The sequence below is a fragment of the Rahnella ecdela genome, from assembly GCF_019049625.1.
Lineage (GTDB): Bacteria > Pseudomonadota > Gammaproteobacteria > Enterobacterales > Enterobacteriaceae > Rahnella > Rahnella ecdela.
Genome location: NZ_JAFMOY010000103.1, coordinates 1 through 41,104, shown reverse-complemented (window position 1 = coordinate 41,104; position 41,104 = coordinate 1). Strand labels below are relative to the sequence as shown.

Annotated in this window: 38 protein-coding genes and 14 pseudogenes; 31 read left to right on the top strand and 21 right to left on the bottom strand. The window is 47.7% G+C overall.

The genetic code is table 11. From position 1 onward, the window contains the following. Nucleotides 1-808 precede the first annotated feature (808 nt). The 3 genes and pseudogenes from J1784_RS26840 to J1784_RS26830 form a co-directional block, all read left to right on the top strand. Nucleotides 809-929: pseudogene (locus tag J1784_RS26840) on the top strand (IS5/IS1182 family transposase); the annotation flags it as partial. A 219-nt stretch (nt 930-1,148) separates the two neighbouring features. Continuing rightward, nucleotides 1,149-1,397 (top strand): annotated as a pseudogene (locus J1784_RS26835) (transposase); the annotation flags it as partial. 53 nt (nt 1,398-1,450) lie between these two features. After that, nucleotides 1,451-1,681, top strand: coding sequence for a hypothetical protein (locus J1784_RS26830; protein ID WP_217147899.1), 231 nt, complete (start codon nt 1,451-1,453; stop codon nt 1,679-1,681). A gap of 251 nt (nt 1,682-1,932) precedes the next feature. Here the strand turns inward: J1784_RS26830 and J1784_RS02595 are convergent, their stop codons facing one another. Both J1784_RS02595 and J1784_RS02590 read right to left on the bottom strand, forming a co-directional pair. Beyond that, nucleotides 1,933-2,490: a carboxymuconolactone decarboxylase family protein gene (locus tag J1784_RS02595; protein ID WP_217147893.1), complete on the bottom strand. Its 558-nt coding sequence runs from the start codon at nt 2,488-2,490 to the stop codon at nt 1,933-1,935. A 37-nt stretch (nt 2,491-2,527) separates the two neighbouring features. Further along, entirely contained in the window at nt 2,528-3,952 is a 1,425-nt protein-coding gene (locus tag J1784_RS02590) for a gamma-aminobutyraldehyde dehydrogenase (protein ID WP_217147892.1), read from the bottom strand. A gap of 670 nt (nt 3,953-4,622) precedes the next feature. On the opposite strand from J1784_RS02590, the gene J1784_RS02585 reads away from it, so the two are divergent. Both J1784_RS02585 and J1784_RS02580 read left to right on the top strand, forming a co-directional pair. Beyond that, a complete protein-coding gene (locus tag J1784_RS02585; protein WP_217147891.1) occupies nt 4,623-5,498 on the top strand; it encodes a DUF417 family protein in 876 nt (291 codons plus the stop codon). Nucleotides 5,499-5,761: 263 nt separating this feature from the next. Then, nucleotides 5,762-6,025 (top strand): annotated as a pseudogene (locus tag J1784_RS02580) (integrase core domain-containing protein); the annotation flags it as partial. Between the two features lie 424 nt (nt 6,026-6,449). On the opposite strand, the gene J1784_RS02575 reads toward J1784_RS02580, so the two are convergent. Further along, nucleotides 6,450-6,716 (bottom strand): YdgH/BhsA/McbA family protein, encoded by a 267-nt coding sequence (locus J1784_RS02575; protein ID WP_217147890.1) that lies wholly within the window; start codon nt 6,714-6,716, stop codon nt 6,450-6,452. 427 nt (nt 6,717-7,143) lie between these two features. Further along, nucleotides 7,144-8,045: pseudogene (locus tag J1784_RS02570) on the bottom strand (IS5 family transposase). A gap of 555 nt (nt 8,046-8,600) precedes the next feature. On the opposite strand from J1784_RS02570, the gene J1784_RS02565 reads away from it, so the two are divergent. Both J1784_RS02565 and J1784_RS02560 read left to right on the top strand, forming a co-directional pair. Beyond that, entirely contained in the window at nt 8,601-9,542 is a 942-nt protein-coding gene (locus tag J1784_RS02565) for a LysR family transcriptional regulator (RefSeq protein ID WP_217147889.1), read from the top strand. Nucleotides 9,543-9,625: 83 nt separating this feature from the next. Beyond that, a complete protein-coding gene (locus J1784_RS02560) occupies nt 9,626-10,477 on the top strand; it encodes a LysR family transcriptional regulator (RefSeq protein WP_217147888.1) in 852 nt (283 codons plus the stop codon). Between the two features lie 280 nt (nt 10,478-10,757). Here J1784_RS02560 and J1784_RS02555 read toward each other — a convergent pair whose 3' ends face one another. Beyond that, complete coding sequence (locus J1784_RS02555) at nt 10,758-10,898, bottom strand: DUF2913 family protein (RefSeq protein ID WP_217147887.1); 141 nt, start codon at nt 10,896-10,898, stop codon at nt 10,758-10,760. A 20-nt stretch (nt 10,899-10,918) separates the two neighbouring features. On the opposite strand from J1784_RS02555, the gene J1784_RS26705 reads away from it, so the two are divergent. From J1784_RS26705 to J1784_RS02540, 3 genes are all read left to right on the top strand, one after another. Beyond that, nucleotides 10,919-11,050, top strand: a complete 132-nt coding sequence (locus J1784_RS26705; protein WP_420803950.1) for a hypothetical protein — start codon at nt 10,919-10,921, stop codon at nt 11,048-11,050. 215 nt (nt 11,051-11,265) lie between these two features. Then, on the top strand, nt 11,266-12,612 hold the full coding sequence (locus J1784_RS02545; RefSeq protein WP_217147897.1) for an ISNCY family transposase: 1,347 nt from the start codon (nt 11,266-11,268) through the stop codon (nt 12,610-12,612). A 49-nt stretch (nt 12,613-12,661) separates the two neighbouring features. Continuing rightward, nucleotides 12,662-13,054, top strand: coding sequence for a helix-turn-helix domain-containing protein (locus tag J1784_RS02540; protein ID WP_217147886.1), 393 nt, complete (start codon nt 12,662-12,664; stop codon nt 13,052-13,054). Nucleotides 13,055-13,190: 136 nt separating this feature from the next. On the opposite strand, the gene J1784_RS02535 is transcribed toward J1784_RS02540, so the two are convergent. After that, nucleotides 13,191-14,723, bottom strand: a complete 1,533-nt coding sequence (locus J1784_RS02535; RefSeq protein WP_217147885.1) for an IS3 family transposase — start codon at nt 14,721-14,723, stop codon at nt 13,191-13,193. A gap of 91 nt (nt 14,724-14,814) precedes the next feature. On the opposite strand from J1784_RS02535, the gene J1784_RS26825 reads away from it, so the two are divergent. The 7 genes and pseudogenes from J1784_RS26825 to J1784_RS02515 all read left to right on the top strand — a co-directional run bounded on the left by J1784_RS26825 (nt 14,815) and on the right by J1784_RS02515 (nt 18,202). After that, nucleotides 14,815-15,105, top strand: a complete 291-nt coding sequence (locus J1784_RS26825) for a site-specific integrase (protein ID WP_420803949.1) — start codon at nt 14,815-14,817, stop codon at nt 15,103-15,105. After that, entirely contained in the window at nt 15,093-15,509 is a 417-nt protein-coding gene (locus J1784_RS26820) for a tyrosine-type recombinase/integrase (protein ID WP_420803948.1), read from the top strand. Before J1784_RS26825 ends, J1784_RS26820 begins: the two co-directional genes overlap by 13 nt. Before the next feature lie 214 nt (nt 15,510-15,723). Then, nucleotides 15,724-15,834 (top strand): annotated as a pseudogene (locus J1784_RS26975) (DUF932 domain-containing protein); the annotation flags it as partial. Between the two features lie 322 nt (nt 15,835-16,156). Beyond that, nucleotides 16,157-16,462 (top strand): plasmid mobilization protein MobA, encoded by a 306-nt coding sequence (gene mobA / locus J1784_RS26385; protein ID WP_338019894.1) that lies wholly within the window; start codon nt 16,157-16,159, stop codon nt 16,460-16,462. Nucleotides 16,463-16,495: 33 nt separating this feature from the next. Then, entirely contained in the window at nt 16,496-17,107 is a 612-nt protein-coding gene (locus J1784_RS02525) for a relaxase/mobilization nuclease domain-containing protein (protein WP_217147883.1), read from the top strand. A 12-nt stretch (nt 17,108-17,119) separates the two neighbouring features. Next, nucleotides 17,120-17,374 (top strand): annotated as a pseudogene (locus J1784_RS02520) (TraI/MobA(P) family conjugative relaxase); the annotation flags it as partial. Between the two features lie 105 nt (nt 17,375-17,479). After that, a pseudogene (locus J1784_RS02515) lies at nt 17,480-18,202 on the top strand (IS5 family transposase). Here the strand turns inward: J1784_RS02515 and J1784_RS02510 are convergent. From J1784_RS02510 to J1784_RS02500, 3 genes are all read right to left on the bottom strand, one after another. Then, on the bottom strand, nt 18,148-18,297 hold the full coding sequence (locus J1784_RS02510) for a hypothetical protein (protein WP_217147898.1): 150 nt from the start codon (nt 18,295-18,297) through the stop codon (nt 18,148-18,150). The pseudogene J1784_RS02515 and the gene J1784_RS02510 sit on opposite strands and share 55 nt — an antisense overlap. A 256-nt stretch (nt 18,298-18,553) precedes the next feature. Further along, a complete protein-coding gene (locus J1784_RS02505; RefSeq protein ID WP_217147881.1) occupies nt 18,554-19,246 on the bottom strand; it encodes an RraA family protein in 693 nt (230 codons plus the stop codon). Further along, the gene (locus J1784_RS02500; RefSeq protein ID WP_217147880.1) at nt 19,243-20,226 is read right to left on the bottom strand and encodes a hydroxyacid dehydrogenase; all 984 of its coding nucleotides are present in this window, start codon (nt 20,224-20,226) and stop codon (nt 19,243-19,245) included. Before J1784_RS02500 ends, J1784_RS02505 begins: the two co-directional genes overlap by 4 nt. A gap of 94 nt (nt 20,227-20,320) precedes the next feature. On the opposite strand from J1784_RS02500, the gene J1784_RS02495 reads away from it, so the two are divergent. Continuing rightward, nucleotides 20,321-21,214 (top strand): LysR family transcriptional regulator, encoded by an 894-nt coding sequence (locus J1784_RS02495; RefSeq protein WP_217147879.1) that lies wholly within the window; start codon nt 20,321-20,323, stop codon nt 21,212-21,214. 29 nt (nt 21,215-21,243) lie between these two features. Here J1784_RS02495 and J1784_RS02490 read toward each other — a convergent pair whose 3' ends face one another. The 3 genes and pseudogenes from J1784_RS02490 to J1784_RS02485 form a co-directional block, all read right to left on the bottom strand. Continuing rightward, entirely contained in the window at nt 21,244-22,341 is a 1,098-nt protein-coding gene (locus J1784_RS02490) for a citrate:proton symporter (RefSeq protein ID WP_338019892.1), read from the bottom strand. 26 nt (nt 22,342-22,367) lie between these two features. Continuing rightward, nucleotides 22,368-22,550, bottom strand: a complete 183-nt coding sequence (locus J1784_RS26380) for a hypothetical protein (protein ID WP_238485355.1) — start codon at nt 22,548-22,550, stop codon at nt 22,368-22,370. 496 nt (nt 22,551-23,046) lie between these two features. After that, nucleotides 23,047-24,156 (bottom strand): annotated as a pseudogene (locus J1784_RS02485) (IS3 family transposase). A gap of 81 nt (nt 24,157-24,237) precedes the next feature. On the opposite strand from J1784_RS02485, the gene J1784_RS02480 reads away from it, so the two are divergent. Continuing rightward, a complete protein-coding gene (locus J1784_RS02480; RefSeq protein WP_238485354.1) occupies nt 24,238-24,738 on the top strand; it encodes a GNAT family N-acetyltransferase in 501 nt (166 codons plus the stop codon). Between the two features lie 262 nt (nt 24,739-25,000). Next, nucleotides 25,001-25,393: pseudogene (locus tag J1784_RS02475) on the top strand (IS110 family transposase); the annotation flags it as partial. A 145-nt stretch (nt 25,394-25,538) separates the two neighbouring features. Here the strand turns inward: J1784_RS02475 and J1784_RS02470 are convergent. Continuing rightward, nucleotides 25,539-25,961 carry a YdgH/BhsA/McbA-like domain containing protein gene (locus tag J1784_RS02470; RefSeq protein ID WP_217147878.1) on the bottom strand — a complete coding sequence of 141 codons (423 nt, stop codon included), beginning with the start codon at nt 25,959-25,961 and terminating at the stop codon, nt 25,539-25,541. Between the two features lie 872 nt (nt 25,962-26,833). Between J1784_RS02470 and J1784_RS02465 the strand changes: the two genes are divergently transcribed. The 4 genes from J1784_RS02465 to J1784_RS02450 all read left to right on the top strand — a co-directional run bounded on the left by J1784_RS02465 (nt 26,834) and on the right by J1784_RS02450 (nt 28,862). Beyond that, a complete protein-coding gene (locus tag J1784_RS02465; protein WP_217147877.1) occupies nt 26,834-27,100 on the top strand; it encodes a YdgH/BhsA/McbA-like domain containing protein in 267 nt (88 codons plus the stop codon). Between the two features lie 133 nt (nt 27,101-27,233). Then, a complete protein-coding gene (locus J1784_RS02460) occupies nt 27,234-27,791 on the top strand; it encodes a TetR/AcrR family transcriptional regulator (protein WP_217147876.1) in 558 nt (185 codons plus the stop codon). Nucleotides 27,792-28,047: 256 nt separating this feature from the next. Then, on the top strand, nt 28,048-28,308 hold the full coding sequence (locus tag J1784_RS02455) for a DUF1471 domain-containing protein (protein ID WP_217147875.1): 261 nt from the start codon (nt 28,048-28,050) through the stop codon (nt 28,306-28,308). 38 nt (nt 28,309-28,346) lie between these two features. Beyond that, on the top strand, nt 28,347-28,862 hold the full coding sequence (locus tag J1784_RS02450; protein WP_217147874.1) for a DUF417 family protein: 516 nt from the start codon (nt 28,347-28,349) through the stop codon (nt 28,860-28,862). Between the two features lie 49 nt (nt 28,863-28,911). Here the strand turns inward: J1784_RS02450 and J1784_RS26815 are convergent, their stop codons facing one another. Next, nucleotides 28,912-29,283 carry a hypothetical protein gene (locus tag J1784_RS26815; protein ID WP_217147873.1) on the bottom strand — a complete coding sequence of 124 codons (372 nt, stop codon included), beginning with the start codon at nt 29,281-29,283 and terminating at the stop codon, nt 28,912-28,914. Between the two features lie 508 nt (nt 29,284-29,791). Between J1784_RS26815 and J1784_RS02440 the strand changes: the two genes are divergently transcribed. Next, nucleotides 29,792-30,796, top strand: a complete 1,005-nt coding sequence (locus J1784_RS02440) for a LacI family DNA-binding transcriptional regulator (RefSeq protein ID WP_217147872.1) — start codon at nt 29,792-29,794, stop codon at nt 30,794-30,796. Here J1784_RS02440 and J1784_RS02435 read toward each other — a convergent pair. The 4 genes and pseudogenes from J1784_RS02435 to J1784_RS02420 form a co-directional block, all read right to left on the bottom strand. Further along, on the bottom strand, nt 30,789-31,673 hold the full coding sequence (locus J1784_RS02435; RefSeq protein ID WP_217147871.1) for an NAD(P)-dependent oxidoreductase: 885 nt from the start codon (nt 31,671-31,673) through the stop codon (nt 30,789-30,791). The genes J1784_RS02440 and J1784_RS02435 overlap by 8 nt on opposite strands. A 54-nt stretch (nt 31,674-31,727) precedes the next feature. Next, complete coding sequence (locus J1784_RS02430; RefSeq protein WP_217147870.1) at nt 31,728-33,083, bottom strand: NAD(P)H-dependent oxidoreductase; 1,356 nt, start codon at nt 33,081-33,083, stop codon at nt 31,728-31,730. Nucleotides 33,084-33,118: 35 nt separating this feature from the next. Further along, nucleotides 33,119-33,565, bottom strand: coding sequence for an MFS transporter (locus tag J1784_RS02425; RefSeq protein WP_338019893.1), 447 nt, complete (start codon nt 33,563-33,565; stop codon nt 33,119-33,121). A 20-nt stretch (nt 33,566-33,585) separates the two neighbouring features. After that, a pseudogene (locus J1784_RS02420) lies at nt 33,586-34,037 on the bottom strand (transposase); the annotation flags it as partial. A 513-nt stretch (nt 34,038-34,550) separates the two neighbouring features. Here J1784_RS02420 and J1784_RS02415 point away from each other — a divergent pair. After that, nucleotides 34,551-35,384, top strand: a pseudogene (locus J1784_RS02415) (IS110 family RNA-guided transposase); the annotation flags it as partial. Between the two features lie 126 nt (nt 35,385-35,510). Here the strand turns inward: J1784_RS02415 and J1784_RS02410 are convergent. Beyond that, on the bottom strand, nt 35,511-36,170 hold the full coding sequence (locus tag J1784_RS02410; RefSeq protein ID WP_217147868.1) for a MarC family NAAT transporter: 660 nt from the start codon (nt 36,168-36,170) through the stop codon (nt 35,511-35,513). A gap of 497 nt (nt 36,171-36,667) precedes the next feature. On the opposite strand from J1784_RS02410, the gene J1784_RS02405 reads away from it, so the two are divergent. Both J1784_RS02405 and J1784_RS02400 read left to right on the top strand, forming a co-directional pair. Continuing rightward, a complete protein-coding gene (locus tag J1784_RS02405) occupies nt 36,668-37,018 on the top strand; it encodes a RidA family protein (protein WP_217147867.1) in 351 nt (116 codons plus the stop codon). Nucleotides 37,019-37,055: 37 nt separating this feature from the next. Further along, complete coding sequence (locus tag J1784_RS02400) at nt 37,056-37,463, top strand: cupin domain-containing protein (RefSeq protein ID WP_217147866.1); 408 nt, start codon at nt 37,056-37,058, stop codon at nt 37,461-37,463. A gap of 288 nt (nt 37,464-37,751) precedes the next feature. Here J1784_RS02400 and J1784_RS02395 read toward each other — a convergent pair. Continuing rightward, nucleotides 37,752-38,324: pseudogene (locus J1784_RS02395) on the bottom strand (IS110 family RNA-guided transposase); the annotation flags it as partial. Here J1784_RS02395 and J1784_RS02390 point away from each other — a divergent pair. The 3 genes and pseudogenes from J1784_RS02390 to J1784_RS02380 all read left to right on the top strand — a co-directional run. Beyond that, a pseudogene (locus J1784_RS02390) lies at nt 38,312-38,611 on the top strand (IS5/IS1182 family transposase); the annotation flags it as partial. The pseudogenes J1784_RS02395 and J1784_RS02390 overlap by 13 nt on opposite strands. A gap of 308 nt (nt 38,612-38,919) precedes the next feature. After that, on the top strand, nt 38,920-40,107 hold the full coding sequence (locus tag J1784_RS02385) for an OmpP1/FadL family transporter (RefSeq protein WP_217147865.1): 1,188 nt from the start codon (nt 38,920-38,922) through the stop codon (nt 40,105-40,107). A 410-nt stretch (nt 40,108-40,517) separates the two neighbouring features. Beyond that, nucleotides 40,518-40,820, top strand: coding sequence for a hypothetical protein (locus J1784_RS02380; RefSeq protein WP_217147864.1), 303 nt, complete (start codon nt 40,518-40,520; stop codon nt 40,818-40,820). A gap of 175 nt (nt 40,821-40,995) precedes the next feature. Here the strand turns inward: J1784_RS02380 and J1784_RS26370 are convergent. Then, a pseudogene (locus tag J1784_RS26370) lies at nt 40,996-41,104 on the bottom strand (IS630 family transposase); the annotation flags it as partial.

Sequence of the window (41,104 nt, the reverse complement as noted above, 5' to 3'; positions counted from 1 at the left end):
GCTCAGTGATCTGTTTTACGGCTTCAATTTTGAATTCTTCAGTGAACGTTTTGACTGACATAAACACTCCTTCATTAGGCCTCCATTATGAGGCAAAAAAGTGTCTACGAAACCCGGGTCTATTCATAGATTATCCGTGGCGATTCATGTAAGTGTGACAAATAGCCCTCAATTCAGAAGGCAAAATATTCAAAACCAGAGTTGCACACATATCTTTATGATTATAAAGATAATTATATCTAAGTGTGACAACGCGCCCTCATACTCTTTGTGCATGAAACACAATACCTAAATGTGACAAAATGCCCTCAGTTCATAAAACTTTTATGAGTTAAAGTTCATTTAAAGTGCTGATTGTCGAAATAATAATTTTATTTATCAAAATTAACTTACTACCTCAGTGAAGAATCTTCGTGTTGGAAACTGTGACAATCAACCCTCATTTCTCGGGTTTTCCTGTCGCTGAAAAAGAGCCTAGTGTGACAAATAGCCCTCGGAAAATACGGCTAATTTCATCGTACTGAACCCCATCTGCTGCCACAGTACCGCACCGGTTTTTTTGGGGGGTAGTTTTTCTGACTTCATCAACCGGTTATTGTTGTACCAGTCCACCCATTAGTTCGGTGGTATGAATGGTATAGGTATTAAACAGCTACAGTTCAGTACCGGACGGATTTAAAAGGGGACCTGGAAGTTATAGGCTTTGCCGGCAAAAACGTTGTCGCCATCATTGAACACCGGGCTGACTTTGTTGAATAAATCGAACTTTTGGCAAAAATCAGGATCAGATCATCACATTCCTGACTCTCTGGCTGTATCCCGTAGCAAAAAAAAGTTCAAAATCACCAACCGGGCTACCTACAACTGGGCGCTCGTCAACCGGAGTTCACTGACATTCTGGCTTGGTGAGTCGGCTATTCCGGCCTGGTACGACGAACCAAAAACTTCGTCGTGGGTCCGCCCACAACGTTATTCTGAACTGGCCATTTTCACCCTGATGAAGCTCCCGTTACGTTGTCCGGATTACTCCTGCGTCAGCAGGGGGGTAATTCCGTCAACATCCTGTTTAAAACCCCCACGCGCGGCGAAATTGCCCATCTGGTTATCGATTCCACCGGATTAAAAGTTTTGGTGAAGGAGAGTGGAAGGTGAAAAAACATGGTCACGAAAAGCGCCGCGTCTGGCGGAAACTTCACCTGGAGGTGGACGCCGGTACGCATGAGGTTATCTGCGCTGACCTCTCCCTGAATAACGTGACGGATGCAGAGGCCTTCCCGGGGCATATCCGCCAGATTCATCGCAAAATTGAGGTGGCTTCGGCAGACGATGCTTACGACCCAAAACGGTGCCATGACGAGCTCAACGCAAGAAAATTAGTGCGTTTATCCCGCCGCAAACGCGTGCCGGTTACTGGCCGGCGGAATATGGGGACTGAAATCAGGCGGTGGCGATGCAGAGGCTTACCGGGAGCAATGCTTACTGGAAATGGAACACGGCTTACAACCGGCATTCAGTGGCCGAAACGGCGATGTACCGGGTTAAACAACAGTTCGGTGGGCACCTGACGCTGCGTGACTACGATGCGCAGGTTGGTGAAGCTATGACCATGATCCTTGCCTTAAACAAAATGACGTGTGCAGGGATGCCAGAAAGTTTGCGTATTGCCTGTGGAAGTCAGTGACGGGAGGCGCTTTTATCTAAATCCGATTTATTCAACAAAGCTTCTGGTGTCCTGAAAGAACGACGCAGCTAAAAATGGCCGGATACTGGCCGGCCATCAGAGCAGGCAGCGGCTAGATCCGGCAAAGAATGTTGAGGGCGGTAAAGCTTAAGAGCGAGAAAATGGAACGTTAGTCCTGAAGTGGATGATTATTATGTTTGATGGTGCGACGTGACACAAAATATTCACCTGCTAAACAATAATTGCCGAGATCACTCTGATGGACGTTCAGAAAATTTTCCCTGCACCATGAAAATTCGCGACCATATATTCATAAGTATCACGACGTTAGTAAGCTCTTCAATTTCAGGGTTGCTGAATTTAGCCTCAATAAGTTTTTCGTAAGCTGGCTGAAAATTCGCATGATTTACGCCAGACAGTGATTCAGCAAACGCCAGAGCAGCTTTTTCCTTATCAGTAAATAAATGACTTTGTTGCCAGGTTGAAAGGCTGGATACCTTCGCCGTCGGGATACCTAATTTCACCGTTTGTCTGGTATGTAAGATCACACAATAATTACAGTTATCGAGTTGCCCTACACGTAATCTAACCAGTTCAGCCAGATTAGCGTCCAAATGGGTAAGGGTCGTGGAGTCTGAGCCATAGGCATGTGCCCAGTCTTTAGGTATTTTCAGGTAATTAGTCTGATTCGTTGTCAGAAGATTGTTTTTAAACTGCACATCATCATAACTTCGTTGAGTAATATCATCTTTTGCTATCGCAGCATTAGAAATACAAAATATTAAAAATGAAGACAATAGTATTTTCATTATGATTCCCTGTTGTTTTTTAATCTGAATGTGGCATTTAATGTTTAATCATGACATGTCGGATCACGGTGTAATCTTCCAGCCCATAAACAGACATATCTTTACCGTATCCCGAAAGTTTCATGCCTCCATGAGGCATTTCGCTGACCAGCATAAAATGGGTATTAACCCAGGTGCATCCATACTGTAGCCGGGCACTAATTCTATGCGCTCTTCCCACATCCGTAGTCCAGACCGAGGAAGCCAGAGCATATTCAGATTCATTCGCCCATTCGAGCACCTGCTCCTCGCTATCGAAGACCGTAACACTGACAACGGGTCCAAAAACTTCATTTCGGACAATGTCATCATCCTGCATTGCTCCAGTAAGCAAAGTTGGCTGATAGAAATACCCCTCACCATCTATTTTAGAACCACCGGCAGCAACCTTGATATGCTTAACTAATTTTGCTTTTTCAACTGCCTCACTTACCCGATTAAGATGCGCCTTAGAGGTAAGTGGTCCCATCTCAGTGCTGCTGTCTTTTGGATCGCCAACCTTGATGTTGGCAACGGCAACGGCAAGTTTTTCCACCAGTTCGGCATAGACACCACGTTGCACATAAATACGGCTGGCGGCGGTGCAATCTTGGCCTGCATTATAAAAACCGAATGTGCAGATACCCTGAACCGTTTGGTCGATATCAGCGTCATCAAAAACCAGTACCGCCGATTTGCCCCCCAACTCCATATGATTACGCTTTACAGTCGCCGCAGTGTTATTGATGATATGGACACCTGTCGGAACCGAGCCGGTCAGCGATACCATTCTCACTTTTTTGTGCCCTGTCAGCTTATCCCCAAGTGTCTGGCCTCTGCCAAAGAGGACGTTCAGCACTCCGGCAGGCAAAATATCCTGAGACAACTCTGCCAGCTTAAGGGTAGTCAACGGGGTGATTTCGGAAGGTTTAAGAACAATGCAGTTCCCCGCGGCAATGGCCGGTGCAATTTTCCATGCAGCCATCATTAATGGGTAATTCCACGGGGAGATTGATGCCACAACGCCGAGCGGATCTCGACGAACCATCGAGGTATACCCTGCCAGATATTCGCCTGCCGGCACACCATCCATACAACGTGCAGCACCGGAAAAAAAACGGAAAATATCAGCAGAAGCGGGGATTTCATCATTGATAAGCTGCCGAAGAGGCTTGCCACAATTCTGTGACTCGATTTTTGCAAAATCACAGGCATGCATTTCAATGGCATCAGCCAGTTTCAAAAGATATTCTGAGCGAACTTTAGGTGTTGTTTTTCCCCACGTATAAAATGCATTTTCAGCAGCCATGATTGCAGTATCAACTTGTTCGGCTGTTGCCTCATTTAGCTCTGTAATTAATGTTCCGTCATAGGGATTATAGACGAGTTGTGTTTCCCCGTTGCCTGCGAGCATTTCACCATTAATAAATAAACTTTTTTGCACAGCTTGCTCCCTGATTTTAGCGACACAGTAGTGTAGATGCCTGTAAAATTAATTAACTCACATACTCATAACATGCAGTCTGATTAACAGTAGAGCTAAATATGCTAATGGGGTAATTGATTTTTTTAAAAACTAAACTCTGTTTTATGAAATTATATACGATTCAGTAGGCGTTCACAGAAGGATGAATAAGAAATTCAAATATATATCCTTTACTCACAAGTGAAAAAAACACCTTTCATATGCCAATAAAACCATTTAAAAAAGCAATGTAAAGCACTTGTCGGGTTTAGTGAAGGTCGATACCAATCCCTGACCATTCACTTGCTGCAAGAACCCATAGAATACATTTCGAAAAAACAAATTAGCGAAAAAAAACAGTACGATAATTCATATAAACACTCAAATAAGAGTCATGACTCCAGATTAGAGCAAGAAAATCCATCCAAAAAAATTATATGCTATGTAACTATTTTAATGGATATATAGAAATTTGAAGGCGTCTCATATTGATGCTTAACTCTCATAACTCCTTTTTTGGTGGGAATGCCGATGATTTTATTTTAAGGAGACTATCAAGGGTTAATCTCAGATGAGTTCAAGCCAGTCAGTTATTTATATGCTCCATTACAATACGACCCCCACGAAAAGGCAAAAATAAGGACATTCCATGAAAGAACGTGAAATCTACACTGTAGGAAAACCCCTCTTGCGATTCATCTCTGTTTTGCTGGGTTTAATAATGATTTGGTTTGGCTTAATGCGATTCTTACCATTTATGGAAGACTCCATGGCTGCTTTACTGGCTCAGTACGCCTGGTTGCCTGCGGCTTCCATGGCCAGTACTGTGAGTATCAGTGTCGGTATACTTGAGGTTTTGATTGGTTTGTTATTGATGTTCTCACACGAGATGATCCGGCGTTATGCCGGGCTGGCGGCCGCCGTATTCTGGTTCTCCGGGTTATTGTTGCTGATTGGGAAGCCGATGTACCAGCATACTGATGTGTATTCCGGCTTCCCGGTGATTGGGGGAGGGCAAACACTGCTAAAACATCTTGGTATCGCCGCGTTAGGGCTGGGGATTTTTGCCTTCCAGTGCCGTGAGCGTCTATATCGTGCTGCCGTGGTCAGTCAGTGGTTGGGACAATTACTGGTGCTGATCTGGATTGGCTGCATGAAATTTACTGCGGTGGAGGCGGTGGGTATCAGCCATCTGATGAAATCAAGCCCGCTCTTCTCCTGGCTATATAACTTCTGCACTGTCCAGCAGGCTTCCATTGTTATCGGGTTGACTGAACTCGGCACGGCGGCACTCATTCTTTTCTGGCCATGGCATCAGAATATTGCACGTCTGGGGTTTCTGGCTGCGATTTGCACATACCTGTTGACCAATACTTTCCTGTTCAGCTTGCCCGCCTGGCAGTCAGACTTCGGTTTTCCGTTTATTGGTCGTACCGGACAATTTCTTATCAAGGATGAATTGTTATTGTTGGGAGCACTCGTACTGTTACTCACACCTTATGCTAACCTCTGCCGCAAAAAGTGATTGTCCACAACTGGCGAGGCGGGCTGCTTTGGTCGAGTTTTAGGTGCCAATTTAACGATTAGGGTTCGCCGTTTGCTTCCCCCTAAGAAACTTGAAAGCACAGTTTCTTAGGGGGGCGGATGATTTCTTGGACTCTCGGGAGAGAGTTAATGCATTCATATGAGGACAGAGTTCGGGCTGTTGAACTCTATTATCGGTATGGCAAAAAAGCCTCTGTGGTCATCAGAGAGTTGGGTATCCATCCATAAAACAGCTCGGTCGCCCGTGGATATCCGCTGAAAATGCGGATGGATAACGAGCAGGAACGGGTATCGCTGGCTCTGGCGCAATGGGCTGAAGAGCATGGTGTGATGCTGGAATTTATCAAGCCGGGTAAGCCAACGCAGAACGCGTTTATCGAGCGTTTTAACCGAACGTACCGGACCGAAATACTCGATTTTTATCTGTTCAGAACGCTGAACGAAGCACGGGAAATAACGGAACGCTGGCTGAATGTATACAATAGTGAGCAGCCCCATAACCACCTCTATCATCAAAAATCAGTGAAAAGGTGTGGCCTTTTTTGAAATTGTTATCATTAGAAATATGGATGTTATATAGCACCGGATTTGAAAATTCCTCTAGCGGTAAATTTTGGCGAAGGATTTGCATCCATAGTAAAGGAGGTTTTATCCTGGTGAGTTGACTGGAATACATAGTTATCAAGTTGATTTATTTTTTCTGTATTACGGAATTTGACTCAAAGTGATGACTAGCAAATGAGTTTAAAGAGTAAGCTAGCAAAGTGGCTAAAGAATATTTTTGATCTTTGATTTTTTATCATAAACACTCACATATCAAAATTAATACGCAATCTTATATGTCATTGCCGTATTGACTGGAAATTTACATTCACACCCTCTGGCACTCAAGGGTGTGAACTTGAAAAGTGTGGATATTTAATAAAATGTATTACTTATAAGTTTCTGCAGTTGCACGAACGGTTCCCCCCATCCCTGGCTTACTAATGGAAATAATGTGAAAGTAAGAAGCACCTTTTTCATCAGCTTTTTTTGATAACAACGAAACTGCCTCATCCAATGTCCCATCCTTAATTTCAATGGTGATATCTCCTGTTTTTACTTTCATGCTTTCCATTTCAGAATTACGAATTTCTTTAGCGGCAAAGACACTAAAGCTCAATGATAAAAGAAGTGCTGTAGATATGATTTTGTTCATATTCATATGTCCTTTAGGATGTTGTGTATGGAAATTGGTTTTTGTTTTATCAGTTGAGCTGAGGTTAGTTTATGGCAATCTATTGTACAATAGAGAAATTAATTAGGTGCGATGCGCTAATAGAGGGGGGTGGTGTATTATTCTGGCGTTTTAAAGTTTTATGCCAAATTGCGTGCTAAGAGGTTTTTTTTGCGCTATAAACACCTGTAATTGTAAGGCATTCACTTTTTTTTAAAAGTATATATAAATTTTTAAATGTTGTAACTCAATTTTTTACCTTATGTTTTCTATAAGAGTTTTCATAAATAATTATATTGGTTTTAGTGTCGTTAATGGCTTTGCTGAATAAATCGAACTTTTGACCGCAATCAGGGGCTTTGTTGAATAAATCGGATTTAGATAAAAGCTCCCCTCGTCGCTGACTCCCTCAGGCAATCCGTACACTTTCTGGCATACCTGCACGCGTCATTTTGTTTAATGCGCGGATCATGGCCATAGCCTCCCCAACCTGCGCATCATAATCCCGCAACGTAAGATGCCCACCAAACAGCTGTTTGACACGCTACATTGCCGTTTCAGCCACCGAACGTCGGTTGTAAACCGTGTGCCATTTCCAGTACGCATTGCTTCCCGTCAGCCGTTGCCGGGCAACCGCCTGATTTCTGTCGGCATATTCAGCTGGCCAGTAACCTGCGCGGGTTCGCGGCGGGATAAGTGCTTTGATTTTCTTACGCCGCAGTTCGTCGTGGCACCGTCTGGTGTCATAAGCTCCGTCGGCGCAGGCGGTTCTGATTTTCCGGTGGGTCTGGCAAATAAGCCCCGGGAAGGCCTCTGCATCCGTCACATTGTTCAGGGAAAGGTCAGCGCAGATAACCTCATGCGTATCAGCGTCCACCGCCAGGTGCAGTTTACGCCAGACGCGGCGCTTTTCCTTGCCGTGTTTTTTCACCTTCCACTCTCCTTCCCCGAAGACTTTTAATCCGGTGGAGTCGATAACCAGATGGGCTATTTCGCCGCGCGCGGGGGTTTTAAAAGGAATGTTGACGGACTTAGCCCGCCTGCTGACGCAGGAGTAATCCGGGCACCTGAGCGGGAGCTTCATCAGGGTAAAAATGGAATCAATAAATCCCTGCGCGGCGCGCAGCGTGAGGCGAAAGATGCGTTTGAGCATCAGTACGGTGGTAATAGCGAGCTCAGAATAACGTTGCGGACGACCACGTGAAGACGTGTTGGCTCGTCATACCAGGCCTGGATGGCTGACTCATCAAGCCAGAATGTCAGTGAGCCCCGGATGACGAGCGCCTTGTTGTAGGTAGCCCAGTTGGTGATTTTGAACTTTTATTTTGCCACGTGATACCGCTACAGGATCGGGAATGTGGTGATCTGATCCTGATTACGGCCAAAAGTTCGATTTATTCAACAAAGCCCATTTGACAATTGAGGGAAGATTATCTCGCCAGATTCCTTCGCAAGGGATGTTAATATCAATGTAGATAAATCCAGTGCTCTCCGGCATTTAAAATCTTACCCCATTAATTATGGCAAGCACGCTATTCAAGAGGCAGGGAGTTATTCGGCGGCGGTAAAAATTCTTCTTTTCATATAAATATCTCTGAAAATATTAGACATTTCATTGAGCTATGTTAGCTTTTTAATGAATCTGAATTGGATTTAAAAGCCTTTTAATCCAGTGATTTAAGAGCTAGTCTGGGATTCAATAAGTTTTTATAAGAATAATTTTTCTTTTATCATTTGTATTAACTGATTGATGATATTATATTCACCACTTGGATGGGTAAAATAATGAATCTCTAATATCGCACTTTTTATAAAGGACGGCTAGCGTCTGGCTTTAAGTCTGCCGGACACTTCTAAGTTGATTATATGCAGAATAAAATAGAATTAAAACTACTGAAAGTCATTAACTTCCTTGTCATGACAGGCAGTGTCACAAAAACGGCTCAAATGCTAAATCTCACGCCTGGCGCAATAAGTTACTCTCTAAAAATTCTCAGGAAAATGACGGGAGAACATTTATTTATCAGAACACATAATGGCATGAAGCCTGATACCACTGCGCTAGAATTAAGTCAGCGTTATGAGAGATTTACCGCCTCTTCAGAAAGTATTGGCAATACCTTGAAGACCAAAACCCGCGATGAGCTTAAGTTCATGACGTTTTCGCTGATAGAGATGCTGCTGGCAGATTCCATCTTCTGTTTAAAAAATGTCGAGGCCGGTTATCGTTTTGTGTTTTTAACCTACACTCCAGGTATCAGGGATCGTATAAACAATCTCAAAAATGACAGGGTGGATATTGATGCAGGTGGCAGCTTACCGCCAGACAAGCAAATCAGTAGAGTCAAATTTTTGTCTTCAAAAGTGTCTCTGTTAGCAGGAATAAAAAATGATTCACTTCCCGACTCCCTCACCGTTGATGATTTGAGACATGTCCGGCATGCTGTTTGGTCTGAAATGATGGATTATTGCGCAGAAAGCATAAGCGGTTCAGGCGAAATCGCCACCTTTTTGCAGAATCAGGATGTCGCGATTATTTCCGGCAGTATTGTCAACATGGTGGCCTTTTGTTCTAACAGCCAGTGCGTAATGCTGATCCCGGACGTTTTCATTCCCATTATGACCAAGAGATTCCCGGTCAAAGTACTCCCACTTCCGGCTGAGTTGGATATGCAGTACGACTGCTATCTGCACTTCAAGTGTAAACTGATTGACGACGTGGGCGTGGCTAAGTTTCTTGAAGATTTGGTGAAAGGTATGGAAACATATAACAAACCGGCTTCATTTCCATTTCAGCATAAAACCTGATTGTTTTCCAGCTGAAAAACCGTGTCGCGGTTAACCCGCGTTACACAGTCATTAGGGATGCTTGCTTTTTCATAGGAATAAAAATGAATAATATAAATATTAAGAAACTTCAAATTGTTAATGCCTTGATTGAATGTGGCAATGCTTGTGGAGCTGCGAAAAAGTTGTTTATTTCACCTTCCACCATCAGCTATACATTAAATCAATTACATACCCAACTAGGTGAAAGTCTTTTCCGAAGAGAGAAAGGCGGTTTGAAGCCTAATAAAGAAGCTTTTGTGTTGCAGGAAAAATACCATGAAATCATGGGGCTGAGTATCCCCCGAAAAGCCTTCATTATTACCACATATTCCTTGATTGAACTTTTGTTGGCTGATTATATTCATGATCTTATCAGCGACAGATACCTGCACTTCACGCCGATGGATGTCTGTGAAGATGAACGATTGCGTAAGCTGAAACATCGCGAGGTGGATATTGATATTGGCGGTAAATTACCTGTAGACGCTTCAATAATATCAAAACGCTATTTATATTCGCGCATGTGTATTCTGGTCAATAAAGATCATACCTTGATTAAAAATAATTTCTGCCTGTCCGACTGGCGTGAAAATAAACATCTTCGCTGGCAGCGAGATATTGGCAGTATCACCAGCATGGTGGGCGGGATCAAGATAACTGATCCGCTATTCAGTGAAAGAGAGATCAGCTGGGAAAGTTCGAATTTATTGACGTTGGCCTATATATGTTCGTGCAGTGATAACATCATGATTGTACCGGAAGTGTTCACGAAACCACTGATGTCTATGCTACCGCTCAAAACCTTTATGTTACCCACTGAACTGGAGATGAAGTTTACCTGCTATTTGCATTATCACCGCTCTCTTCAACATAAAGTTAGCTCTCTTGGACTTTATAATATTTTTAATAACTGACTTAAAAGACGAGAACAGAGTTTTTCCAAGGATTAAATTAATTATGTCAAATATTTCCATATATAGCCAAAATAAATTCCTCACAAGTGCATTGGAGTTACTTTGCTATCGAGTTAATAGTTCAGGGAGTTTAGTAGTTAAGACTTGTAATGCTTGTAGGGATTTATTCACATACGTGAAAAGCGTTGATTACTTGATTTTTGATGATGCAGAGCCTTTATGGTCAACTATAAGAACATTTTTAATAATCATAAAAATAAACCCCAGTGTTCGCATCCTTTCAATGAAGAATGGTCTTGAATGTAATAACTTCAAATTTTTCTTTCAGGTTGGCGTTTGCGCCCTGAGTCCGGGCTTCATTAATTAGCCAGGCAATGTCATCGGCCAGTGATTTAGAGAAGCGTTTTTGCTTTTGAGCCACGGACAGCTTATCTTCTTACTATAGCGCGGGGGCATTGTTTCAATGATGCAAATAAGAGAACCGCATTTGCTTCATCTGCTTTATTTTTGCGCCGTAATGGCATCATTGTCCGGTTTTCTCCAAGTCATGAAGAGTTGACTGTGTCAGCCTAGATGTGTGGAATATCGCTGAAGCTCTTAAACAGTCAATCTAATATAAGCTAGGCATTTGTTTCAAAACGCTTAATTTAACATAATGAATATTATACGTACTAATAATGTTACTCCAAAACGCTAATGTCGTACGCAACAACTCACAGATGTCGTCTCTGAACTAGTCTTAGAATTCCTCAGGCTTAGCTCAGGATGCAGACTTTATGTTGGTGACTATGACAGATAAAGATATATACCGGCTCGGCATCATCCAGCGTGTTCACGACCACACTCTACTGCAGCGTGAAGCTGCTCGCCTTCTTGAACTTACCGTTCGTCAAGTGCAACGTGTTTTACGTCGTTACCGTGAATACGGAGCGGCGTCGGTTGTTTCTGCCCGCCGCGGTCGTCCCGGCAATAACCGCATTCCCGAAGATTTACGCTGCGCTGCTTTGCAACTGATCCGGCAACACTACGCGGATTTTGGACCGACGCTGGCCACTGAGAAGCTTCTTGAACGACATGGCATCCCGGTTTCTGTTGAGACAGTCCGTAACTGGATGATCTCTGACGGACTCTGGCGGCCACATTCAAGGCGTCAGGTTCACATCTATCAGCCCCGACACCGGCGCGACTGCCTCGGCGAACTTATTCAGCTGGACGGTTCACATCATGCCTGGTTTGAGGAGCGCGCGCCTAAGTGCTGCCTGCTCGTGTACATTGACGATGCCACTGGCCGCCTGATGCACCTTCGATTCTGCGACTCTGAGTCTGCGTTTGATTATATGACGGCTACGCGTGAATACATTGATTTACATGGAAAACCTGTCGCATTCTACAGCGATAAGCACGCCGTATTCCGGGTCAACGGCACGGACGCGCGCCGCAGCGGAACCACGCAGTTTGGACGTGCGCTGCGCGATCTGAGCATTGAACTTATCTGTGCCAATAGCAGCCAGGCCAAGGGACGCGTTGAGCGCGCCAATCAGACGTTACAGGATCGGCTGGTCAAGGAGATGCGACTGCATAACATCAGCTCCATTAGCGAGGCGAACCGCTGGGTTGCAGGTTTTATCGATGACTTTAACCGGCGTTTTTCGCGACCGCCAAAGTATCCGAAGGATTTGCACCGTCCAGCGAATTTAGCGCCGGAAGAGCTCGATGATATCTTTGCCTGGCAGGACCTGCGCAAGCTATCAAAAGCGTTGACATTTCAATATGATAAAATGATATATCTCATTGAACCGACAGATGAGAACACCCGCATCGCCGGTGAAAGAGTCACAGTTTACGAGTACCCGGATGGCAGGATCGCCTTCCGGTATGCGCACAGGCTGCTGCGCTATCAGGTCTTTGATCGTCTCGCCTGTGTGGATCAGGGGGCGATCGTAGATAACAAGCGGTTGGGTGCGGTGTTGCGACTGGCACTTGAAAAGCAGGATGAACAGGAAGCAGAGGGACAGCGGTCGAGAAGTAAAAAAATGCCTCGCAGGCGGGCTCAAGAACGCGCACTTGAGGAACTGAGGGCAATGAATCCAGTGTTGGTCAACCCTGAAGACTTTGTTCCCAGCCTGAAACGTTGACATCTTTCCCCTGCCCGTTTGCGGTTGGCAACGATAAAAAGGTGAATACATGAATGGTCAGAAACCGGTAATGCTGCTGCGCGACCAGTTGCGTGCGGAGCTCATCGAAGCCTACATGGCTCGTGACATCTCGCTCGCGGACGCTGCGGAGTCAATGGAAGTGAGCCGCCGTCAGTGCCGCCGTCTGGTTAAGCGCTATCTCGAAGATGGTCCTGAAGGACTGATTAACCGGCGCCGAGGCAGGCCCAGCAACTATCAACTGAATGACGACCTGAAGACCCAGGTTGTGAAGCTGATTCGCACCCGTTGCCGTGGCATGAGTCCAACCGGCGCATGGCGGTTACTGAGCGCAGGCTTTGGACTGAGCATTTCAAAAGAAACCGTCAGGAAACTGATGATTGCCGAGAGTACCTGGGTAGCCCGCCCGAAAGAAAAGCTCTGAACAGCCTGACTCTCTCATGTCACAGAAGACACTTTAACTTGGCTATAAAGACGACATCTTAATAATGGATAGACAAATAATGTAAGTCCCATTTGATAATGTCACTTTTGGAGATGCGGATGTTTTGTTGGACTGGTTATGTTGTGATCCCCAGATGCTGCCGGTACTTAACCGGACTCATTGCACCCAATGATAATTTAATTCGCTTCTCGTTATACCAGCGTATGTACCTGTCCAGGAAGCAGATAAATTCTTCCTGCGTCGTGCTCGCCCAATTTCTGCCATAGTACATTTCATTTTTGACCCGCCCGAAGAAGCCTTCACACGCCGCGTTATCCGACGAGCAACCTTTACGCGACATGGACCTTTTAAGACCTGATGCATTAATACGATCCAACCAACCCGGCCATCGATAATGGCCGCCTCTGTCGCTGTGTATCACCGGTTTTTCATTTTCTCTGAGCGTATCGAGCGCGTCGTCGAGCATGCAATTCACCAGTCTTGCATCCGGACGTGTTCCTATCGACCAGCTCACCACTTTGCCATCAAAACAGTCGATTACGGGCGACAGATAGACCTTGCCCGCCGGCAGGTGGAACTCAGTAATATCAGTCAGCCACTTCTCATTTGGGCTGCAGGATCGAAAATTTCTGGCAAGGAGATTTTCAGGGGCCGGCCCTATTTCTCCGCAGTAAGAGCTGTATCGTCGTTGCCTGGCTCGCTTAACGACGAGTTGCTCCTCAGTCATTAGCCTGCGGACAACCTTTTCAGAGATGCAGAGCTTGTTCTCTCGGAGCATCGCGTGCAGACGCCGGTATCCATAGCAGCGGTAATTTCCTTCAAAGATCTTTGCCATGGCTATGCGTATTTCCGCGTACTTATCATTCAGACGCCGGCTCGCTTTGTGATAAAAATAGCAACTCCGGGCAAGCTTCAGAACACAGAGCAGTTCAGCGACTGAATAGATTTCCTTATGGGCATCAACGACCTGGGTTTTCTCCCTGTTCTTCAAGGTCAGGACGCTGATGCCCATGTTTTTTTTTATCAGTTCATTCGCTTTTGTCAGGATATCGCGTTCAAGCTGCAACTGATGAACCTGCTGTTTAAGCCGCGTGATTTCATTAAGCAATGCATCCTGGTTTTTATTCTGAGGTGATGTTTTACGTCTTCGCATGGATCGATAAGCCTCATCGTCGAGCAGGTCTTTCTTCCATTTGTACAGGACCGGGACGCTCACGCCTATGTTTTGAGCAACGTTAAGGGCGGTTCCGCTTCGGTTGCAGAGCTCACGGACGGCTTGAGATTTTTCTTCCTGACTGAAGCATTTATTTGTATTTGAGCGGACAATCGGAGGGCGTCGGTTTGGATATATTTCTTCAATCCAGCGTTTAAGTAATACGTCGCTGGGATAGCCTATGGCTCGCCGAGTAAACGCCAGACAACCACCATGCGTCAGGTAATGTTCCACAGCAGCGATTTTTTGCGCCTGTGAGTATCGCTGTCTCGATTTTAATTCTCTCGGTAATTCGCCAGTTTCTTCATAAATTCTCACCCAGCGACCGAGCTGTTTTATGGATGGATATCCCAATTCTCTGATGACCACAGAGGCTTTTTTGCCATATCGATAATAGAGTTCAACAGCCCGAACCCTGTCCTCATATGAATGCATTAACTCTCTCCCGAGAGTCCAAGAAATCGTCCGCACCCCCGTTTCCGTGGCACTATCATTGCGAATTAGCGATGTAGATCTGCATCGGGGCATGTTGATAGTTCGGCGAACTAAGTTCGGGAAATCGCGTTCTATAGTGCTGCATCCAAATACGAGTCATGCATTACATCAATACCTGAACCAACGTCAATCAACGGGTGCAGAATCTGATAAAGATGCTTGTTTCTTCATCGTTTTGCGCGCAGATGTATTGGGTAAGCCATTAGGAGGGTACCAGGTTCGACAGGTATACTGGGCCATCCAGGTGATGAGTGGACCTCACATCGCGATCACTTGCTGTTCACGCTTATCTACAACACGGGGGCTCGTATGTCTGAGATAATCAACATCCGTGTCGTTGATGTCGTGCTTGATGGAAGTCCCTGCGTTCACCTGAATGGAAAAGGCCGACGAAAGCGAACGATACCATTATGGAAATCTACGGTTGGAACCATACGGGCATGGTTGCATACCAACCTAAATATGCACGGTGATACGGCATTGCTTGGTCCGGTCGGGCCAGCCTATGACGCGAGCGAATGTGGCGCAACGTTAACACTTGCGGTTAATCGTGCGGCAGTCATTCAACCCAGTCTGAAGGGTAAGCGAGTATCACCGCATATCCTCAGGCACACGACCGCTATGCATCTTTTGCAAAACGGCGTTCCCTTCAATCTCATCGCCCTATGGCATGGTCACGAGAGCGTGAATACGACACATCGCTATGTCGAAGCCAATCTACGATGAAGGAAGAAGTGCCTTCCCGGCTTGAAGCACCTGACGCCACATTCAAGCGATTCCAGGCATCGGATGATCTACTCAAATTTTGAAAACGCTGTAACTATGCAAATACGTTGTCAGCTCCAGGCCAATGAATGGCAGGAGCTGACAACAACCCTGCCAGATAACTACACATAGTTAAAACATCAACATAGGTGTGGCTATGAATAAGTGTTCATAGCCACACAAGGGCGACGTTGTCGGGCAGGTCATTGAAGGTGCATTTGAGGTGCTGGAGGTCTTTGACCGCGTAGCGGATTCCCGAGATGAAATGAAGTCGATCACATTATCCCATTTTTTAAGCAACTTAAAGGTTAACGCTGAATGCACCAGCTGCTGCGGCAGCTGGTGCTATTTCATTTGCAGATGAGCGCTTCAGGGGCAGGGGCAGGGGCAGGATATGTTTTGTAGCACCGCCTGCACGCAGTCGGTCCATCAAAACGCCCTGGTCAGGGCTTCGCCCCGACACCCCGCGAGACTATAACTGCCGAGACTGGAAGGAAAAGGCCACCGTGAGTAAGAGCGAAAAACGCAACAGAACGGCATTACTTTCGAGCATCCGTTGCCTGCCGGAAGAACAGCAACAGATACAGTAAAGCGACCAGGCCGCCGGTCTGAGCGTAGGAGAGTATCTGCGTCGCTGTGCGTTAGGTCGCCGTATTACTGCAAAGACTGACACCAAACTCATTATGGAACTGCAGCGCCTGGGCGGCTTACAAAAGCACCTCTTCAACCAAGGGCGTGGCAGCGTCAGTGACAAATTCAGTAAGGAATACTCAGGGGTGCTGGTGGCGATCAGGAGGGCGATTATCGGAATAGATATGGGACTCGACCCCTTTGCAGAAGAGCGGGGAAACGCGAGATTCCCGTCGTGCCGGAAAAGCGCCGAGACGGGCGTTCAAGCTTCGTTAAACTGGTGACGTATGTCAGCCAGCGGGAAGGGCAAAAGCCGGATGCGCCGATATCACCGGAAAATCCTTACATACGTCCCCCGCTCCTATGCAGAAATTTTTAACCGCCTGGTCAGCTATGTTGACCGCCATGCCACGCCGAAAAAACAACTGATGATGTCTTCCGTGGACGGCATTCTGCAGGTGAAAAGCGGCGACGTTATGTGCGAAACCAACTGCTTTGGCCTGGACACGGCAGCGGCAGAAATGAATGCGGTTGCACTGCAAAACACTCGGTGTATCGACCCGGTTTATCACTGCATCCTGTCATGGCGTGAGGAAGACGAACCCACCGAGACGCAGATTTTTGACAGCGCCCGCTACTGTTTGCAGCAGCGGGGAATGGGTGAAAATCAGTACGTATTTGCCATCCACCGTGACACTGATAATGTCCATTGCCATATTACGGCGAATCGCGTTCATCCGGTGTCTTACCGCGCCGCTAATCTTTATAAAGATGTCGATACCCTGCACAAAGCCTGTCGCCACCTTGAACTTAAGCACGGCTTTACGCCAGACAACGGGGCGTGGGTTATCAACGAAAACCGAGACGTTGTACGGGCGAAGAACGAGATTAAGACCATCCCGCGCAGGGCGAAACAGCTGGAGTATTAAGCCGACAGCCAAAGTCTTTACAGATATGCGGTGATGGAATGTCGGCAAAAAATTGATACAGCGATGGCCGATCCGGCAATAATCTGGCGGGACGTTCATAAAGTCCTGGCGCATTCCTGTCTGGAACTGAAACGCAAACGCGAGGGGCTGGCCATCTATTCTATCGACGTCCCGGCCTGCATGCCGGTGAAAGCCAGCTGCGTGCATCCTGACCTCATCCTGCGTTGTCTTGAGAAAGATTTGGGCGTATTTATTCCAATGCGGTAAGCCGGGCGACTGACGGTTGATGAAACGGACAAGCAACCGGATGCCATTGTGCATACGTACCGGTATGAGCCACGTTTGCACGCCAGAGACAGCAAAGCCCGACTTATGGGTACAAAAAAACCGCCGTCGTCAGGATCAGATCACCACTATCCTGATCCTGCAGCGATATCACATGGCAAAAAAAAGTTCAAAATCACCAACTGGGCCACCTACAACAAGGCGCTCGTCAACCGGGGTTCACTGACATTCTGGCTTGATGAGTCGGCCATTCAGGCCTGGTATGAAAAGCCCGGCACATCTTCACGTGGTCGTCCGCAACGTTATTCTGAGCTCTCTATTTCCACCGTGCTGATGCTCAAACGCGTCTTTCGCCTCACGCTGCGTGCCGCACAGGGGGTTCATTGACTTTGTTTTTACCTTAATGAAACTCCCGCTCCATTGCCGGATTACTCCTGCGTCAGCAGGCGGGCTAAGTCCGTCAGCATCCCATTTAAAAGCCCCACGAGAGGTGCAATTGGTCACCTGGTTATCGACTCCACCGGCTTAAAAGTCTTCGGTGAGAGGGAATGGAAGGTGAAAAAACACGGGCAGGAAAAGCATTGCGTCTGGCGGAAACTGCATCTGGCCGTGGAAGCCAGTACGCATGAGGTTATCTGCGCTGACCTCTCCCTGAACAACGTGACGGATGCAGAGGCCTTCCCGGGGCTTATCCGTCAGACGCACAATAAAATCAGGGCTGCCTGCGCCGACGGGGCTTATGATACCAGACGGTGTCACGACGAGCTAAGGCGAAGGAAAATTAAAGCATTTATCCCGCCGCGAACGTAGACGTAGGCATCCTCAGCATATTTATCAGAAATCTGCTGCGCAAATGCAACGTTGCTGGTCATAATCAATACCAGCGGGAGGAGAATTTTTTTCATCACTGTGTCCTTTTAACGCGGTCTTCTAAAGTATAGCGCTACTTTTAAATACTGAGTGGGAGCGGGATGTTTATTATCACCAAAATCAGTTCCTTGATATTAATGGTTTGTTTATTTTTAAATATGTCATACAAGGTGAGTTTAATTTAATTTTTAAAGATCACCTGCCCCGGCTTGCAATGCGTAGTTAATTTAGCCACCTGCACAGAGATGACACAACTACCACATAGCCAAAACAAGTGACCTTACTACCGGACTAAAGTGGACAACCTTTTGAACGCAGCAGGCTGTTAAAGCGCTCGGGAGCAGTGGTGCCAGCCACATTATTCGTCCGGATCCTGGCTTCACGCTCAACGTGTTGATGTACTCTCGGTAACAGGGAATCCAATTCCGCGTAAGGGATCGCGATAACGCCATCAGCGTCACCGACAATCAGGTCACCGGGCGCGACGACCATTCCACCACAGCTGATGGCAATATTGACCTCTCCCGGACCGTCTTTGGATGGGCCTCGAAGCGTATACCCCCTGGCATAAACAGCAATGCCACCTTCCGCCCATTCGTTCAGATCGCGAATAGCCCCATCAATGACAAAGCCCGCTATTTTCTTCGTCAACGCTGAGGTTCGCATCAGTCCGCCAATCAACGCCTGCGTCAGGTCGCCTCCCCCATCCACGACGATAACATCCCCCGGCTGCGCCATTTCTATCGCTTTATGGATCATCAGGTTGTCGCCCGGTCTGACTTTGACCGTTAGCGCCGGGCCACACAGCACCAGTTGCCGGTCGGCATGCCAGGGCTGAAGCCCTCTGGCCCCTGCACTGCGGCCCATGCAGTCACCGATATTCGGGACGGGTAATTGGCGAAAAGCCTCAATCGTTGCGCGGTCAGGAACCTGTTCGCGAAGACCGATATAATAGCCTGCTGGCCAGTCGGTTTTACTGCTCATAGCATCACTCCTTTTGAATGTGAGATGGCTTCAGAATTGACACACGCCCGCGGATCAAGAGTCTTTCTCTGCAAGAAATCCAGACACTGCCGGGCTGCGGAATGCGCAACCGTATCCAGTGCTTCCACCGTAGAGCCGCCGATATGGGGAGTCAGAACGACATTAGTGAGCTGGCGAAAGGGGTGATCGGCAGATAACGGCTCTTCGATAAAAGTGTCTAACCCGGCTGCGGTCAAAGCGCCCTCTTCCAGTGCTGTTGCGAGTGCATTTTCATCGATTAGCTCACCCCGTGAGGTATTCACCACAATCGCCCCCTGAGGTAATAAGGCCAGCGTCAGGCTGTTAAGCATCTGACGGGTGGCGGCATTAACAGGACAGTGGAGGCTCAGCACCTGGCTGTTATGCAGTAACTCAGACAGCCCGGCATAACGCTGATGCTCCGTTTCTCCCACAAATGCCGGATCGAAGAACGCCACCCGCATTCCGATCGTCTGGGCAATATGCGCGACACGGCGACCAATTGCGCCATAGCCGACCAGCCCGAGCGTCTTGCCTTGTAGCTCGATACCGTTGCCAGCCCGCGTCCAGCGCCGTTCAGCGATTTCATGCTGGAAAAAAGGCAGGCGGCGGGCGGCACTGAACATTAAGGCAATAGTCAGTTCCGCCACCGATTGTGCATTTGTGGCGGGGGTTGTCAGCACAGGGATACCGCGGGCACTGGCTGCTGCGACATCAATGTTCGTCACGCCAACGCCATGTTTGCAGATAATTTTCAGTGTCGGACAGGAATTGATCGCCTTCGCTGACAAAACAGCTGTGCGCGAAATAACGGCATCATAGACTCGGGTCGACATCAGGTGTTCAACTTCCTGCTCGTCATTGCTATGTTGCAAATAATCCACTTCGCACCCGGCGTTGGCCAGTACCTTGCGGCCACCTTCTCCCAGCTCAGGGGCGGTCATTAAGAACTTGTAGGTCATATCTGACTCCTGTGATGATTTCCTTAATGTTGGCATTAGTGAATGATAAATAATATTATCCGGATATTATTTATTGATTCCTGACAGGAATGATATGGAGCTTAAAGATCTGCGTTATCTGCTGGCGATTCGGGATACCGGCCATCTGGGGCGAGCGGCTATCAGCCTTGGCATCACCCAGCCCGCGTTGACAAAATGCATTCAGCGACTGGAGAAAATATATTCGGCAAAACTCCTGTTGAAGGCGGGGCGAGGCATCTATCTGACCGAAGCCGGGTTACTCCTTTGTGACCGAGCGCAAAAAATTGTCCACGCGCTGGAAGTGACACAACGAGATATGAGTTCCCTGGCCGATGGAAATGCTGGTTATATTCGCCTTGGCGCCGCGGCCAGCGCCGCCGAATTTATGTTGCCGAAACTGACGGGGCAATTGCTGCACGCCGCACCCAGCGTGCAGCTGGAAATTAAAGTCGGCCTGAACGACTTGTTACAAAGCGCACTGCGCGAAAAGCAGCTCGATATCATTCTCGGTTTTCTCCCCGAGAACGGAGAGGAGTTTATCGCGATCCCGCTCCTCGACGATCCCGTCGTGCTGGTTGCCAGCAAAGACCACCCGCTGGCAGGTATTCACCCGACGGCAGAACAACTCAATCAGTACAGCTGGCTGTTGCCTTCGAGGGGCGTGGCAACTCGGCAGTGGCTTGAACATCGTTTGCTGGGCGCTGGCTATCCTTTGCCTCGCGTCCAGATAGAAGCCAATACGCTGGCATCGCTGCGGATGGTCATCGCGGAAACCCACCTGCTGAGTTTCCTGTCACGCCGGGTGCTGAAAGAGCAGCAGAGCGCCGTTGCGCTGGTCGAAATTCCCCTTCCACTGTTGGTCATGCCCCGTACGTTCGGATTACAGTTCCATTCATGGAGTGAGCTGACCCCTGCAGCACGTAAGCTGGCTTCTATCGCGGGTAAAATCTGGGATTACCAACGTTAAAATTGAGCTCCCGTCCCGCCCTGCTCTGCTCAGCGCTGCCAGGCACCCGATAATGGAATAATCCCCAACACCAGTGATATCACCAACATGATCAGGTAGCTGAGCAGCGACCATTTGAAGGTAAAGCGCTGATTCTCTGAGTAATCCAGCTTTAACATACTGATGACCAGATAGGTGGAAGCCACCAGCGGGCTCAGGATATGTACTGGTTGTCCAATCAACGAAGCCCGGGCCATCTCCGCTGCGGTAATACCGTGGTGCTGAGCGGCATCGGCAAGAATGGGCAGAACGCCAAAGTAGAAGACGTCATTCGACACCAGCCACGTCATGGGGATACTCAGCAAAGCGGTAACAGGGGCAAGATAGGGGCCAACAGAATCCGGGATTATGCGGATTAACGCCTCTCCGACCGCATTAACCATTCCCGTTCCGTTAAATAATCCGGTGAACACACCGGCGGCAAAAATCAGACTGGCTACGGCAATAATCGGCGCTGCGTGCTTCTCGAGCTGTGCCTTCTGCATACCGAGGTCGGGAAAGTTCACAATCAGGGCAATACATGCAGCAATCATAAACAGGTAAGCCAACGGCAGGATCTCTGTACACAATCCTGCCAACAACAGCAAGGTCAGCAGCCAGTTAAAACAGAATGTTCGTGGGCCACGGCTGCGTTGTTCGCCATCATGCTTAATCTCGCTGATCATTTTGATATCGTGACCCGCTGCCGCCAGACGCGCACGCTCGCGGCGGCCAAAAATCCAGGCCAGAATAAAGGTCCAGATGACGCATCCCATAAGCGCAGGCAAAAGTGGTACAAACACTTCACTCATATCCACCTGCATTGAGGTAACCGCGCGCGCCGTTGGCCCTCCCCAGGGAACCATATTTCCCAGGCCCGAAACTTGCAGCAACAGACAGCACACCATCGGCAAAGAGAACCCAATACGTTTGTAGATGGGTAAAAAAGCCGAAAGGACAATAATGTAAATGGTTGCACCATCGCCATCCAGCGCCACAATAACTGCCAGCAGAACAGTACCGAGGTAGATTTTAACCGGATCGCCGTGTACGACTTTTATAATACGGTTGACCAACGGATCGAACATCCCCGCTTCTGTCATAACCATAAAATATAGCATTGCGAAGAGTATCATTATCCCGTTGGGGGCCACGCTCCGCAGCCCTTAATAACATAGTCCCCCATCTCAGAATAAAAGCCGCCCAGAAGAGCAAAAATGGTCGGGATAATAATCAGTGCTGTCAGAGCTGATAGCTTTTTGCTCATTAATAAATAAATGAAAAAAATCAGCATCAACACACTCAGGGCAATCAACATTGTCAAATCCTCATGATTATTTTTATATCAGCGTTTTTTTGCACTAGCACAGTAAATTCAGGTCTCGAATACACTGCGAACCACATCACGTGACGTCTGTTTTATAACCCTCGACATTCGGTATCTTTTGATGCGCAAATGTTTACGAAATGTGTCTAACGGGTTAATTTTTGGATTATGACAGTGGGGGTGATAAATTAAAGGCATTGAATTTTATTGATATATTCCTCAGAGGAATGAGATCAGTGTTGAAGTGGAGATTTTAAGCAACGTCTGAGCCACACCGAAGAATGGGGATGTCAGGAGTGTAAAAAAATGTCTTGCGAGTTTGTGAGCGGGAACAAATAAAATATGTTTTACAGATGTATCAGTACCTGGCGGAAAGTCATTGACTTGCTGCCTACGGGAAGGGTCATGGCGTTAAGCGGAACATAAATAGCAGCCACCTCATTGAAGATTCTGTGGCTCCTTAAAGGATATTGTAAGCACACCTGTTTTAGTTCCACACACTTTTTGAGATTTCCGTCTTCTCAGCCATTAGCCGGTATTCTTCCGGCGTCAGGTTATTCAGGGATTCATGGGGCCGCTCACTGTTGTATCCATTCAGCCAGCGCTCCGTTATTTCCCGTGCTTCGTTCAACGTCCTGAACAGATAAAAATCCAGTATTTCGGTCCGGTATGTTCGGTTAAAACGTTCGATAAACGCGTTCTGCGTCGGTTTACCCGGCTTGATAAATTCCAGCATCACGCCATGGTCTTCAGCCCATTGCGCCAGAGCCAGTGATATCAGTTCCGGCCCGTTATCCATCCGCATTTTCAGCGGATATCCACGGTTTGCCACTATTTTTTCCAGAACCCGCACAACGCGCTGTGCCGGGATATTCAAGTCGATTTCGATGGCCAGAGCCTCGCGGTTAAAATCATCCACGACGTTGAAAGTCCGAAAACGTCGGCCGCATGTCAGCGCGTCGTGCATAAAATCAATCGACCAACTTTGGTTCAGTGCTTCCGGCGTTGCCAGCGGAGCCGGATTGCGCACCGGCAGGCGTTGTTTACCCTTACGACGAAAATTGAGTTTTAGCAGACAGTAAATCCGGTGTACCCGCTTGTGGTTCCAGACGTAGCCCTGCCTGCGAAGCACCTGAAAAGCTTCTTAAATCCATAGCGGGGATAGCGTTCAGCTGCCTCAGTCAGCCCCTGGATCACCGGTTCATCACGCCGTGTATCCGGTTGATAACGAAATACCGTCCTGCTCAGCGATAACGTCCTGCATGCCTGGCGTATGCTCATCGTAAACTGCGTGGTCAGATAGCTGACGAGCTCACGCTTTATCGCTGGTTTCAAAGCTTTTTTCAATGACGTCTTTCAGCGCCCGGCATTCCAGACTCAGATCGGCAAACATCTGCTTCAGACGACGATTTTCGTCTTCGAGATCTTTGATTTTTTTGATATCAGCGGCTTCCATCCCGCCATATTTCGCCTTCCAGTTGTAGTAGCTGGCTTCGGAAATAGCGGCCTCGCGGCACACATCTTTGACGGTCCTGCCCGCTTCGACTGATTTCAGGACGGCGATGATCTGGTGCTCGGTGAATCGGATCTTACGCATAGCGATCTCCTCAGGGGACATAATCAGTATGTCGGAAGATCTCTAAAAGTGAATGGGCCGTTTTGATGGGATACTTACAATATGACTGCATTATTATTAGAATTTATCTTTGTCATACATGGTGTAAGTCTTATGAGTATAAATATAAGAGCAGCACAATTTTCTGATGTTGATGGAGTCTTCTTAGTCCGAACATCTGTGATCGAGAATCATCTGAGCCGCGAAGAAATGCGGAGAATGGGAATTACTGAAAGCGTCGTGGGTGATATGACCAAAAAGGGTCATTGCGCATGGGTTGCCTGTGATAACGGTGAAATTATAGGTTTTTCAATGATTTTAAGGGAGAAAGGCTGTCTTTATGGTCTTTATGGTCTTTTTGTTCTTCCTGAATACGAATGGAGAGGTATAGGTCGCAGACTCACTGTGCTTGCGGAACAGGAGTTATTCAGACATCACGAAATTGCCTGGCTGGAAATCGATGAAAACAGCCGTGCGGCAAAATTTTACATGCAACTCGGCAGGGGTAATAAAGCAAATTTGGATGGCACTTTCATCAGGTTAGAAAAGCAACGTGATAATTGACTTTCTACAGCTCTCATCGAGTCCCGCTTTTAGCGAAGTATAGTCATTCTTGCCCTGAGAATTACACTTTGAAGTAATTCAGGGTATGCGCTGACTGGTTACGAATATTGAGCGAGAATAACGTGATGATCGCCGTTTTTTTTTCGAGCCAGTAGGTGCTCCACGTTCGATAACGAATACTCTGGGCATGCAGATAAACCGCTGGCTATATTTCTTTCGAAGAGCGTGGAATGCAACCAATCCCCGATAAAAGGAGTTTGTGATGACTGTGACTAATCAATTTGCTGCACATGTTGGCCTGGATTGGGCAGATAAAAAGCACGATTTCTGTGTTCTGTTTAAAAACGATGAACGCGTATTCCATGTGATTGAACATCTAGCAGAAGCGCTTGATGTCTGGCTTACCGAGGTACACCAGAAGGTAAAAGGCAGAATCGCTATCGCCATTGAGCTGAAGAAAGGTTCCGTGGTGTATGCTCTTCAGCAATATCCATTTATCACCATTTTCCCTGTCCACGCTTTGTTCCTGGCTCGTTACCGGCAAGCCTTCTCGCCCAGCGGCGCTAAAGATGATCCGCAGGATGCCGAGCTGGCATTAGAGTTAATGCTGCGCCATACCCAACAGATAAAAGCTATTGAACCCGACAATGCGGATAGCCATTCTCCTGGATAAACGTATCCGCAAACTCAAGCAGGTTGTCATAAGTGGACACTGTTCTCTCCGCTCTCTGAAATAAAATAAACACACGCAGAAACGCCCGGAGCCATAAGGCTGCCGGGCGTCGCTGCAGGGTAACGCTTTAGCGGTAAAGTGTAGCGGTACCGGAATATGGAGACATGTTACTGACGCTGGTGACGCGGTAGCCGGAGGCGCCTTGTTTCTCCGCTTTCACCATCAGGGCATTATCCAGGTCATCCGGCGTTGCCGCGCCGTGCGCCGACACTTCCCCGACTTTAACGGAGTCATATGCCTGCTGACGGTTCAGTTCATTGGCTATGGACGGGATCATGACTTCGGAAATATCTTCCAGTCCGGTCAGGCTGGCCTGGTCGTTATAATTCAGATTTTCGGCGACTGAGCCAGAAACAAATTCAGTACCGGCTGCATCCTGGCTGACGTTCAGAACACCTGCCTGGGTTTCCCATACGGGTCCCTGCTCGGTCTGGGCGGCGAAAGTGATTACCGGGAAGGTCAGGAGTGCTGCAATCATTAATTTTTTCATGTTGTTACCCTCATTTATCTTTTTAATATTGTTTGCTGTGTATGTTGTGTCGTGCTGTTGAAACCAAGACTACCTACCAGTAGATAGGTTGGCAAGGGCAAAATATCTTTATATTTTTAATTGTGATTTGAATCACATTTTTACCGTGTCTGTTTTGATGAGTACCCGAGTTGAGGAGAGGGATCAGGCCGACCGAAAGCCATCTGATTCAGTCTGGCCCGGAGGCAGGCAGGGCTTGTTGTGATACCACCCTGCGGGCTGACAAATTTTCTGTCAGAGCCTGTCCGGCGCCTCACGCCCGCGCAATAAATTGCGCACCCGTTCACCGTTACTGTCACTCATCAGGCGGATCAGAACTTCATCCGGACGGTGATGGGGCACGGGATATTAAGTCCCCGCGCCGGCGGTTCCCTGAACCCTGTCGGGATTGTTTTAGCAGGAGGTGTTTGCCACGCCTGACCGGGTTAACCCCGGCAGAGAAGGGGTTTGAAGTTCAGTGATGTAAAAGCCGCGCTAAGCGTATCTGAAATCGATTTTGACACTACTCCGTCTCAAAATGACCAAAGGCGATATTTGGAATCGCTTTTGAGCCAGGCATGCAGCCTCATAAGACTCTATATTTCAGCCTGTTATTTCCTTGACGTGGTTTTTCGCACGGCTGGCCCCCGACCTCCTAACATCATCAGCATCATGGGGTTCTACGCCAGAACCCAAAACAGGAGAACAATACCAGGCGGGATTATGTGAGGGTTTTCACATTATATGGAGAGTGTCATATTTTTTTCTTGCAAGACTATCTACTGGTAGGTAGTCTTGCTTTCAACAGCGGAACATACAGACAAAAAATACAACAGAACATCAGGAGTCTTACAATGAAAAACACTATCAAAGTACTTATCGCTACCGTCGCCTTATCCACCACCGCACTGGCTTATGCCGCCGGCCCGCAAATGGTCTCCCGCGGTGAGGCGGTATCACTGCAAAAAATTGGGGTGGTATCGTCAGGCGGCTTCACCAGCCCCGATGACCTGGATGCCTCACTGGCCATGAAAAGCGCTGATGCCGGCGCCAGTCATTACCGGATTATTGGTGTTTCCGGAAACAATAAACTCGCGGGTACAGCCATTCTTTACCGCTGAACCCGGCACAAATAATGTGCCGCAGCGCCTCCCGGCCCGGGGAGGCCGGATATGAAAACGCCCGGAGTCTCCCTGACTGCCGGGTTTTCCGGTATCTGAACATAACAGGCATTCCACTGCCCGGAGAACACCGATGTCCACTTATGACAGCCTCCTTGACCTGGCTGATACCCTTATTCAGGAAAATGGCTTTCAGGGATTCAGCTATGCTGACCTGGCTGCCGGCCTGGGAATACGCAAGGCCAGTATTCATTACCATTTCCCGGGCAAAACCGACCTGGGTATCGCCTACTGTGAACGCAAGGAAACCCGGCTCCTGCAAATGGAAGAGAAACTGCTGGCAGTCCCTGCCGGGAAAGCCCGCCTGGAGGCGTATATGGACGCCTTTGCCTACTGTGCGCTGAAAGGGCAAATGTGTGGCGTCCATGCCATGCTGTCGGACAGTAATCAGTTCGAGCCGGCCCTGCAGGATGCGGTAAACCGGCTGGCACAGACGGACCTGAGGATAATCGCTGACGTTCTGCGTACCGGCCGTGAAAACGGTGAGCTGACATTCATGGGTGAGCCCGCTGACCTTGCGATTATTATTAATTGTGCGGTGAAGGGCGCGCTGATGCTGAACCGGGTTCCGCCGCATGATGCCTGCGAACGTATGAAACGGGCAGTGCAACAGATGTTCAACTGCCCGTAATCACTCACGCAGCTGATGGCCGGCCCTGCCAGTGCCATCAGCTGGCTTCACTTTTTACGCCTCTCTTGCTGCCCCCGCAGCCTCACCAGGCACGGTTGTCGCGGGCGGACAGCCGTTTCACCGCCATCCATTAATGTGACTGGCGTCGCATTTAAATCAACGGGGCTAATTTTGCCTTGCCAATCTACCTTCTGGTAGGTAGATTGGCTTTAACGACACAGCACACAACTAAAACAGAACTCCAGAGGTGACCATTATGAAAACACTCATTCGCGATGTTATTGCCATCTTTACCCGCAGACCTCATGGCCCGGTCATGGTGAAACAAGACCTGACTGAAGCAGAAAAGGCCGCGCTGATGCCGGTCCGCTCATTTTCACTCGGGTGGATTTCTACCGTTGAGGAGCTGGAAAGAGAGGTGGCCCGCGAGACTTGCGAATCAGGGGCAGCCGGTTACCTGATATCAGATTTTGAACAGGGCCGCTTTATCCACGCCCGCGCCACGCTTTACGCATAATCCGGCTCAGTCACAACGAACACAATAAGGACATCACTATGAACAGCCTCACTCACCGTTACCTGCACAGCTTCACAAAGAAACTGGCCCGCGTGGATTTAATCGCCCTGCGCCTGTCCGTAATTTTTATCTTCGGGCTGTTTGGCACGTACAAATGGTTTGCCTTTGAGGCGACAGGTCTGCATCACCTGCTGACAGGCACCTGGCTGGGTGCGCTCTATCCTTTTCTGGGAGTCCGTGGCGTCAGTTATGCTCTCGGGGTGGTGGAGAACATGACCCTGCTGGCACTGATTATTGGTTTCTTCCGTCCTGCAGCGGGTGCGGTGGGTGCCATCATGGTTATCGGCACCGGGATAGTGACCCTCAGCCTGCAGCCGCAGCTGGGCCGTATTGACAGCTTTATTATCAAAGACATTCTGCTGGTTGGTGCGGGCCTGACCCTGCTCCGCCATGACCTGCGTCGTGTCCTGATTTTTCGCCGACAGGAGCGGTTTCAGCAACAGCAAGGCCGTGCACGGTCGCCACGCCGTATTACGGTTCCGGTCATGGGGTAAACCTGTTGCCAGCCGGCGCGAGTCAGAGAATGCAATTGTACTGCCGGGTTCACTGTGAGAGGCAGGGATGCCACCCTGTTACGATAGCGCAGCCAGTTAAAATAACGGGCGTATCGTGCCATGTTGTCCGTTCCCCCAAAGTTCTCCTTCTGGCGGTTTCTGGGAGCCGGCTGGCTGAAACGCCTGGCCGCCCGGTTTGTTTTGCATTAACGCGCTCGAAGCTAAGTGCATCAAGCTGTAATTCATGAACAAATATACGAAAAACCCTGACAGGATTATCTTTTGTGACAAAATCATCCAGCACTTCAGGAAGCAACGTCATCTGATGTTTGCCTTGACCTATTATATGCTGAGTCATATCTACACCCACAATATCTAATCGTATACTTTTAATTTTTTTAAATAAAGTAGGTTGCTGCACGGGTTTATCAATAATGGTTGGTCATATAAAGCCAGTACTTAGACCAAAAAGTGATCAGCAATTTTCACACAGCCTGTGCATGAAGCAGCCTGTCTTAATGAGTCAGGGCAACCTTTAGCCAGGAGCAGAAGTTAATCTAAATTTTCGTCGGAACTGCAGCATCAATCAAAGTAAGCTCAGGGAAACTGATACACTTATGAAAATTCAGATCGGTTGATCGGAGTGAGTCCATATGGCTCGTAAATGTTTATAAAAACTCGCCGATTCATACAGCGCTTCAAGGCAAGCCGGACTGACCGGCCTGTCCGAAATTCGATGTCAGCATCAGCGGATGTAATATCCAGGCTTTACAGCCCTGCCACAAAGGGTAAGGATTAGCTGATATGCCCAATGCAGCATCGTCGAGAGCTGAAATTATTAACGCGTTGAAAGCAGTGCGTATTAAGATTGATCCTGTGTTCAGGACCCTCGCCCTGATGTCATAAGAACAATATAGAGTGGTTGTGCGTTGATAAATAAAAACAAAATTACCATCAGAGACGTCGCTGAGCTGGCCGGAGTATCCATCGGCGTGGTTTCACGAGTATTGAATCCCGGTACTGGTTCAGTGTCCGAACGCACGCGCGTTCGAGTGTGCGAAGCAATGCAAACGCTTAATTACACCCCCCAGAGTTCCGCCAGAGAATTAAAAACAAACCTGAATAATACTATTGGCTTAGTGGTGGCTGACATTGCGAATGACTTTTTTTCTGAGATATCAGATCTTATCGTACGGCGGGCCAGAGAACAGCATATGAATGTCATTCTTGTGACGACTCAGGAAGATCCGCTGCTTGAGCGTGAGAGTCTGCGGATGCTGATGCAAAAGCGGGTCAAAGCCATCATAGCCACGCCAACCAGTGCGAACAGTGATATCTGGCAATCCATCGGTGAAATGGGTATTGCTGTGGTCTTTATCGACCGTTTTCTTGAAGACGTTAAGCATGCCAGCGTCATTGGTTTTAATAACCACGACTCTGCATGTGATGCCACCCTTTATCTTGCCCAGCAGGGACACAAGCGTATTGCCTGGATCAGCGGCCCCCTTAATACCTCAACATCTCTACAGAGGCTAAATGGCTATCAACAAGGTCTTAAAGAGAGCGGTTTAGCGTGGGATCAGCAATATACCGTAGTGAAGAATTTTCGCGATCCACTCGCCAGCCAGGCACTAGATGAACTGCTTGAGCTTGAGGTACCACCGACGGCAGTCATTATTGGTAATACCTCAATTGCACCGGTCATCATGTCACGGATCCGCGAACTGAAGATTTCTGTTCCTGACGATTTATCGCTGATTGTTTATCATGATAGCCACTGGAGCCGGCTGCTGTCGCCTTCCATCAGCGTCATCAAGCACCCTCTCGAAACGCTGGCAGAAAAAGCAATTCATAGCTTGTCTGGTGAACAACAGAATGTATTCGAATTAACAAGCGTGCTAATAAAACGCGAGAGTGTCTCGTCGATTAAATAGAGAGTCCATTCAGGCGCTGTATTTGCCGGATAATACCGCAATGATCTAAATCGCCATCACCCGCGGCAACCATCTGGCTGAACAAGACATTGACCTTATCAGTTAACGGCAATGTCAAATCAAGCTGTTGTGCCAACGCCATGATACTTTTTGTATCTTTGAGCTGCCATGCCGCTGAACCGCGTGCACAAAAGTCACTTTCTACCATGCGTTCACCGTGTTGTTGTAGCAAGCTGGAATCAGCAAACCCGCCCAACAGCGCCTCCCGGACCTTAATCGGATCGGCCCCACCCCGTTGCGCCAATGTAAAGGCCTCTGACAATAAACATAACGTCCCGGCGACAATAATCTGGTTTGCAAGTTTGGTGAGCTGTCCTGCACCAACGTCTCCCACTCGGGTAACGTTACCAAGGTGAGTAAGCAGAGGTCGAAGCCGATCGATACTTTGCTTCGCCCCTCCTGCCATCAATGACAACGTACCATTCTCCGCGCCTTTCGTACCGCCAGACACGGGCATGTCCACATAATCAAGTTTTGCGCGTCGAGCCTGAAGTTGCTGTTCAACCACCTTCTCCGGGGTGAGCGTGCTCATCATGATAATTATCGAGTAGTGAGCAATGAGTGACAATCTTGTCTCGGTGAAAATCACCTCGTCGCAGGCATCGGCATCACTCAAAAGACAAATGATAACGTTGTTCCGGGATAATAACTTTTCGACTGAATCGACACATTTGACACCAAAGGTTTCCAGACCGAGCGCTTTATCCTTTGTCCGGTTCCACGCCTCGACCCGACAATCAACTGCAGCCAGACGACGCGCTACCGCTTGCCCCAGTAACCCCGTACCGATCAAACCTACTCGTGTAGTGGTATCCATAAATATTTCCTGAATAACTCGCGACGACACTTGCCGCCGCGGCAAAGTTAACGTCTATAAACCCGCGAGGCTTACCATTTGTTTACGCAACTCGACGATATCCAGATTATTTTCAAATTTGACATCGGAGAAGCGTATCGCTTTGTCTTTGGCGACATCTTTGACCAGCTTGACGTGATGTGCTAGCCCCATTGGCAACAGGTCCTGATCCACGCTGATACTGGCTGGTAGCGCATTCGCCCAGACGGTAAAACCACCTTCACCATCCAGCATTTCCCCGGCCTTGAGATCGCGTTTTGCCGTTGCCACCGCATCTCCCCTGAAGCTCAATGCTGAACCTGTGGCTTCATTACGCAGCACGGCAGAGAGAATGCTGATGCTGGTTTCCAGCCCAATCAAATGGAAAGGACGCCACATTGAGGCGTACCAGCCAGTGGGGTCGGTGAGCAGCCCATATTGTTTGAAGCAGGCACGGCTATACTCATCGGGAGCCTTAAAGGTGACAAAAACGCCGTAACGGATATTATTGAGCACTTCACGTCCATCTGGCTCCTGGCTTGCGGCAATATCTACCAAGCCACTCCGGCCCAGTCGCCCGCCATCCGCCTCGGGTGAGAATACTCGGGCCAGGTCATGAACCCCTGCTGGAGGAAAAGCCAGCCCATTATCAGGGCAATCCAGCCCTGTTGCGTTGGCCACAGCTGCCATTTCAATCGCCGCCTTGGTACCATCGGTGAATGAGTTGTACATTTTGGGATTAAAGTCGCCTGCAGCGACCTCCTCTTCCGACCAGCCAAAAAAGCCCCAGACGGTATCTGGCGTTGAGTAACGGTAACGAGGCTCAAAATTCATCCCTTTACCAGCGGCAACAATTTCAAATCCGCAGGCACGAGCCCAGTCCACCAGTTCACAAATAATTGCAGGCTGATCGCCGTATGCCATGCTGTAGATCACACCTTGTTGCCGTGCCCGTTCAGCGATTAGCGGCCCACACAAAACATCAGCCTCTACGTTCACCATGATCACATGTTTGCCATGTTCAACGGCTTGCAGCGCATGGCGAGTTCCAGCCAGTGGATGCCCCGTTGCCTCAACAATGCAATCAATCTGCTCACAGCGGAATAACAGCTCCGCATCTTCCACCACACAGGTCGATCCATCCCGTAAGGCAATGTCGATATTTTCTGCGCGGTATTGCGTTTCAGGCCAGCCGACGCGAGCCAGCGCGTGGCGGGCTTTATTTACATCGAGATCGGCAACGGCCACCACCTGCAGTCCTTCCAGATGACGAAGCTGTGCAAGTACCATAGATCCAAATTTTCCGGCACCAATAATGCCGACCCGAATCGGCTGCGCGGAACCTGATTTCACGGCACAGGCACGCTCATTTAACAATGCTGCTAAATTCATTTTTACTCCTCGATAGGATGTTTAAGATGTTGACATTAACGCCAGCCAGCAACCTGACGGCGACTTTTACTCAGGAGATAAATCAGTAACGGTGAAAAAAGCACAAGTATCGATAACAGGTAGAGACCGTTCTGTGATTTACCGGTAAGGGAAATAGTGAGTCCGACTAGGAAGGGACCAAAAAAGCCGCCAATATTGCCGATAGAGTTGATTAGTGCCAGGCCTCCGGCTGACCCCTGGTTCGTGAGGAAAGAGGCGGGTAAGGTATAGAATGTCGGCACACAGGCCAGCATGCCGACGGTAGAAAGCGTCAGCCCCAGCATAGATATCACTGGTGAGTCACTGATGGCTGCGACCACAAATCCGACGGAAAACAGTATTGAAGGGAGGATAAAGTGCCAGGTCCGTTCATTCGTTTTATCGGAATGGTTTGACCACCAGCACATAGCGACAGCGCCAACGATGTAGGGAATGGTGCCCAGCAGACCTGACCTGCTCCCCTCTAATTAATGCGTTGCGGACTTAGCAACGTCCGCTTCACGCCCTGAGACATTCGACATGCCTTGTATGCCTTCAGTAAAGGCGAGTGTCGTGCTTCGAGAGCCAGCAGATATTTTGCTTCGTCGTACTGAGTTCTGGTCTTCCAGCAGCGGTAAATGATCCTATCCATTTAAACGACGGAGCCCTTATGGCTGATTGATGAGATTTTCCTTTTTCTCGCAGCCCCTGATAATACAACTTGGCCCAGTATGATGAGTTAACCGCCTTGGCAGCCCATTTAACAAAGGTCTGCCTGACGAACTTCGCACACTGCCAACGCCAGTGAACCCAAGATTTTTGACCACTTCGTTCGGTTACTGGTGCAATGCCAGCGTAGTTTTATATTTCTGCTGCGCTATTAAAGCGGTTACGGTTATCACCCAATACTGCAAGCATTCGCGGGGCCATACACCTGAGCCAGCCTAAGGCAGGGCATCTGGAGTAGCTCCCTGGCCACAATCGCATCATATTAGTTACAACATTCAATTATTTTTTACCAAATAGTCCCCCAGCATCGAGCCCGAACGCACCCTTTTGGCCACCTGAAAAGCGCCTCGTCCCGGGCCAACGGCCCGTAATAGAGTGGCTTTAAATAGGATGTTGTAACTATCATGACCATCGCCTTTAATGGTACAGCTTACGCGGAGGTAGGGGCCGCCTGGAATTCGGAAATTAAACTACGTTTAGAGTTTTGGCCTTAACGAGAGGTCTCGTTCCGCTGAGCGCAAGCCTCTGACCCTGAGAGGTGTACGCAATGATTAGGCTGTCCGTTAATGGTTTTACTTACTTTCGTATATAAAACCTGCTTTATATACGTAATCGTTCAGTTTCGTACACAGGAACGCTATAGCAAAGCAATCGGAGGGATAGCCAACACCCGAGCGGTTAAAAATTATCCATAGCGAATGGAAGGGACTTCCTCTAGATATGCGTCTGATTAATCTTGCCAAAAATGTCTTTGCTGTTCACTGTGTTGACCAAAATGGCAAAGCAGTTCTGGTTAAACCCAAGGTGTCGCGTGCAGCACTTTCTGAACTCATCGCATGTTTACCTCCCTGTGTAATTGGAATGGAAGCCTGCTCGGGCGCCCACTATTGGGCAAGATTATCAGGCAGTATGGCCATGATGTCAGGTTGATGGCTCCGAAATTTGTCTCACCCTATCGCATGGCGGGTAAGACCGGGGAAAATGATGCAGCTGATGCAATAGCTATTTGTGAGGCCGTGCAGCGGCCGCATATGCGCTTTGTACCCGTCAAAGACGAAAGCCAGCAGGCAATGCTTATATCGGACAAGACAGGGATTTATCCAGAAAGAACAGCAACGTATAACCGTCTTCCGGCCCTGGTAGCCGAATTCGGGATTATCGCCCCAAAAAGCACTGATGCTTGCGTCATATTGTTTCTGACCAAAAGGAAACTCTGCCAGTACAGGTCAGGATTTGCATTGATGATCTATTGTCGCGCATTACTAATATTGAAGAAAAAATAGCCGAATATGACAAGGTATTATCGCAAGTGGCCAAAACAGATCATCGCAGCCAGCAGTTAATGGAACTGAAAGGCATTGGGCCTACAACCGCAAGTGCGCTGGTCGCCAGTATTGGCAACGCACATAATTTTAAGAACGGGCGTCAACTGGCAGACTGGTTGGGACAAACGCCTCACAATTCAGTAGTGGCGGAAAATCAAAGCTTGGCAAGATAACAAAAGCGGGTGATGCCTACCTGAGAACCCTGCTGGTCCAGGGCGCCCGTTCTGTAAGAGAATAGAACGGACTCGTTTAGTCGTTAAAGATGGACATAGCTGCGCCAACAGATATTGTGTGGGAGAATTGGAAACCGTCGAGCTACTGAAATACCTCTGGCGACCAAAAAAGCGGGGAAATATCAATGAGCCATCAGTTCCATTCCGCCATTGATAACAAACTGAACTCCCATACACACCAGTAAAAATCCCATCAAACGTGAAATGGCTTCAATTCCACTATGGCCCAGTATACGCATAATTGCCCCTGAACTTCTCAAACACCCCCATAACAGTAATGACACGAGAGCAAAGGTAACGGGTGGGGAAATCCAGATCACCCATGCAGGAAATCCGCTATCGTGGTTCATTGTTGTCGCGGTACTGATAATGACGGCGATAGTCCCTGGGCCTGCTGTTGTCGGCATGGCCAGTGGAACAAAAGCGATACTAGCTCCGGTGCATTCTTCAATTTCCTTCGACTTGCACATGGCTTCCCTTGATTCATGCACTTTTTGTTGCGGGAATAACATACGAAAGCCGATAAATGCCACGATCATACCGCCCGAAATACGTAATCCAGGAATGGAAATACCGAATGTATTCATTACGAGCTTCCCACCATAGTAAGCCACAACCATAATTAGAAAGACGTAGATCGCCGCCATTTTCGACTGTTGATAACGCTCAGAGGCGTTCATGTTGGCTGACAAACCGAGGAAAACAGCAACGGTGATAAGCGGATTTGCCAAGGGGAGAAGCACGGCAAGACCAAAACCAACAGCTTTAAAAAGATCGAGCATGAATTCTTATCCCAACAATACATTGCCATAATTAACTAATATAATCGTACATCACATGATGATTAAACGTGCCAGGTTATTGAATGACTGGCTAGTCGATACACCCTTGATACTGATAATTAGCACTGAATATCGGACATCATTTTTATGAAAATACCATTATGATAAAAATGATGCAAATACAGATAATTTAAAATTACAATTGTAATGATCTACATAATGTCGGTGATTTAAAGTTTTTACGTACAGCACAGACAAAAAGGCTAAAAATACCATATACTTGCCTCTTGAATTGACAATAAATTAAACAACAATCTACTCGAGAGGTGTTTTCACACAGCATTTGCATTCCATTTTATATCCGCTATTCTGGAATTATAAGTCTTATTCTGCAGGCTTTTACTTCGGTAACGTAAACTAGGAAAAGGGAAAGTCACCAAATATTATCCTGATAAATTGACCAAAAGAAGACCAAAAAAATCGAAGGCGGAGAACATATGGCAGTCAAACGTATCAATAGCAGCCCAAGGATGAGTCAGGCATCTCAGCATGGAAACATGGTTATTTTATCCGGACAGGTTTCTGAAGGTCAGAGCGTCGCTGAGCAGGCCAGAAATTTATTCTCCAGTATTGACGAACTCCTAATGAAAGCAGGTACAACAAAATCAAATATTATCTACGCTAATATTTTCCTGACTGACATGAACGATTACGATGCGTTTAATTCGGAATGGGATGGGTGGATAGATGTGGAACATCAGCAATCCCCTTCCCGTTCAGCAATCCAGGTTGTTCGTTTGGCAAAACCAGAATGGCGGGTTGAAGTTCAGGTTATCGTGGGCCTTTGATCAACGTTCATACAACACACTATAAGGAAAACATTTTATGCATGATGAAACTTATCCTAAAGAAACGATCGCGCTAAATGATGATGAAATATCAACTGAACTCGCAGCGATTCACATCCCGGATATTGTTATTCCTGAAGGAGGTAAGCCTCTTCTTGAAAGACGTATGCGCTGCCGCATTCTGGAGTGTCATCCGGGGAAAATTATCGCACTTCACTCACATAAGAATCGCCCTGCACTACTGTATGTTCTGCAGGGTTCAGGTGAGGAGCATAGCAACCAATTCAGCGAGGTGCGCATCTGGAAAGAGGGTGATTGCTTCGCGGAGTTTAACGATACTGAGCATTGGGTTAAAAACCGTTCAGATGTGACCCCATTACGTGTTCTGACTTTTGATTTGATTGATGATGAACCTGCTCCGCAGAAATGCGGCAGCGGCTGCTAAATATAACTCTGAATTGGCAGTGAATATTCATACTGTTCTTCCTGATGTAATCCCGCGAGTATGCTGGTTGCATCAGATTTTACATCACCTCATGCCTCTCCAAGGATACAGACCTTAATTAAGACACCGAAATATAAAACCGTGACATACTTCAACATCCCCTGCAAGAAAATTAAAATTAATCATCGCGAATAAATCCTTGATGAAAAAAATATTAAAACGTGACCACTTTATATTATATAAATAATAAAATTAACTATTCTACATTATTAAAAATACTATGTATCAGCTTGAAATAGTACTCGCTGTCAGTGTTTCGACGCAGGGAATGCTAAGCAAGCGCTGTCCAACCTCATCGTCGTCCAACTTTCGTTTCAACTGAGATTCCAAATCTTTAATCTGCTCAGCAAGATAGTGATAATGCTGTTGTAATCTCAGCAATAACTAGCTGAGGTAAAGAGGCAAACTACTGTCCTCAAGAAGGGTACTCAGTCGGCTAATAACGGCAGATCCTCGTGGAACGCTGATGCCAAATTCCAGCAGAAAAGCATGCATCTGATTGGTTGTTTTTACCTTATCCTGAACCAGGGATTCACGAACAAGATGCAGAGCCCGCATTGCCTGCTGAGATTCCGTTCTGCGTTGCACAAAACGCATAGACGGACGCGATGCAGCTTCACAAATAGCTTCGGCGTCGACAAAGTCGTTTTTGTTACTTTTAACGAATGGACGGACAAATTGTGGTGATACGAGCTTAGGAAAATGCCCCAACTCTTCCAGCTTGCGTGCCATAAAGTGAGAGCCACCACAGGCTTCCATTGCGATGGTTGTAGCGGGGCATGTCGCCAAGAATTCGAACAACTATCCCGCAACGAACGCGTGCCTGTTACTGGCCGGTGGAATATGCCGACAAAAATCAGACGGTGGCGAGGCAACGACTGACGGGGAGCAATACTTACTGGAAATGGCATACGGCTTACAACCCGCGCTCGGTGGCTGAAACGACGATGTACTGCGTAAAACAGCTGTTTGGTGTGCATATAACGTTGCGGGATTATGATGCGCAGGTTAGAGAAGCTATAGCCATGATCCGTGCCTTAAACAAAATGACGCGTGCAAGGATGCCAGAAAATGCGCGGATTGCCTGAAGGTGTGACTGAAAGAGAGACTTTTTATTTAAACCTATTTATTCAACAAAGCCGTATGAAACTGCAGGCTAAGGTTTTTTTAATCTGAGTTACGTTTTTTTACGTTTACAGTTATGATATTGATATTATTTAAAAATAGCTCTCTTTAAATTCACCTTACTTTCAATCTTGTTTGAACCGGTTTATCTGCTAAGAGAACGACTTATGTTGCAGACTCGAACATCGCTACAGTGGATATTTGGGGGGGTTACACTACGCTGTAATTAATATTAACTATTTCAATAATGACAACAATTTTCAGGTGGAAAATGAAAAAACCGATCTTCATTTTTTTCAGTCTGTTTTTCTCTCAGACAAGCCATGCGAGTGCCCTTTATTTCTACGAGATTGGTACAGAAGATACGGCTCTCGCGGGAGCGGGACAGGCCGCTCGTGCTCAGGACGCTTCCACTATAGTGACCAACCCGGCAGGGATGACACGGCTACCGGATCATATGTTTACGGGTGGATTGCAGGCAATGGATGGGGATGTCTCTTACTCGCTTGACAACGAAAACGGCCGGAAAAGTCCCGGTGATATCATGCATTTTTTTCCCAATGCCAGCGCGTTCTATACCCAAAAGATTAATGACGATCTCTACGCGGGGATTGGACTCTACGGTAACTATGGACTGAGCATTGATTACGGTAACTGGCAGGGGGATCGTTTGATCAAGAAAAGCAGCATGGTTGCCATGACGCTGAGCCCCTCTTTGGCCTATAAAATCAATGACAGACTCTCCGTTGGCGGTTCAGTCAACGTTAACTACGGTTTGCTTTCGCTAACGCGTAACGTCGGGGGAAATGAAGAAAAACAGCAGGATCACGACTGGGCTTTGAGTTATCGCCTTGGCCTGCTGATGGCGCTGACCGATCAAACCCGCGCCGGTATCACCTGGACCAGTGAAACCAAATACAATTTTGATATTAACGGTAAAGTCCGGCTCCCGAACGTACCCAATGTTGATTATGACCTGCCCATTTCGGCACAGGTGCAGGCACCACAACAAATCATGCTGAGTCTGGTGCATGACATAAATAAACAGTGGTCTGTGATGGGAGATCTTGGCTGGCAGGATTGGAGCCAGTTTGGTGCGCCGCAGATAACCGTATCTGGTCATGAGGAAGATAAAAAGAACCGCCTGAAAGACTCCTGGCATACTGCGCTGGGTGTGCAGTATCGCCCAACGGAACAATGGCGTTTAAACGCGGGCGTGGCGTTTGACAGCACAGTTTACGCTTCACAAAGCGACGTCGCGCTCACGTTACCCACCGGCGACGAGTGGCGTTTTGCTACGGGTGCGCAATACCAAATCACGCAGCAAAGTAACATTGGGGTTGCCGCATCATACTTACATATGCAGTCCTCGCGCGTACAATCTCCGGCGATTTACAAAGGGAGTTATGATGATCCTTATTTTTGGTTCGCCAGCGTAAACTACAGCTATCAGTTTTAAAAAAGCAGGCATGAGCTCCGAAAATGATTGCAGCCAGCAGGCTGTACGTTGAGGACTCCTGCTGCCTGTGACGTTCTTAACGTGATCGCCTGTTAATAATACTTTTATGAGTTGGTGACCATGGACTTATCGAGAGTAGCCATATCTGCTCATCGCAGCACTCAAATGCTAGTAATTTAGGAATTACTGAGTAACTATTTGAAAATAAATATAATCTAAAGGTAGTGTTTTTTAAAATTTAAATATAAACAAAAAAGCACTATTAATACGTGTGATATGGGTTGATTATGGTGTGTGAAAAAACAAATCTCCCCCATAAGGTTTTGCTGCGCATTGGCGCCCGACTGAAAGAGATATGTTTATTGTCGTTCCATGCTGTAAATAATATATTAGTTCATAGAGGTAATATTATGAAAAAGATCATGATGGTATTAATTTTTGCAACCGTGAATCTTCCGGCATTTGCTAATTATCACCCGATTGCCAGAACAACGGTTGTAGCTACATCCGACCATCCTGTTGCAATGGCGGCAGCCACCAGTGGTAACGGAGCACATTCGGTTGCCCGCGGAGCTGCCATTATGTCATCGGATCACCCTGCTGCAATGGCAGCGGCGACTAATGGCAACGGTGCGCATCCTGTTGCACGCACGATGGTTGTTGCAGGTTCTGATCATCCCGTTACTGCGGCTGCTGTCACTGGACATTACTGATTTTCTCCCTCAAAATAGTGCCAGTCACCGAGATGCTCAAACATCGATATTGGGAATATTTTTAAGACGTAATCAGTCCTGATATTTCCTGCTATCGATGAGATTTATGCTGGGCCTTCAGCGACTTGCCACACCAGGCAATAAATTTTGCGGTGTGGCTAAATAGCTGCGCCTATTACCGCTCCACTTTTGTTAACCCGTGTTGACTGCCGGGGAAAGGTGAAGCTGATTTCATAAACTGTCTGACATTTTTCAGTAACTGCCACATTGTCCGGCAGCGATGA

Coding starts and splice junctions, on each gene's coding strand:
- J1784_RS02490 (WP_338019892.1), bottom strand. CDS start 22,341: ATGGTTATGACAGAAGCGGGGATGTTCGATCCGTTGGTCAACCGTATT.
- J1784_RS02545 (WP_217147897.1), top strand. CDS start 11,266: ATGACAGATAAAGATATATACCGGCTCGGCATCATCCAGCGTGTTCAC.
- J1784_RS02565 (WP_217147889.1), top strand. CDS start 8,601: ATGCAGAATAAAATAGAATTAAAACTACTGAAAGTCATTAACTTCCTT.
- J1784_RS02385 (WP_217147865.1), top strand. CDS start 38,920: ATGAAAAAACCGATCTTCATTTTTTTCAGTCTGTTTTTCTCTCAGACA.
- J1784_RS02495 (WP_217147879.1), top strand. CDS start 20,321: ATGGAGCTTAAAGATCTGCGTTATCTGCTGGCGATTCGGGATACCGGC.
- J1784_RS02585 (WP_217147891.1), top strand. CDS start 4,623: ATGAAAGAACGTGAAATCTACACTGTAGGAAAACCCCTCTTGCGATTC.
- J1784_RS02455 (WP_217147875.1), top strand. CDS start 28,048: ATGAAAACACTCATTCGCGATGTTATTGCCATCTTTACCCGCAGACCT.
- J1784_RS02535 (WP_217147885.1), bottom strand. CDS start 14,723: ATGCATTCATATGAGGACAGGGTTCGGGCTGTTGAACTCTATTATCGA.
- J1784_RS26380 (WP_238485355.1), bottom strand. CDS start 22,550: ATGTTGATTGCCCTGAGTGTGTTGATGCTGATTTTTTTCATTTATTTA.
- J1784_RS02500 (WP_217147880.1), bottom strand. CDS start 20,226: ATGACCTACAAGTTCTTAATGACCGCCCCTGAGCTGGGAGAAGGTGGC.
- J1784_RS02480 (WP_238485354.1), top strand. CDS start 24,238: ATGACTGCATTATTATTAGAATTTATCTTTGTCATACATGGTGTAAGT.
- J1784_RS02460 (WP_217147876.1), top strand. CDS start 27,234: ATGTCCACTTATGACAGCCTCCTTGACCTGGCTGATACCCTTATTCAG.
- J1784_RS02595 (WP_217147893.1), bottom strand. CDS start 2,490: ATGAAAATACTATTGTCTTCATTTTTAATATTTTGTATTTCTAATGCT.
- J1784_RS02450 (WP_217147874.1), top strand. CDS start 28,347: ATGAACAGCCTCACTCACCGTTACCTGCACAGCTTCACAAAGAAACTG.
- J1784_RS02510 (WP_217147898.1), bottom strand. CDS start 18,297: ATGAAAAAAATTCTCCTCCCGCTGGTATTGATTATGACCAGCAACGTT.
- J1784_RS02400 (WP_217147866.1), top strand. CDS start 37,056: ATGCATGATGAAACTTATCCTAAAGAAACGATCGCGCTAAATGATGAT.
- J1784_RS26830 (WP_217147899.1), top strand. CDS start 1,451: ATGCAGAGGCTTACCGGGAGCAATGCTTACTGGAAATGGAACACGGCT.
- J1784_RS02430 (WP_217147870.1), bottom strand. CDS start 33,083: ATGAATTTAGCAGCATTGTTAAATGAGCGTGCCTGTGCCGTGAAATCA.
- J1784_RS26825 (WP_420803949.1), top strand. CDS start 14,815: ATGTTGATAGTTCGGCGAACTAAGTTCGGGAAATCGCGTTCTATAGTG.
- J1784_RS02465 (WP_217147877.1), top strand. CDS start 26,834: ATGAAAAACACTATCAAAGTACTTATCGCTACCGTCGCCTTATCCACC.
- J1784_RS02525 (WP_217147883.1), top strand. CDS start 16,496: ATGCGCCGATATCACCGGAAAATCCTTACATACGTCCCCCGCTCCTAT.
- J1784_RS02435 (WP_217147871.1), bottom strand. CDS start 31,673: ATGGATACCACTACACGAGTAGGTTTGATCGGTACGGGGTTACTGGGG.
- J1784_RS02410 (WP_217147868.1), bottom strand. CDS start 36,170: ATGCTCGATCTTTTTAAAGCTGTTGGTTTTGGTCTTGCCGTGCTTCTC.
- J1784_RS02505 (WP_217147881.1), bottom strand. CDS start 19,246: ATGAGCAGTAAAACCGACTGGCCAGCAGGCTATTATATCGGTCTTCGC.
- J1784_RS02380 (WP_217147864.1), top strand. CDS start 40,518: ATGAAAAAGATCATGATGGTATTAATTTTTGCAACCGTGAATCTTCCG.
- J1784_RS26820 (WP_420803948.1), top strand. CDS start 15,093: ATGTCTGAGATAATCAACATCCGTGTCGTTGATGTCGTGCTTGATGGA.
- J1784_RS02470 (WP_217147878.1), bottom strand. CDS start 25,961: ATGAAAAAATTAATGATTGCAGCACTCCTGACCTTCCCGGTAATCACT.
- J1784_RS02405 (WP_217147867.1), top strand. CDS start 36,668: ATGGCAGTCAAACGTATCAATAGCAGCCCAAGGATGAGTCAGGCATCT.
- J1784_RS02560 (WP_217147888.1), top strand. CDS start 9,626: ATGAATAATATAAATATTAAGAAACTTCAAATTGTTAATGCCTTGATT.
- J1784_RS02575 (WP_217147890.1), bottom strand. CDS start 6,716: ATGAACAAAATCATATCTACAGCACTTCTTTTATCATTGAGCTTTAGT.
- J1784_RS02540 (WP_217147886.1), top strand. CDS start 12,662: ATGAATGGTCAGAAACCGGTAATGCTGCTGCGCGACCAGTTGCGTGCG.